The sequence below is a fragment of the Desulfovibrio piger genome, from assembly GCF_900116045.1.
GTDB classification, from domain to species: domain Bacteria; phylum Desulfobacterota; class Desulfovibrionia; order Desulfovibrionales; family Desulfovibrionaceae; genus Desulfovibrio; species Desulfovibrio piger_A.
The window spans coordinates 388,510-441,866 of the sequence record NZ_LT630450.1 but is presented as its reverse complement, the minus strand read 5'-3'; the positions used below and the strand labels follow the sequence as shown (position 1 = coordinate 441,866).

Annotated in this window: 67 protein-coding genes and 1 other RNA gene (2 of these 68 only partly in view); 16 read left to right on the top strand and 52 right to left on the bottom strand. The window is 63.3% G+C overall.

Going from position 1 to position 53,357, the window contains the following annotated elements; genetic code table 11:
* From DESPIGER_RS02260 to DESPIGER_RS02150, 22 genes are all read right to left on the bottom strand, one after another.
* A protein-coding gene (locus DESPIGER_RS02260; RefSeq protein ID WP_072332519.1) for a hypothetical protein crosses the window boundary here: on the bottom strand, positions 1-149 show its 5' end (the start). 463 nt of this gene lie to the left of the window's left edge; 149 of the gene's 612 nt are visible here — the first part of the coding sequence; the start codon lies at positions 147-149; its stop codon lies off the left edge, out of view.
* Positions 150-158: 9 nt separating this feature from the next.
* On the bottom strand, positions 159-398 hold the full coding sequence (locus DESPIGER_RS02255) for a hypothetical protein (RefSeq protein WP_072332516.1): 240 nt from the start codon (positions 396-398) through the stop codon (positions 159-161).
* Complete coding sequence (locus DESPIGER_RS02250) at positions 395-796, bottom strand: transcriptional regulator (RefSeq protein WP_072332513.1); 402 nt, start codon at positions 794-796, stop codon at positions 395-397. Before DESPIGER_RS02250 ends, DESPIGER_RS02255 begins: the two co-directional genes overlap by 4 nt.
* A 209-nt stretch (positions 797-1,005) precedes the next feature.
* On the bottom strand, positions 1,006-1,359 hold the full coding sequence (locus tag DESPIGER_RS02240) for a hypothetical protein (RefSeq protein ID WP_072332507.1): 354 nt from the start codon (positions 1,357-1,359) through the stop codon (positions 1,006-1,008).
* Entirely contained in the window at positions 1,356-1,961 is a 606-nt protein-coding gene (locus DESPIGER_RS02235; RefSeq protein ID WP_083575254.1) for a transglycosylase SLT domain-containing protein, read from the bottom strand. The genes DESPIGER_RS02240 and DESPIGER_RS02235 overlap by 4 nt, the downstream gene beginning before the upstream one ends.
* Before the next feature lie 134 nt (positions 1,962-2,095).
* Positions 2,096-2,452, bottom strand: a complete 357-nt coding sequence (locus DESPIGER_RS02230; protein ID WP_072332501.1) for a putative holin — start codon at positions 2,450-2,452, stop codon at positions 2,096-2,098.
* Between the two features lie 162 nt (positions 2,453-2,614).
* Positions 2,615-3,067 (bottom strand): helix-turn-helix domain-containing protein, encoded by a 453-nt coding sequence (locus DESPIGER_RS02225; protein WP_072332498.1) that lies wholly within the window; start codon positions 3,065-3,067, stop codon positions 2,615-2,617.
* Positions 3,068-3,422: 355 nt separating this feature from the next.
* Entirely contained in the window at positions 3,423-3,911 is a 489-nt protein-coding gene (locus tag DESPIGER_RS02215; protein WP_156831611.1) for a phage protein GemA/Gp16 family protein, read from the bottom strand.
* Positions 3,904-4,281 (bottom strand): hypothetical protein, encoded by a 378-nt coding sequence (locus tag DESPIGER_RS13245; protein WP_231927612.1) that lies wholly within the window; start codon positions 4,279-4,281, stop codon positions 3,904-3,906. Before DESPIGER_RS13245 ends, DESPIGER_RS02215 begins: the two co-directional genes overlap by 8 nt.
* 69 nt (positions 4,282-4,350) lie before the next feature.
* Positions 4,351-4,686, bottom strand: a complete 336-nt coding sequence (locus tag DESPIGER_RS02205; protein ID WP_072332486.1) for a hypothetical protein — start codon at positions 4,684-4,686, stop codon at positions 4,351-4,353.
* A gap of 8 nt (positions 4,687-4,694) precedes the next feature.
* Complete coding sequence (nrdD, locus tag DESPIGER_RS02200) at positions 4,695-4,874, bottom strand: anaerobic ribonucleoside-triphosphate reductase (protein ID WP_072332483.1); 180 nt, start codon at positions 4,872-4,874, stop codon at positions 4,695-4,697.
* Complete coding sequence (locus DESPIGER_RS13240) at positions 4,875-5,105, bottom strand: hypothetical protein (protein WP_231927611.1); 231 nt, start codon at positions 5,103-5,105, stop codon at positions 4,875-4,877.
* A gap of 177 nt (positions 5,106-5,282) precedes the next feature.
* Positions 5,283-5,349: hammerhead ribozyme type II (locus tag DESPIGER_RS02190), an RNA gene on the bottom strand.
* A 4-nt stretch (positions 5,350-5,353) separates the two neighbouring features.
* Positions 5,354-5,518: a hypothetical protein gene (locus DESPIGER_RS12780; protein ID WP_156831610.1), complete on the bottom strand. Its 165-nt coding sequence runs from the start codon at positions 5,516-5,518 to the stop codon at positions 5,354-5,356.
* Between the two features lie 95 nt (positions 5,519-5,613).
* Positions 5,614-5,910: an HU family DNA-binding protein gene (locus DESPIGER_RS02185; protein WP_072332477.1), complete on the bottom strand. Its 297-nt coding sequence runs from the start codon at positions 5,908-5,910 to the stop codon at positions 5,614-5,616.
* Between the two features lie 13 nt (positions 5,911-5,923).
* Positions 5,924-6,175, bottom strand: coding sequence for a hypothetical protein (locus DESPIGER_RS02180; RefSeq protein ID WP_072332474.1), 252 nt, complete (start codon positions 6,173-6,175; stop codon positions 5,924-5,926).
* An 8-nt stretch (positions 6,176-6,183) separates the two neighbouring features.
* A complete protein-coding gene (locus tag DESPIGER_RS02175) occupies positions 6,184-6,693 on the bottom strand; it encodes a host-nuclease inhibitor Gam family protein (RefSeq protein WP_072332471.1) in 510 nt (169 codons plus the stop codon).
* Positions 6,693-6,974: a hypothetical protein gene (locus tag DESPIGER_RS02170; protein ID WP_072332468.1), complete on the bottom strand. Its 282-nt coding sequence runs from the start codon at positions 6,972-6,974 to the stop codon at positions 6,693-6,695. Before DESPIGER_RS02170 ends, DESPIGER_RS02175 begins: the two co-directional genes overlap by 1 nt.
* A 2-nt stretch (positions 6,975-6,976) precedes the next feature.
* The gene (locus DESPIGER_RS02165; RefSeq protein WP_072332465.1) at positions 6,977-7,615 is read right to left on the bottom strand and encodes a hypothetical protein; all 639 of its coding nucleotides are present in this window, start codon (positions 7,613-7,615) and stop codon (positions 6,977-6,979) included.
* A gap of 8 nt (positions 7,616-7,623) precedes the next feature.
* Positions 7,624-8,337: an AAA family ATPase gene (locus tag DESPIGER_RS02160; protein ID WP_072332462.1), complete on the bottom strand. Its 714-nt coding sequence runs from the start codon at positions 8,335-8,337 to the stop codon at positions 7,624-7,626.
* A gap of 11 nt (positions 8,338-8,348) precedes the next feature.
* A complete protein-coding gene (locus tag DESPIGER_RS02155; protein WP_072332459.1) occupies positions 8,349-10,526 on the bottom strand; it encodes a Mu transposase C-terminal domain-containing protein in 2,178 nt (725 codons plus the stop codon).
* Positions 10,527-10,536: 10 nt separating this feature from the next.
* Positions 10,537-10,779, bottom strand: a complete 243-nt coding sequence (locus DESPIGER_RS02150; RefSeq protein ID WP_072332456.1) for a helix-turn-helix domain-containing protein — start codon at positions 10,777-10,779, stop codon at positions 10,537-10,539.
* A gap of 246 nt (positions 10,780-11,025) precedes the next feature.
* Here DESPIGER_RS02150 and DESPIGER_RS02145 point away from each other — a divergent pair, with 246 nt between their 5' ends.
* Positions 11,026-11,562, top strand: coding sequence for a helix-turn-helix domain-containing protein (locus DESPIGER_RS02145; RefSeq protein ID WP_072332453.1), 537 nt, complete (start codon positions 11,026-11,028; stop codon positions 11,560-11,562).
* Between the two features lie 522 nt (positions 11,563-12,084).
* On the opposite strand, the gene DESPIGER_RS02140 is transcribed toward DESPIGER_RS02145, so the two are convergent.
* The 5 genes from DESPIGER_RS02140 to DESPIGER_RS02120 all read right to left on the bottom strand — a co-directional run bounded on the left by DESPIGER_RS02140 (position 12,085) and on the right by DESPIGER_RS02120 (position 15,851).
* Positions 12,085-13,092: an aldo/keto reductase gene (locus tag DESPIGER_RS02140; RefSeq protein ID WP_231927610.1), complete on the bottom strand. Its 1,008-nt coding sequence runs from the start codon at positions 13,090-13,092 to the stop codon at positions 12,085-12,087.
* Between the two features lie 63 nt (positions 13,093-13,155).
* A complete protein-coding gene (locus tag DESPIGER_RS13235; protein WP_072332447.1) occupies positions 13,156-13,908 on the bottom strand; it encodes a putative quinol monooxygenase in 753 nt (250 codons plus the stop codon).
* Positions 13,909-13,995: 87 nt separating this feature from the next.
* Positions 13,996-14,187: a 4-oxalocrotonate tautomerase DmpI gene (dmpI, locus tag DESPIGER_RS02130; RefSeq protein WP_072332444.1), complete on the bottom strand. Its 192-nt coding sequence runs from the start codon at positions 14,185-14,187 to the stop codon at positions 13,996-13,998.
* A 40-nt stretch (positions 14,188-14,227) separates the two neighbouring features.
* Positions 14,228-14,452, bottom strand: coding sequence for a hypothetical protein (locus tag DESPIGER_RS13230; RefSeq protein ID WP_072332441.1), 225 nt, complete (start codon positions 14,450-14,452; stop codon positions 14,228-14,230).
* A 1,054-nt stretch (positions 14,453-15,506) separates the two neighbouring features.
* On the bottom strand, positions 15,507-15,851 hold the full coding sequence (locus DESPIGER_RS02120) for a hypothetical protein (RefSeq protein WP_072332438.1): 345 nt from the start codon (positions 15,849-15,851) through the stop codon (positions 15,507-15,509).
* Positions 15,852-16,454: 603 nt separating this feature from the next.
* Here DESPIGER_RS02120 and DESPIGER_RS02115 point away from each other — a divergent pair.
* On the top strand, positions 16,455-18,104 hold the full coding sequence (locus DESPIGER_RS02115; protein WP_072332435.1) for a bifunctional metallophosphatase/5'-nucleotidase: 1,650 nt from the start codon (positions 16,455-16,457) through the stop codon (positions 18,102-18,104).
* 284 nt (positions 18,105-18,388) lie between these two features.
* Here DESPIGER_RS02115 and DESPIGER_RS12585 read toward each other — a convergent pair whose 3' ends face one another.
* From DESPIGER_RS12585 to DESPIGER_RS01990, 25 genes are all read right to left on the bottom strand, one after another.
* Entirely contained in the window at positions 18,389-19,201 is an 813-nt protein-coding gene (locus DESPIGER_RS12585; protein WP_231927609.1) for a lytic transglycosylase domain-containing protein, read from the bottom strand.
* 3 nt (positions 19,202-19,204) lie between these two features.
* Positions 19,205-19,660, bottom strand: a complete 456-nt coding sequence (locus DESPIGER_RS02105; protein ID WP_072332432.1) for an ATP-binding protein — start codon at positions 19,658-19,660, stop codon at positions 19,205-19,207.
* Between the two features lie 21 nt (positions 19,661-19,681).
* Complete coding sequence (locus DESPIGER_RS02100; protein WP_072332429.1) at positions 19,682-20,020, bottom strand: STAS domain-containing protein; 339 nt, start codon at positions 20,018-20,020, stop codon at positions 19,682-19,684.
* 17 nt (positions 20,021-20,037) lie between these two features.
* Entirely contained in the window at positions 20,038-20,688 is a 651-nt protein-coding gene (sctR, locus tag DESPIGER_RS02095) for a type III secretion system export apparatus subunit SctR (RefSeq protein WP_072337483.1), read from the bottom strand.
* A complete protein-coding gene (locus DESPIGER_RS02090; RefSeq protein ID WP_072332426.1) occupies positions 20,675-21,871 on the bottom strand; it encodes a FliM/FliN family flagellar motor switch protein in 1,197 nt (398 codons plus the stop codon). The genes sctR and DESPIGER_RS02090 overlap by 14 nt, the downstream gene beginning before the upstream one ends.
* An 87-nt stretch (positions 21,872-21,958) precedes the next feature.
* Positions 21,959-22,597 (bottom strand): hypothetical protein, encoded by a 639-nt coding sequence (locus tag DESPIGER_RS02085; protein ID WP_072332423.1) that lies wholly within the window; start codon positions 22,595-22,597, stop codon positions 21,959-21,961.
* Between the two features lie 50 nt (positions 22,598-22,647).
* Positions 22,648-23,139 (bottom strand): type III secretion system stalk subunit SctO, encoded by a 492-nt coding sequence (gene sctO, locus DESPIGER_RS02080; protein ID WP_072332420.1) that lies wholly within the window; start codon positions 23,137-23,139, stop codon positions 22,648-22,650.
* Between the two features lie 36 nt (positions 23,140-23,175).
* A complete protein-coding gene (sctN, locus tag DESPIGER_RS02075; protein ID WP_072332417.1) occupies positions 23,176-24,492 on the bottom strand; it encodes a type III secretion system ATPase SctN in 1,317 nt (438 codons plus the stop codon).
* The gene (locus tag DESPIGER_RS02070; RefSeq protein WP_072332414.1) at positions 24,493-25,116 is read right to left on the bottom strand and encodes an HrpE/YscL family type III secretion apparatus protein; all 624 of its coding nucleotides are present in this window, start codon (positions 25,114-25,116) and stop codon (positions 24,493-24,495) included.
* Positions 25,095-25,778, bottom strand: a complete 684-nt coding sequence (locus tag DESPIGER_RS02065) for a SctK family type III secretion system sorting platform protein (RefSeq protein ID WP_072332411.1) — start codon at positions 25,776-25,778, stop codon at positions 25,095-25,097. Before DESPIGER_RS02065 ends, DESPIGER_RS02070 begins: the two co-directional genes overlap by 22 nt.
* Entirely contained in the window at positions 25,778-26,560 is a 783-nt protein-coding gene (gene sctJ / locus DESPIGER_RS02060) for a type III secretion system inner membrane ring lipoprotein SctJ (RefSeq protein ID WP_072337481.1), read from the bottom strand. The genes DESPIGER_RS02065 and sctJ overlap by 1 nt, the downstream gene beginning before the upstream one ends.
* Before the next feature lie 40 nt (positions 26,561-26,600).
* The gene (locus DESPIGER_RS12770) at positions 26,601-27,197 is read right to left on the bottom strand and encodes a hypothetical protein (protein ID WP_156831607.1); all 597 of its coding nucleotides are present in this window, start codon (positions 27,195-27,197) and stop codon (positions 26,601-26,603) included.
* Between the two features lie 38 nt (positions 27,198-27,235).
* Positions 27,236-27,592, bottom strand: a complete 357-nt coding sequence (locus DESPIGER_RS02050; protein ID WP_072332405.1) for a tetratricopeptide repeat protein — start codon at positions 27,590-27,592, stop codon at positions 27,236-27,238.
* A 75-nt stretch (positions 27,593-27,667) separates the two neighbouring features.
* Positions 27,668-27,919: an EscF/YscF/HrpA family type III secretion system needle major subunit gene (locus DESPIGER_RS02045; protein WP_072332402.1), complete on the bottom strand. Its 252-nt coding sequence runs from the start codon at positions 27,917-27,919 to the stop codon at positions 27,668-27,670.
* 142 nt (positions 27,920-28,061) lie between these two features.
* Positions 28,062-28,283 carry a hypothetical protein gene (locus DESPIGER_RS02040; protein ID WP_072332399.1) on the bottom strand — a complete coding sequence of 74 codons (222 nt, stop codon included), beginning with the start codon at positions 28,281-28,283 and terminating at the stop codon, positions 28,062-28,064.
* Entirely contained in the window at positions 28,280-29,767 is a 1,488-nt protein-coding gene (sctD, locus tag DESPIGER_RS02035) for a type III secretion system inner membrane ring subunit SctD (protein WP_072332395.1), read from the bottom strand. Before sctD ends, DESPIGER_RS02040 begins: the two co-directional genes overlap by 4 nt.
* The gene (gene sctC / locus DESPIGER_RS02030) at positions 29,764-31,719 is read right to left on the bottom strand and encodes a type III secretion system outer membrane ring subunit SctC (RefSeq protein WP_072332390.1); all 1,956 of its coding nucleotides are present in this window, start codon (positions 31,717-31,719) and stop codon (positions 29,764-29,766) included. The genes sctD and sctC overlap by 4 nt, the downstream gene beginning before the upstream one ends.
* Positions 31,716-32,192 carry a type III secretion system chaperone gene (locus DESPIGER_RS02025; RefSeq protein WP_072332387.1) on the bottom strand — a complete coding sequence of 159 codons (477 nt, stop codon included), beginning with the start codon at positions 32,190-32,192 and terminating at the stop codon, positions 31,716-31,718. The genes sctC and DESPIGER_RS02025 overlap by 4 nt, the downstream gene beginning before the upstream one ends.
* Positions 32,193-32,303: 111 nt before the next feature.
* The gene (locus tag DESPIGER_RS02020; RefSeq protein ID WP_072332384.1) at positions 32,304-33,083 is read right to left on the bottom strand and encodes a hypothetical protein; all 780 of its coding nucleotides are present in this window, start codon (positions 33,081-33,083) and stop codon (positions 32,304-32,306) included.
* Between the two features lie 20 nt (positions 33,084-33,103).
* Positions 33,104-34,207, bottom strand: a complete 1,104-nt coding sequence (locus DESPIGER_RS02015) for a YopB/SseC family type III secretion system translocon subunit (protein ID WP_072332381.1) — start codon at positions 34,205-34,207, stop codon at positions 33,104-33,106.
* A gap of 4 nt (positions 34,208-34,211) precedes the next feature.
* Positions 34,212-34,748, bottom strand: coding sequence for a SycD/LcrH family type III secretion system chaperone (locus DESPIGER_RS02010; protein ID WP_083575251.1), 537 nt, complete (start codon positions 34,746-34,748; stop codon positions 34,212-34,214).
* A gap of 47 nt (positions 34,749-34,795) precedes the next feature.
* A complete protein-coding gene (locus DESPIGER_RS02005) occupies positions 34,796-35,380 on the bottom strand; it encodes a USH1C-binding protein 1 (RefSeq protein WP_072332378.1) in 585 nt (194 codons plus the stop codon).
* A gap of 9 nt (positions 35,381-35,389) precedes the next feature.
* Positions 35,390-36,022 carry a USH1C-binding protein 1 gene (locus tag DESPIGER_RS02000; protein WP_072332375.1) on the bottom strand — a complete coding sequence of 211 codons (633 nt, stop codon included), beginning with the start codon at positions 36,020-36,022 and terminating at the stop codon, positions 35,390-35,392.
* Positions 36,023-36,047: 25 nt separating this feature from the next.
* Positions 36,048-36,614 (bottom strand): USH1C-binding protein 1, encoded by a 567-nt coding sequence (locus DESPIGER_RS01995; protein ID WP_072332373.1) that lies wholly within the window; start codon positions 36,612-36,614, stop codon positions 36,048-36,050.
* Between the two features lie 91 nt (positions 36,615-36,705).
* Positions 36,706-37,008: a hypothetical protein gene (locus tag DESPIGER_RS01990; RefSeq protein WP_072332370.1), complete on the bottom strand. Its 303-nt coding sequence runs from the start codon at positions 37,006-37,008 to the stop codon at positions 36,706-36,708.
* 317 nt (positions 37,009-37,325) lie between these two features.
* Between DESPIGER_RS01990 and sctW the strand changes: the two genes are divergently transcribed.
* The 14 genes from sctW to DESPIGER_RS01920 all read left to right on the top strand — a co-directional run.
* Positions 37,326-38,444 (top strand): type III secretion system gatekeeper subunit SctW, encoded by a 1,119-nt coding sequence (gene sctW, locus DESPIGER_RS01985; RefSeq protein ID WP_072332367.1) that lies wholly within the window; start codon positions 37,326-37,328, stop codon positions 38,442-38,444.
* Between the two features lie 30 nt (positions 38,445-38,474).
* Positions 38,475-38,849 carry a type III secretion chaperone SycN gene (gene sycN, locus DESPIGER_RS01980; RefSeq protein WP_072332365.1) on the top strand — a complete coding sequence of 125 codons (375 nt, stop codon included), beginning with the start codon at positions 38,475-38,477 and terminating at the stop codon, positions 38,847-38,849.
* A gap of 2 nt (positions 38,850-38,851) precedes the next feature.
* Positions 38,852-39,220 (top strand): type III secretion protein, encoded by a 369-nt coding sequence (locus DESPIGER_RS01975; RefSeq protein WP_072332362.1) that lies wholly within the window; start codon positions 38,852-38,854, stop codon positions 39,218-39,220.
* A 1-nt stretch (position 39,221) separates the two neighbouring features.
* Positions 39,222-39,578, top strand: coding sequence for a tetratricopeptide repeat protein (locus DESPIGER_RS01970; protein ID WP_072332359.1), 357 nt, complete (start codon positions 39,222-39,224; stop codon positions 39,576-39,578).
* Positions 39,575-41,668, top strand: a complete 2,094-nt coding sequence (gene sctV, locus DESPIGER_RS01965) for a type III secretion system export apparatus subunit SctV (RefSeq protein WP_072332356.1) — start codon at positions 39,575-39,577, stop codon at positions 41,666-41,668. The genes DESPIGER_RS01970 and sctV overlap by 4 nt, the downstream gene beginning before the upstream one ends.
* Positions 41,669-41,677: 9 nt before the next feature.
* Positions 41,678-41,935 (top strand): type III secretion system export apparatus subunit SctS, encoded by a 258-nt coding sequence (gene sctS / locus DESPIGER_RS01960; RefSeq protein ID WP_072332354.1) that lies wholly within the window; start codon positions 41,678-41,680, stop codon positions 41,933-41,935.
* A gap of 65 nt (positions 41,936-42,000) precedes the next feature.
* Complete coding sequence (gene sctT / locus DESPIGER_RS01955) at positions 42,001-42,837, top strand: type III secretion system export apparatus subunit SctT (protein ID WP_072332351.1); 837 nt, start codon at positions 42,001-42,003, stop codon at positions 42,835-42,837.
* Positions 42,838-42,898: 61 nt separating this feature from the next.
* Positions 42,899-43,942, top strand: a complete 1,044-nt coding sequence (sctU, locus tag DESPIGER_RS01950; protein WP_072332348.1) for a type III secretion system export apparatus subunit SctU — start codon at positions 42,899-42,901, stop codon at positions 43,940-43,942.
* A 3-nt stretch (positions 43,943-43,945) separates the two neighbouring features.
* A complete protein-coding gene (locus tag DESPIGER_RS01945; RefSeq protein WP_072332346.1) occupies positions 43,946-45,238 on the top strand; it encodes a sigma-54 interaction domain-containing protein in 1,293 nt (430 codons plus the stop codon).
* Complete coding sequence (locus DESPIGER_RS01940) at positions 45,235-47,301, top strand: PP2C family protein-serine/threonine phosphatase (RefSeq protein ID WP_072332343.1); 2,067 nt, start codon at positions 45,235-45,237, stop codon at positions 47,299-47,301. Before DESPIGER_RS01945 ends, DESPIGER_RS01940 begins: the two co-directional genes overlap by 4 nt.
* Positions 47,302-47,348: 47 nt before the next feature.
* On the top strand, positions 47,349-49,637 hold the full coding sequence (locus DESPIGER_RS01935; RefSeq protein WP_072332340.1) for an MFS transporter: 2,289 nt from the start codon (positions 47,349-47,351) through the stop codon (positions 49,635-49,637).
* Positions 49,634-51,124 (top strand): hypothetical protein, encoded by a 1,491-nt coding sequence (locus DESPIGER_RS13055; RefSeq protein WP_072332337.1) that lies wholly within the window; start codon positions 49,634-49,636, stop codon positions 51,122-51,124. Before DESPIGER_RS01935 ends, DESPIGER_RS13055 begins: the two co-directional genes overlap by 4 nt.
* Positions 51,117-52,310, top strand: a complete 1,194-nt coding sequence (locus DESPIGER_RS01925) for an alanine racemase (protein ID WP_072332334.1) — start codon at positions 51,117-51,119, stop codon at positions 52,308-52,310. Before DESPIGER_RS13055 ends, DESPIGER_RS01925 begins: the two co-directional genes overlap by 8 nt.
* On the top strand, positions 52,307-53,357 hold the 5' portion of the coding sequence (locus DESPIGER_RS01920; protein WP_231927608.1) for an ABC transporter substrate binding protein. Its footprint extends 104 nt past the window's final position; 1,051 of the gene's 1,155 nt are visible here — the first part of the coding sequence; it begins with the start codon at positions 52,307-52,309; the stop codon falls past the right edge of the window. Before DESPIGER_RS01925 ends, DESPIGER_RS01920 begins: the two co-directional genes overlap by 4 nt.

Genomic DNA, 53,357 nt, shown 5'->3' with positions numbered 1-53,357 from the left:
CGACGCGCCCAGGAGTATTTTTGTCCCCAGCTTTTGAGCGTAGTCGCCGAGACGCCCGTGGCCTCGGCCACGGCGGCATAACTCAGGCGGTCAACGCAGTAGAGTTCCTGCGCCCGCCACAGGACATCCGTCGGGTATTCCCTGCCCATAGCGTGCCCCTAGAGGCCAAGGTTGCGTTCCAGGACCTCGATCTTGCGAATCACGCCCCGCAGCTCCTGCACGCGCTCGTTGATCTTGATGCCCAGGGCCATGACGTATTCACCGTCGATGTCTTCCGGGTCCCCAACCAGAGGCAGAGCGTGCCGGATGGAATCACAATGGCTGGTGATTTCCGCAGCGATGATTTTACGCCGGGTCCGCAGTTCCTCCCGCTGGCCCATTTCTTCCAGTCGGCTCATCTGTTCCTCGCTTCTATGATGGTGGATAGGTGCTCCATTGCCCGTGTGTTGTTCACGACCAACGTCTGGAGCGTGTCGTTCATGCGCTCGTAATTTTTTACCAGCGTGACGTTCTTCCGGTAAAATTCCGCCGTTTCTTCGTGCTTTTCGCTTACTTCCTGCAGGATGGCCTCATGCTTTTCACTGATGGTGCGCAGGGCCTCCTGGGTGTCCTTCCGGTACGCCGCCAGCACCCGCTCGATGCGCTTGCCGTGCCGGTAATCCAGGATGAACACCAGTGCCACGGCCATCGCGGGAATGGAGGCAAGGAACAGGAGGATGCCGGGAACCCCCAGCGCGAACAGCGATTCTATCAGCGGCAATGCGGCCGTGAGGGCAGCGTTCAGTTCATTTCCCATGATTTCCTCGCGCCTGATAACAGCGCAGGGCGGCGTCCAGGCCTCCAATATAGGCTCTGAGAGCGTCGTCCCGCGCCAGCAGGCGAGCTATATTTTCAGGGCTGTCCAGCGGTTCCGCAGCGTCCAGCTCCGGCAGGATGGGTACGGATGGGGCCGGGCAGTCAGGCAAGGTGAGAATGGGCGGGACGGATGCCTGACGGCCACAGCCGCTACAGAGGACGATTGAGACGAGCAACAGCACGGCGGCGTGTTTCATCGTCCACTACCCTGGCCTGTTCGGCGGTAGTCCTGGCACGGGGCCTGGCCTGCCGCACGATGGCGTCACGCTCCGCCGCGTCCCGCTGCGCCTGCGCCTCCCGCGCCAGGCAGCGCCGGGCATTTTCTGCCTGGGCCTCGGCGTTCGCCCGGTATGCCTCAGCCGCCGCTTTCCAGTAATCCCGTTCAGTGGCTGTGGCGGCATGATGCAGCCTTTCCGTGTCCAGCGCGCCCTTGGTAAGCAAGAGCGCGTAGGAAACAGCCACCAGCGCGAACACGGTCCCTATGCCGATCAGCCGGAGCATCATGTCCGTGCCTCCTCTTCAATGCCCCGACCCCAGCCGGCCTTGATATACGCCCGCTGCCGCTCCTTCAGGATGCGGCGTGGATACTGGCGGTTTTCGGCAAAGGCGGCCCGTCCGCGTCCGGCGTTCACGTTTTCCACGGAGTCAAACCACACCCGGTCATCCAGACCCAGGGCACGCGCCTTTTTGCGGTCGCGGTTCACCCAGCCCAGTCCTCCGTTATAGGCGGACAGGGTAAAGGCCATGCGTTCAAAGTCGTCATGACCGGCCACACGGTCCCACAGCCATTTGTCATAGACACAGAGCGCCCGCAGGCTCCAGCCGGGATTGAACGGCGCGGGCTTGCCTGTTTCCGGTGCCACGGAGGGCAGCCAGCGGGCCGTGGCGGGCATGAACTGCGCCAGCCCCTGCGCCCCCGCATGCGATACGGTGTCGTTGCGCCACCAGCTTTCGGTGTGAACCTGCGCAGCGAAAACGGCCACCGGTGCGTCCAGGCCCCAGGTGGCGTGGGCCGCCCGGACGAGCGTTGCCCGGTACTGCTGCGCCGCGCGGGGGATCGTCACCTCAGCGGCGTGGGCCGAAGCGCCTGCAAAAAACACCGTCATCGTCAGGACGAAAGCCCGGATTTTTGCGCCCGACAAGGAAGGCAAGCGTTTTGCCGGGGGAATGGACACAGGCGTCCATGACCCCGAAAAAGCACGCCGCCTGACGTTGTATGGCAGGACAAGACGGGCTTTCATCACAGCCCCAGCGCCACGGCGATGACAAAAGCCGCGATAATGACGGCCCGGCGCGTCAGAGCCGCGCAGAAAGGCCCGTGATAACCAGTGGCGATGGGAAAGTCCGGCTGACCGTCTTCCCCCGTGGCCTCCGGGTCTTCCCGCCAGTCCTTGTCCAGATAGGAAGACGGCAGCGCATAGGGAAACGCCAGAAAGTCAAAGACCATGCCCGCGATGGCCGCCACCACGACCAGGGCCAGCTTGTAGGCCACCACCGGTCCCTGGGCGGGAGAAAAGAACAGCAGGGCCGACAGCAGGACGATACCGCACAGGATGAACAGGGCCAGAAGATACCGGGGATTACAAAGGAATTTCATTGTCACGTCACTCCATCCGCGCCGGGTTGATGGCCCCGCCGGGAACAGGCCCCGGCGGGTCAAAAGGAGAGCGACGGACCGGCGCGAAAGCGGCCCGCCATGACCAACATGCCATGACGGGCCGCCATGCGCCCGGAAAGGACGCGAACAGTGCGAACTTTTTTACTCGTCAAAGTCCCCGCGCAGCTCTTTTACTTCCTTGGATCTGACGCGCACGGGATTCTCCTTGAGCCGGACAAGTTTGCCTTCCGCAATATAGTCGTAGATGGTCCGCTCGGAAACATTCAGGCAGTAGGCGGCCTGCCGGACGTTCAGCAGGTCATGCCTCTCGACCATCTCCTGAGGGGTCAGTGTGTACGGCCTGACTGGGGGCACACCAGGATAACGGATAGGCAGGGGCAGCGGAAATCCGGCGGGACGTTTCAGGGTGCAGTGATCCGCACAGCCGATGCAGCAAAAAACGTCGTCGCGCACAAACCAGAATGGTTTGCGTCGTCCGCGCAGAAAATGGGGGCAGCCCAGCCTTTCGTAAACGCTGCGGTCAGGTTCGGCATCATACGGACGCCAGCCCTCACGGGTCAGTGTCACGATTTCCTGTATGCGTGTTCTGGACATAGCAACCCCCTAAAACAGCCTGGAAAAAAGTTCCTTCCCTTCGCGTTCCGTCTGGGCGCGGCACGCTGCGCACTCTCTCCGGTCCAGGCGGCGGCAGTGGGCACAGCGTATTTCCTGCAGGGCCGCCGTCAAATCTTCACCCGTCACTCTTGGCATGGGGGCAGCCGTATTGCTTTCGGGGACGGCTCCGGACAAGGCCGCCCGGATTTTTGCCACCTGCGTGTCGATCCTGCCCGGATACGTTCCGGCCAGCACCATATACACCGTGGCCCGCTTCAGTTCGGGATGCGCACGGCAAAAGGCGTGGACGGACACATACGACGCAAGAATCCTCGCCCGTAGGCTGCCGGCATCGCTATTCACCGCCCCCGCCTTCGGCTTTTTGCCTTTTCTCGAAAGCCTTTTCCCTGCGCTGCAGGTCAGACAACAGGGTGGAAATCTGTTCCCCGTTCTGCATCCAGACGAACAGCTCCACACCAAAGGCCCGCTTACAGCGAGTGTTCAGACTGGTCATGGAATAGCCCAGCTTGCGCCAGATAGCCAGGATTTGCCGTTTCTCGGAGGCAAAGGGCATGGAATCCGTGATCTCGATCCAGTCCGGCCTGCCATGTGCCGTCACGCGGCGGTTATGGCTCCTGGCGGGCGCGGTATAGGTCACCCCGTGGCTTTCGGCAAAAAGTTGCACCAGCCGGGACAGCTGGTGGATGGTCATGTCCTTGCGGCTTTCCACCCCGAACTCGGACCGCAGCAGAGCGCGGAAGGCCTCCTCGTCCATGTTAGGGAGCTGTTTGCGGGCAATCTCGACCTTGCGGTACAGGCCCAGGCGCATTGTGTGCTTATCCACGGCCACGACGTTGCTCCTTGGCTATGGTGACATCATCCACGGGAACAAATTGCACTTTTCCGTCCAGGCTTACCCCCACAAGCCAGATACCTTCATATCCCAGCACGGGCGGCGTTCTGGTCCAGGTCCCGTAATAGTGGGGCCAGCCGTCTACCTCCCGGCGGACGGTAACACGCGAGGGATAGGGAATATCCGGGGCCGGGGCCGGGGGCTCCAGGTTACAGAAGGCGTATTGCGCTGCAAGGCGGGCCAGACCGTCCTGGTCAAAAAAACGTGGTCTGCCGTCATCCGTATCCAGCCAGCGCCGGGCAAGGCGTACTCGATAGCAGCCTTCCGGCCCGCCGTGTAGCGGAGCCGGAGAAAGCTCCATCTTAACGCGCGTTTCCCCGGCGCGAACGCTGACGGACCCCGAAAATTTCCTTTTATCCTGTACCACGACTTACCCCCGGCGGACCTTGGCCAGCAGCAGGGCATTCAGCTTGCGGGCCAACCGCAGACGCTCGGCCTTTTCCCCTAGATCACACTCGGCTTTGGCTACGGCCTTGCGCAACTCCAGAAGCTCCGCTTCATATTTTTCACGGGCTAACATGGCGTCGGCCTGACCGGCGTCGGCCAACAGGTCGCCAATATACTCCAAGCGAACCTTGCCATTTTTTTTCACCCGTACCTGACCACGCTCGGTTACGGTCAGTATCACGCCCGTGGGGCTTTTGACCTCGCCGCGACGGTTGATGCCATAGCCCGGAAATGCCGGTATCGTGTAGAATGTCTCCATATCCTGCCTCACCCGTGCTTTACCCGGTCGGCTTCTTCCGCCCGTTTGGCATTGTTGAAGCGGTCCAAAGTTCCGACCAGGTACCCTGTAATCCGGCGCACCCGCTCAAAGCCGACGCCCTCACCTATGAAAATCTTTCCATCCCGTTCCGAATGGGGGAGACGTTGATCCACAATGCCTTCCTGCATTTATTTCACCTTAAAAATTCTCAGTTGGCCCTTGGCGGGGGTAAATGCCATCCATTCTATGCCGGTAACCGGCCAGTACCAGCAGCGGTGATGCTGAACATACGCCTGCACTTCAGGTGGCGTTTTCCCCAGGTACGGGCGGCCAAACCGAATTTTTCCGGCGTATCCGCCACGCGGCAGGTCAGACGTGCCGCAAAAGATTACCGCATCTTTTTTTTCCTTTCTGGTCATACCGACCGATATGTGCAGGCAAAGCCATTTGTTCCAGTACATTTCAGGCAGAGGCCATAAGCGGTACTCAACCGTCTTCTGCCGCCTTAGCAGCAACTCCGCCCAAGGCTGTCGGACAGAAATTGCATATTCCGGGAGGCACGTTGATTTTATTATCTGCACCGGCATGGCTACTTCCTTCGGCTGCTCTTCAGGCCGGGGCCGCCACACCCCGGCGACGCCCCCTCACGGGGGCGTTTCGCTTGAGGCTATTCTTCATCCGGGGCCGTTTCGTTGTCGCCCCGCAGCCATGCCAAAACATCCACAATCCCCTGTTCATAGCTCATGCCGGGATAGTGGGTACTTTCGTCAATGCCTTCCACAGCCCAATTTTCCACGCGGGCAATCTCGGTTTCAGTTCTTACAACTTGCATGGACAGATCTCCTTTGGGTGTATTCAGAACAACGAAAGTTGCTCTATTTTTGTCCCTATTTTTGTGTCAGTTTTGACACGCACGGCGTTTCCGCTCTATTCCTTCAGGGCCTCTTTCAGCGCCGATCCGGGCACAAACACGGCCCGCCGCCCGGCCGGGATGGACACCGGTTCACCGGTACGCGGATTCCGCCCCTGACGCGCCGCCGTGGTGCGCACCTTCAGCTTGCCCAGCCCTAGCAGCGGGACTTCACCGCCGCCCAGCAACTCTGCGGCGGCCACATCGCCCATCGCCGCCAGCGTGGCCTCCACCATGACGGTGGACACGTCCCTGTCGGGATGGGCCGCACGCAGGGAGTCTGCCACGGCTTTGAGAAATTCATACTTCGTCATACGTTGCTCCTTACTATGTGATGAGGTTACGGGTCACGGCCTCTACCGTCTCTCGTGGGTAGCCGCTGCGCAGCAGAATGGAGCGGGCCTCGCGGGCAATGTCGGCGCTGATCCGCCTGCGCTCATGCTTTCCCGCATTCTTCCAGTCCGTGCGTGATGCCAGTTCCGGCAAATCTTCCGGGATCGCGGAGGACCGGCAAAGAAGGACCTCCGCGAACCGCATCCCCAGCGTCTCCAGTTCTTTCTTGGTCAGCTTGTACGCCATTCGTCTTTCTACCCGTTGTCGGGCACGTCCTCCTTGCTGATTTCAATGAAGAACGTATCGCTTTGTTGCCGCTTCAGACCGACCAGCTCCAGACGTTCATCTGGCCAGCCCATAGCTGCGTCCCTGTTGATTTCCTCCTTAACGCGGATACCCTCGGTCAGATGGTACTGGTGCAGGCGGTCCAGCGTCATTTCAGCCGTCACACCGCGCATCTGGACGATCTTCGTGCTGGCCCGGAAGCCGATGACCCCGAAGCCCATGTCCAGACTTTTGCTTTTCGCGAACAGGTCCTGCCGGTTCAGCTTGGCAAAGACCGCCACGGCGTCCGAGAGTTCCTTACGCCGGGCCTGCAGCGGTCCGGCAAGCTGGCTGGCTTTGGACTTGGCCGTATCGACAGCTTCCCGCATGTCGTTTTCGATGGTGGAGAGCTTGCGATCCAGTGCGGCCATTTCCGCCAGCGCCCCTTCGCACTGCGCACGGTCCGCTATGATGTAGGGGTCGGGCTTGATGCGGGCCATTACCGCCCCTCCCCCGCCATACCGACGGCGAGCAGCCCGGACAGCCTGATGTTTTGCGCGACAAGCCGCAGGGCAGCTTGGGGAAGAATGATTTCCATCCTCTCTGCGGACAAATCCATTTCCGCCGTAGGCAGGCCATTTTCCAGTGCCCGTGCCTGTTCGGCTGCGGCGGAAAGATTCCCGCAGCAACGCGACACCAGCGCCTTCAGGTCCTTGTCCTGGATGCGCGCCGCAGCGCCCTCAAGCACAACGCCAATGGACGTGAGTTCCTCTTCCAGCATGACTATTCCTCCGTTATCTGATTGTTTTCATTCATCGGGCGGCTGAACCGTGCCTGCAGGACATTGCAGGCTTCCAGGATGCCGTGCGCCGTTTTTTTGGCGTAAGGGTCCGCACAGAGCATGAGCCGTGCGATGGTGGCCGCCGCCGCGCGTTCTCGTGCAAACGGGTCTGTTTCCCTCACCGGCGGGTACGGTGTTTCCGGGTGCATGTCTGCTTTGGTAGTGCTTCTCCAGATGACGGCATTCCGCTCATCTTTTCCCGCCGGGGCAATGAATCCCTCCTCGGCCAGCCAGTTGCAGTAACGAAGCGCCCGCGTGTAGGACACGCGCGTCATCAGGGCGCATTCCGATATGGACCATCCGGGCTTTGCCTTGCGAACGAAACGCCAAAGAACTTCCGCGCATTTTGATTCACGCGGGCGACGCGCGAAGTCGTAAACAAAAAGGCCGCGTTCCACCCTTCTGACTTCCCCGTGGCGGCACATATTGTTTATGTGCTTACGGACCACATCCTGTTCCGCGACTTCTTTCAGTCCGAGAGCCTCATAAACAAGGCTGTGCGAAACTTCCTTGCCGCCTTCTCCAAGGGCCATCATGGCATTACGGACCATGTCTTTTGTGACTGTCTGCCGTGCTTCCATATCTCCTCCTACTTGCGCCGCCACGAACGGGCGGAAAAGGCCGTGTCCAGCATCTTCTGGTCCACGGCAAAGCTCCCGGAGGCCTTGGCGGAACGCTCCAGCAAGAGACACATGTTGCGTACCAGCCGGAAGTCGCCTTCCGTCTTCTGGGCGATCTCCGTGGACAGGCTCAACGGAAGGTCCAGACCTGCGGCCTGCTGGGCGTACAAGGCGATTTCCGCAGGGCTGACCGGGCCGAACTCCACCTCATAGGCGATGCGCGACCAGATACGGCGGCGTTCATGGAGCAGGCCAAAAATCCCTTCCTCCCCGATGAGGACAACGGGCGCACCCGTCATCTCGTGGATGTCCCGCAGGTCTTCGATACGGTCGATGCGCAGGCGGTCGGCCTCGTCGATAAAGATGGGCTTGGGTTCGGCCTCCAGAAGCTGCACCACAAGCTCCTTGCAGCGGTTGCCCGTATGCCGGGGCATGTCCATATTCTTGCCGCGCACCTCAAACAACAGGCGCTGCAGAAAAGCGGTCTGGCTCCAGCCCTGCCAGACGCGGACGTAGGCCCCGCCCCGCTGGTAGTGATAGCGGTCGGCCGCAACGCTCTTGCCGCGTCCGGCCTGCCCGTAGGCAAGGACAAACCCGGACAGCATCCTGTCCGCACCGGCCACCTCGTCCACCGCGCTGTCAAAGCGGATCATGGCGTCGGTCTCGATGATAACTTCGCGCATTGTTTTCTCCTCTAGGCTGACTGAACGGCCTGCCCGCGCTGGCGTGTGTACATGTCACGCAGCGCGTCGTAGCGCCGCTTCAGGTAGCGTTCATATTCAGGGGTGGCTTCATAGCCTTCCATCCATGCGGCATCGGCTGGCACCAGCTCCACGCCCCGCTCATATCGGGTCGAGAACAGGTAGGCGTAGCGTTCCTGCGAGTCCTTCCATCGCTTGAGGTCGGATGGCGTGTAGTCCGGAGCGGCGTCCATCGCCTTGCGGGCGGCTTCTTTGGCAGCCGCAAGAGCTGCTTCCGCTTCCGGCGTGACCACCGGGGCCTTCGGCAGGGGGATGACACGCGGTGTGGCCACACGCGGCGTCTCCGCCGTGAGGGCAGTCATGCGTGCCCGCGTTTCCGGCAGAACGACGTCCTGCAACAGGCTGCGCATGGTCGCCGCGCTGCTCTTTTCCTGCCGCTTCTTGAGTTCCAGAGCGGCGCGCAGCTCGGCTTCCTGTTCCGGGGTGCCGAGGATGGCGGCGGCCGGGTGCAGGCCATACGCGATGCCGTGGCGTTCCCGGTCCAGTGCCCGGCAGATGAAATCCCCGTCCAGCGTGTAGACAAGGACGGAATCCGGGCTGAAATGCTCGTCATACCGCACGAGTACCGGGTGACGCCGGGACGCCAGCCGTTCATGCCAGAACAGGCGGCCATTGAGCCGGAAACCGTCCTTCGTGATGGTGCGGACCTCTTTCTGCATCATAAGCAGGGTCAGTCGCTGCTCGTCCTGGGGGGAAAGTCCCTCACCGCGTCCGTCCTGAAAGACCTGCGCGGGCGTCTTGCCATGCAGGTGGGTACGGAGCTGCGGCCTGTTCTCGTACTCGGCGAACCAGCGGGCGACCTGCGCATGGGTCTCTTCCAGCGTCAGGGGACGGCCGCCGAGCTTGTCATACAGGCGACGGTGCAGCTCCTCCCCGCGCTTCATGCGTGCGGGCTTGTGGGCAATATCGTTGCCCGTGTACGAAGGCATCCACACTTCCAGTTCGTGCATGGTGCCGAAAAAGCGTTCAATGGGCTTGGACTGGCCGTGATACGGCCACGCATGGATGACCTCGCAACCGAGGTCGCGGTACAGGCCAAGGAAACCCGCCTGTTCAAAGTCAGGACAGCCCTTGAAAAACTTGGCGCGGAAGGCCCGTCCGTTGTCCAGATAGACGACGCGGGGGAACTTCCCCAGCATGATGCAGGTCCGACGGAACGCGGCGGAAATGCTGGCCGTGTTTTCCGTGGGCATGATCTCCCAGCCCAGCGGATGATTGCTGGCACCGTCGTAGAACAACACGAGGGTCATGCGTTTGGCCTTCCCCGTTTCAGGGTTCAGCGTCTCGAAATTGAGCGTATGGCCGTCGGCGATGACGACATCCCCCACACCGACAAGGCTCCAGTCGCGCAGCAGGGAGATGGCGCACTTGTCGTTCCATGCCTTTTTCCCTTCCCGGAACAGCGTCCACTCGTCGAAGCACTCCGACGTGTACCGGGTCACGAAACGGCGGATCGTCGGCTCGGAGGGGATGTACAGGCCCTCGGCCATAAACTTCTTTTGTACTTCCCGGACACACTGGCTGATATTGGGCGCGTTGGGGTTGAGGATATGGCCGAGAATGACCATCTGGTGGCGCTCGGTCAGCGCGGTGCGCCCACGGTGGGCGACGCCGCGCTTGTCCGCCAGAGCCAGCACACTGCCTGCACGTTCCTGCTCCAGCTTCCACCGTTCCAGCGTCTGCCATGACACCGGCCCGACTTCCTCAAGGAGCTTGGGCCATGCCCCCGCCTTGTAGGCGGTGACGAAGGCATCCTTTTGTGCTCTGGTGGCACCGAACTTGCGCTGCCAGGCGAGGTACTGGCGGACGAGGTCCGCCTTGGCCAGAGCCTTGTAACGACGGCTATCGTCCATGATGGCCGTGGTCGTGGTCATAGGAAGGACAGGGCGGCGTTCGGAGCATACAGCGGCGGCGTGCTTTTCCTCTGCCGTGCGTATGGCCAGCCGCGTTTCTTCCGGCATGGAAGCAACAAGCCACTCCTTGCCACCGCCACGACCGGCACGCTTGCGAAATTGCCAGTTTTCACGGCTGGCACGAAACAATACGGCCCTATCTGTCAGAGACAAGAATTTAGCTAATTCAAGCGCGCTATATGCTTCCTTGAGCGCCATACATCCCCCTCTAGGCTACGCTTGCGGTCCGCCGAGGATCGAACAACAGCCGTTCAGGCACACCAAAAGAACGAAGGGCATCCAGAACTCTCGGACTATGCCGATAACCATTCATTGTTGCGGAGACCGTTTGCCGGGTGACACCAGCGGCCTCGGCAACATCCACGAAATTGACCCCCTTATTATCGAGAATGCGTTGTATTTCTCTTTTGGAGTCGGCCCGCTTCCGCCCGTAGGGTGCCAGCTTGCTCATCACTCCCCTCCATTTGCGCGTATTTTCTTGGCGTTGATAAAAAATAGGCGGCCTGCTATGGCTTTCGGGATGGCTTACTTGTCCCGTCATTTGTCAACCGCCTACAACGCCTTTCTATAAATTTTAGCTAAAAAATACAAGCAAAAAGTTATTTCAGAGTTCAAAAAAATAACATTTTAGCTATCTATACGAAAAATATAGCTTTTAGGCATGTGGGCATTTCGACGTTTGCTTCGGAGTTCAGCGATGGAATGTTCGAAATCATTTGAGGAAAAATTCGCACGGATATGCCAGGTCACCCACACGGATAAGGACGCCGCATTAGCTAAAATCTTGGGCATCAAGGCACCGTCCGTGGCGGCGGCCAAAAAGAGGCAGCAAATCCCTACGGGATGGGTCGAAAAAATCGCGCTCCAATATGGCGTCTCCGCTGATTGGATCTTCTTTGGGCGCGGCCCCATGACGATCATAGAGGCCGAGGGGGTGCCCCCCGATGAGGCCAGCAGGCCACAACCCAGCCATATAGCCCCACGCATCGATCAGCTTGAGCGTGAGCTGGAGTTAGAGAGAGGCGAGCGTAGGGAGCTAGCGGCAGAGAACCGCAGGCTCTATCAGGAAAAGGAGGTCCTTTTACGGGAGAAGGCAGACGTGCTGCGAGAAAATGGTCTGCTGCGAGAAAAGATCGCGCGCCTGGAAGGGGAACTCGGCAGAGGCCCTTCTCTTTTTGACGAGCATCACAATACCCGCCCCAGTGAAGATGGCCCCCTCCGTCCCAGGGGGTAAGTCCCTGCGCCGCAGTGGGTAGAGTTCGCTGCGCCGCAGTGGGTAGAGTTCCCTGCGGCTCCCCCAAAAAAAAGGCCACGGATGTGTCATAATCGGCACTCCGTGGCTTTTTTTCATTCTCATCTTGCGTGACGGCCTATCCAAAAAGCCCCACGCCATTCTCAAACCTTTCTGACGCGCCATTTTTCGGCTCTGTCAAGCGCCAGACCCGCGTCAGTCAAGGAAAAGTCAACCATTCGTCAGGCTCCCCCCGCTATATTCCCCATTCTCATCTATCGTGACCCCCTATACTCTCCGTACAATCCGGCGCTGCGAACATAGATGTCCGTCGTGGTGGCACGGCTATGCCCCTGTGGGCTGTCACACAACGTGAAAATTTCCGTCACGAAAATTGAGAACGGCGCTCGACACTTTTTCGCTACTGGCACAGTACGCAGGGATTTCTCCCAAAATCAGCAGGCTAACGCCATAAAAATACGGCACTGCGCCCGTAATGACACTGCATTGTAAGCCTTGAACCTGTTAACGTCCTGTCAGCATCTCTTGTTCTTTGGGATAGCGTGCACCGATGATGGTGATTTGATCCAGGCGATGACGGATCTTATCCAATTCGGTCTGGGAGAAGGAGATATCGACAGCGCCAAGATTATCCTCAAGGCGCTTGATGGTTTTTGTGCCGGGAATAGGAACAATCCATGATTTTTGTGCCAGCAGCCAGGCTAATGCGATACGGGCTGGCGAAGTAAGCTTGCTTGCCGCTATTTCTTGCACAAGTTCCGCTATGGCCACATTATGTTTGAGATTTTGAGAGCTGAACCGCGGGATGGTACTGCGAAAATCATCGGAACTGAATGTCGAATCTTTGTTGAATCGTCCGGCAAGCATTCCTTTTCCCAGAGGGCTGAACGGCACAAAGCCGATACCCAGTTCTTCCAGTACGGGCAGGAGCTCTTTCTCCGGTTCCCGATACCACATGGAGTATTCGCTCTGTACGGCGGTTAGCGGACAGACGGCATGAGCACGTCGCACTGTTTGGGCACAGGCTTCCGAAAGGCCCCAGCCTCGTATTTTTCCTTCCTTGATGAGATCGGCCATAGTACCGGCGACTTCTTCAATGGGCGTGTCCGGGTCGACCCGATGCTGGTAATAAAGATCGATGTAATCCGTATGCAGCCTTTTGAGTGAGCCTTCCAGGGCCTTTCGGATATGCGCGGGACGACTGGAAAGCGTCACGGGTCTGTTGTGGGCGTCATTGCGGCCATGATCGAAGTCAAAGCCGAATTTGGTGGCGATAACTACCTGCTGCCTGCAGGGGCGCAGGGCTTCTCCAAGCAGGGATTCATTGCTGAAAGGTCCGTAGGCTTCCGCCGTGTCGAAGAAGGTGACGCCCTTGTCCACGGCATTCCTGATAAGGGCAATGGATTCCTGTGCGGGAAGATACGGCGGATAGCTTTGCGTCAGTCCCATGCATCCGTAGCCGATGGCTGACACTTCCAAAGCACGGCTGCCCAGTGATCTGTGTTTCATCATCCATTCCTTTGATAAACAGTCCCTGCCTTGAGGCGGCTGCCCGGATTACAGACAGTTTGCCCGTTACCTGCCTGACGGTGTATTGCGCTTGTCTCTGAGTTCGACAGGCACGGCTTCCAGAAGAATGCGGTCAGTGATCATGTCCCTGGTGATGTGGAAATACTTCTGAAAATGAGGGGTGTCGCGATGGGCCTGATAGGCCGCATCATCAACATACATTTCAAAGAACGTCATCTTCGTCGGGTCATTCGTATCGGCTGCGGCATAAATGGCGATGACGCCGGGCTCCACGCGCAGCGCGGCTTCCATTTCTTCCTTCACGGCGTCCAGGAAGGCAAAAAGATGGTCTTCTCTGATCTGCAGGTGCGCGATGCGGATGGAAGACACCTGCGCATCCTTCGTGGCGTCGGCGTAGTCGGCGGGGGTATTGTACCTGTCCCGAAGCTCGACGGGCACGAGTTCCAGAAGCACACGACCGGTGAGCATGTCTTTGGTGGTGCGGAAATATTTCTGGAAGTGGGGCGTATCGCGGTGGATCTGATAGGCGTTTTCATCTGCGTACATTTCAAAGAAGACCATCTGGGCCGGATTGTTCGTATCGGCAGCGGCATAAATGGCGATAACACCTGGCTCCACACGCAGTGCTGCCTCCATTTCTTCTTTGACGGATGCCGTGAAGGCGGGGAGCTGATCCTGCTTGATCTGCAGGTGCGCCATACGGATGGATGCCGGCTCCCCGGCACGGACCTGTTCTGCGGTAAGGCAGAGGGCAAGGATTGCCAGGGCTGCGAAGCGGATGAAGGAGCGCAGCTTCATGATATATCCTCGTGGCGGAACGGACCCTTACGATTCGTGCTGTAGGGTATCCCGTAGAAAAAAGATGTTGTTCTGCTCCGGTACGGATCAGGAATGTTTTTTCCCGGACAGAAGGATGCCGCCGACGCCAACATTGTCCAGGGCATTTTCTTTAAGAAAAACATAGAAGGAATCTTTGGGCATGTTCATGATTCGTGCCGCAGATTCCGTGAACTCTTTGACCAATTGTTTCTTCTGCTCCTTATTCAAGGAAGCAGCTTCAAGGGTGATGACGGGCATCCGTTTTCTCCAGAAAGCAATAAAATAATGGGGGACAGGCTCATTCCAGGAGCTTTTGCCGCAGCCGGGTATCCCGTGCCTTCAATATCCTTGCGGGCAAGAACATGTTTTGCCAGAACCACGCCCTGATCCTCCCGGGAAAGATATGGCGGAAGGGCTTTCTCTCCTGTGCCATGTCCATATTCCACCCGGTATCGCTTCCGCGGGCAACAAACATTGCTGATTTCATGTGCTGTTTTCTCAAGGCTTCACGCTGCGGCATCATGCGGCCGATGACGGCTTTCAGCAGCTCCGGTCATGGCGGCAAGCCCCATCATGAGACAACAGCGCAGGACGATGATGCATGGTGCCTTTTTCATGTTTTCTCCTTCCGTGAGAGGGATCGCATATCTTTATATACTGGCCAGTTCCTGCTCACAAAAGAGCTGTTCATACCAAAAAATTGCCTATTCTTGTCTGTAGATTTTCCAAAAGACGACACCCCTGATAGAACAGGCGCTCGTATTCCCAAAGGAAACCATCTTCAGGCAACGGAAGGATTAAGGCGATGGTGCATGAGCGGACGGCAGCCAGGCCGGACCAAGCTTGACCCCGATGTCCACGGCTTCGATGCGGGGGGCACGGCTGTCAGGGCCCCGCATTGCCCAGAAAACGGCTTTCCGTTCTGGCGGTATCCTGCGCCAGTCGCAGCTTTTCCCGGACAGTGTGGTCAGATATGTGTCACGTAGCCCCGGAGTTCCGTCCCCGGATTGAAAATCAGCCCTGCCCTGCGATTCCGCCGTACCGGGACCAGCCGCTCACAGTGTCGCATTTGAGGGACACCACGGCACCCGCCACCAGCTCCCTGATCTCGGGCACAAGGTTACCACGGACGAATTCGGAGCATGACTCAGGAAGACGGCTGCGGAAGGGGCGACGGTGAGGTTGTTCACCTGACGGTAGCGGCAGAGGGTCCAAGGAGCTGTGCCATACGGGCAACGTCCACCTTGCCGCTTTTCCGCAAGGTGACAAGCGGCGCACCCTTGAGAGCGTCGGCATCCTGTGCCATTTCCGCCGCCTTGAGGACAGCGCATACCGGAAGATGGCCGCCTTTCGTACGGAAACCGGCCTGGCGCTCCTGCCGGTCTGCGGGACCTGTCCGGGGAAAGGCTGTGCCATACGCCATTCCCGGCGATTACGGCAGGGCATGTTCCGGCCCTTCCCGCATGAGGCGTGTGTTTGTATGGGAGCGGGTGACGATTCCCGTCACCCGCGCGCTGTTTCAGTTCTTATGTCCCTCTTCCCTGCCCCTGGGGATTTCCGCTCCTGGACGTTCTCCCTCACTCCCGCATGTCGCACAAATTCTGTACTTCCTTTTGGGAAAGGCTGGTATCACGCGTTATAAGCCTGTAGAGTTTTTCTTCTCCAAGCGCATTGACAAGCAGCATCCTGTCATCACTTTTTTTATCGAGGTAGCAGGGGATGTCAGAATTATCGACAAATATCTCTACTCGTTCTTCGGTCTCTTTGCTTGTCTTATAATGAAATCCGTATATTTTCTCTTTAGTTATCTTCATAAAAATGGAAGGCTTTTCTTCAAGCTGCCACCAGCCGCAAATATCAAAAGCGAATGCATTGAAGGGAATCATTACACAAAAAGCCAGCAGTACAAATATTTTCTTCATACTATTCCTCCAATCTTGATCCATAGGATATTTCAGTGCTATGCAACATTAAAGTCAATATATCGCACATGCCATCAAACAAGATTTGCATCATCCCATGCCATCCTTCTTTATACTCGAAATATTTACCGATGGAATATCTATCAAAAATATATTATCATTTCAAGAGTAAATATCATCGGCATAAAAACAGACTTTCATTCTAATATATTTCCATTGAGTGTCATCATCTTATTTTTCAGCTACTGAACAGAAAAGCAATATAACCACTCATCATAGCGCGCAATCCGGTTCTGGACATACCGGGAAATGCACCACGCGGATCAGCGGCTGCCCCGTCGCCTGTCCATCGTGCTCTTCCCATTCAGGGCATCGCTGTATAACAATCCCAGGAAAATACGGCGTGATTCCCCGCCCCGCCTTGTGCCCGCGCGGAGCGGAGCCATACCGGCAGGAGCGCCAATGTGGCCGATGCCGGTACGCGCCACTCCCTGCCGGACGTACAGGCCTCACCAGATGCTGCGGACCTTTTTCTCCGGGCAGCGGCAAACGCGCTGCAGCCCGGCTCTTCCCAGGAACCGTTTAACAGGAAAGGATACTTCCATGCCCCCTCTGCCACAGGAACAAACGCTGCCCTTGCCGGTCACGGCTCTCCTTTGTGCCCTGTTGCTGCTCCTGACGGCCTGCGGCGCCGCAAACCGCGAACCTGTGGCTGGCGGCCTGGAGCTGCGCATCCTGCATGTGAATGACACCCACGCCTTCCTTGCGGGCACCGATGCGCATATGAATGCCTGCTTCGAGGCCACAGACTGCCGCGGCGGCCTGGCACGCGTCAGTGCGGCCATCCGGGCAGCACGGCACGAGCAGGACAACATCATCGCCCTGGATGCGGGCGACCAGTTCCAGGGGACCCTGTTCTACAGCGTCAACAAGTGGCCCATGATCGCCGCTGCGGACGCGCTGCTGCCCTATGACGCCATGACCCTGGGCAATCATGAATTCGACGAGGGATGCCGTGAGCTGGCCCGCTTTCTCGAAGTCCAGCCCCTGCCCGTACTGGCCGCCAATCTGGCGCCGCAGCAGGGCTGCCCCCTGGCCGGGAGCCGCATACGCCCCTATCTTGTCCAGACGATACGCGGGACCAGAGTAGGCATCATCGGGCTGGCCAATGATGACGTCACCGCACTGGCGGCAGCCTGCCCCCAGACCACCTTCCGGGATGCCCGGACAACGCTGCAACACTATGTCGCCGAACTGGAGGCGCAGGGCATCCGGCACATCATCGCCGTGACTCATCTGGGGCTGGAACGGGACAAAGAGCTGGCCCGCAGTGTCAACGGGGTGGATGTCATCGTGGGTGGCCACAGCCATACCTATCTCGGCCCCGGCTCCACGGAGGGGCCCTACCCCATCGTGGAACACGCGCCGGACGGTGCTCCTGTCCTCGTGGTGACGGCCGCCCGCGCGACCCGCTATCTGGGGGATCTGCACATCACCTTTGATGCGGCGGGCATCCCTGCGGCCTGGACAGGCGGCCCCCGGGAGCTCGTCCCCGCCCTGCCGCAGGAGGAAGCCATGACCCGTCTGGTGGCGAACTATGCGGAGACGCTGGTGCGCTACCGCACGGAGATCGTGGGCCGCCACAACGTCAAGATGCCGGACGGCATGGAGGCCTGCCGCAAGGGCGACTGCTTCAGCGGCCTGCTGACGGCGGACGCCTTTCTGGAATACGGAAGGAAACAGGGCGCCCGCCTGGCCCTGGTGAACGGCGGCGGCATCCGGGCCGCCCTGCCCGCGGGCGACATCTCCCGCGGAGATCTGCTGGCCCTGCATCCCTTTGACGGTCAGGTGCATGTCCGGGAATATTCCGGCGAACAGATCATGGCCGCCCTGGAACACGCCGTGTCCGGGCCCGACGGGGAAGGACCGCAGCTGTTGCAGGTGGCGGGCCTGACCTATACGGCGGACACCAGCCGTCCCGCGGGCCAGCGCCTGCGGGACGTCCATATCGTGGACGGGCATGGCCGGCGGCACGCGCTGAAGCCCCAGGCCCGCTATGGCGTGGTTCTGAGCGATTTCCTGGCCTCGGGTGGTGACGGCTTCGGGATGCTGCGGCAAGGCCGCCTGCTGGCCACCAGTCCCCTGTCTGTGAGGGAACTGACGAGCGACTACATCCGGCGCCATTCCCCTCTGGCGGCACCGCGCGGCAAACGCATCATCCTTCACCGGATGCACGAACAGGCCCAGAAGTAACGGAGCCCGCCAGATACGGGAATGACGCGCATCTGAAAACAGGTCAAACGTCCGGGGCACGGACGCTTCGACAGCCAGCCGGTCCGCTTCCGGCAATGAATGCAGGACGGGGACCGCCAAAAGGGAAAGAAAAGAACAGGAAAAAAGGAAGGGCGGGGGGAATCCGGCACGGCGGCGGGAGACCTCTTTCCCAGGGAGCTGCGGGACTGGTGACAGCCGCAGGTCACTTCCGCTGGATGTCCCCGGTTTACAGGCGATGGCGCAGGCCCATTTTCGTCCTGATCTCAGGAATGCGCCGGCTGGTCCCCGGGAAGGTTCCGGTTCCAATAGACCAGGACGCGCCGGACGAATTCCTGCGTCTCGGGAAAGGGGGGGATGCCGCCGTACTGCTCCACACTGCCGGGCCCGGCGTTGTAGGCGGCCAAAGCCAGTTCCACGGAGCCGAAACGCTGCAACTGGTGCATCAGGTACTGGGAACCGGCATAGACATTGGCCCGGGGATCGAAGGGGTCGATGAGGCCCAGCTCTTCCTGGGTATGGGGCATGATCTGCATGGCCCCCTGGGCTCCCACCGGTGAGACCGCGGTATGATCGAAGGAGGATTCGGCCTGGATGACTGCCAGGACCAGCCCTGCGTCAAGACCGAAGATCTCCTCGGCCTCGCGGGCCAGACGGCGCCACTCCTCGGGTGCGGGGGGCACGATGTCGTCGGGGATCACCGGTGCGGACGGCGGGTGGAAAGACGCGTGCCGCACCGGCGCGACAGCGGAAGACTGCCGGCCGCCACGGTCAGCCGCCGATACGGCGGCCACGGTCATGGTCCGGGGGGCTGCCACGGCCGCTGCGGCCGGCCTGGCTTCGCCCGGGGCCTTTTTCTGCGGCAGGGAAGCGACCCGTACCATACGCGGCAGGACCGTCTGCTCCTGATATTCATGGGAAAGGATGCCCGTGCCGGGCCGCAGGGGCACCGGCGGCAGCGCCGCTTCCGGCGGAGGCGCCGCATGCCCGGACGTCCGGGAGCCGCAGCCGCCGGTCAGCAGCAGGCACAGCAGCAGGCAGGAAAGGCAGGGGATACGAAGGCAGCGGCTATCCTTCACGGCTCAGTTTTCGTCGCGGGCAAGCTGGAAATACAGTTCGATGGTATTGGTGCCGTCATCACCGCTGTAGCAGTGATGCGCGGAAACGTTCTTGACCAGATGGACGCCCAGGCCGCCGATGGGCCGCTCCTCTGCGGCCAGCGACGTATCCGGCGTGGCGGTCTCCATAAAAGGATCGAAGGACGTGCCCCAGTCCCGTATCCAGACGCAGAGGAAGGGCGCGCTGTCCATGCTCACCCGCTTGAAGCCCAGTTCCATCTGCCCCCAGTGGGCGTTCCTGTCGCCTTCCTGCGGGCAGGGACCGGCATAGGCGTAGGTGGCCACATTGACCAGCAGTTCCTCCACTGCCAGCTCCACGAAACCGAGGATCCCGGCATGGTCGGCGGCCAGGTGTTCACGCAGGAATTCCATGGCCGGCGCGCAGCTGTCAACACGGGCGGGAAGCATGATTCTGGCCACTGCCTACCTCCTTGCCCTGTCTCAGCCGGCCAGGGCCGCCAGGGCTTCCTGCCGACTGTCACGGACGGTCAGCATGGCGTTGAACCCGGAGATGCGGAACACTTCCGCCGTCATGGGCTGCAGGGAGCAGAAGGCCAGCTTTCCGGCGCAGGCCTTGAGCGCCTTGACCAGCCCCAGGATGCCCCGCAAGCCGGCAGAGCTGATGTATTCCAGCCGGGACATGTCGATGAGCAGGCGCTGCTTCCCCGTCTCCAGCAGGGCGCGGGTCGCGTTGTCGAATTCCGGTGTCGTCGTGGCGTCCATGCGGCCTGCGAGCTCCACGATGGCGATACCGTCCTGTTCCGTTACGATGACTTCCATAGAACCTCCGAATCTGGCTACTGGTAGCTGAGCAGCAGGCCCTGACTTATCTTCAGCCAGCCGTCCAGCGTCACGAACAGCAGCAGCTTGAACGGCAGGGAAATGGTCATGGGCGAAACCATCATCATGCCCATGGCCAGCAGGACGTTGGAAATGATAAGGTCTATGGCAACGAAAGGCAAATAGAGCAAAAAGCCGATCTGGAACGCCTTGGTCAGCTCCGTGATGGTAAAGGCCGGCACAAGGATGAACATGTTGTCACGCGTGATGCTCTGCCGCTGATGTTCCGGCCAGATGCGCTGGGCCGTGCCCATGAATTCCTGCAGGATGGCGGGGCTGGTATTCTTTTCCAGGAACTGCCGCAACGGCGGTGAAACGGCCTGCAGGGTCTGCAGCATCTCCGCAGGCTTCGGGTTCTCGCTGAAGCGCTGCTGTTCCAGCAGGGCCTTGGTGTCCATGGCCACCGGCGCCATGATGAAGACCGTCAGGATGATGGCCAGACCGTTCATGACCATGGCAGGCGGCACCTGCTGCACCCCCAGGGCGTTGCGGACAAGGCTCGTGACCACCACGATCTTCACGTAGGATGTGACCATCATGAGCAGGAAGGGGGCCAGTCCCAGCAGCGCCAGGCCCGCGATGAGATAAAGGGGATTAATCCCGGCCAGTTCCATCCCCGGCCCCCTGCGGCGCAGCGCTGTCCTGTCCGGCAGCATGCATGCGGGTGATCTGCACGCCCGGCATGCCGCCCACATCCACCAGACGCCCCTGTGCCAGAAGCTGCCCCGCCACACGGATGTCCACGACGGGCGACGGCGTCTCGCCGCCCAGGGCCAGCGTATGCCCGGGGACCAGTGCCGCCAGTTCGTCCAGGCGGAGATGCAGCCTGCCGATCTCAAAGACCACAGGCAATTCCAGCGCCCCGACGGACGCGGGGTCCACCGCGGCGGCTTCTGCGGCGGGCCCGTCATCCCGGACGGCCCCGGTGGGGGCCAGATGTTCTTCACTCATGCCGTCCTCGCTTCCTTTCTCTGCAGGCTCCCGCCCGGGGTCGCCCATATCCGGCCCCAGTACGGACAAAATCCCGTCCCCCAGCCGGCAGGCCAGCGCCCTGCCCTGCGGCAGGCGCAGGCGCGGCATCTCCGGTACCCAGCTCTCCGGCAGGAGAACATCCCCCGGTACGAGCGTCGCGGCCTCGTCTGCCGGCAGGAGTATGCGCCCCGCTTCCAGGGGGCAGGCCAGCGTCCCCGTGAAGCGGGCCCCGGCCTCCGTACGCATGGGGAGCTGCTCCAGACGTTCCAGCACATAACGTGCGGCATTCTCCCTGGCCCAGGACAGACGCAGGAAAACAGCCTCACCGCCGGGCAGATCCAGGCGCAGGGGCAGCGGCCCGCCCCAGTCCGCTCCGGCCTGCGGGGTACCGGCACAGCACAGCTCACAGCCCAGGAAGGGTTCCAGCTGTTGCAGCGCGGGCGCCAGCAGGCGCTCCAGAACGGCCAGGCACAATTCGCCGGGCAGACGGGCGAACGTCTGCTCCCCTGCAGGCAGGGAACTGCGCCAGGCGGCCAGATCCGGCCTCAGGGCCAGTGCCTCCAGGGATGACCATTCCAAGCGCCACAGGTCCTCGCCGCTGCTCAGGTACAGCACGGCCGCCGGAGCAAAGGGGGCATCCTGTTCCGCGGTGGCCGCCGCGGCATTGAACGACAGCATGCAGGGAACAGGCTGCTCCGCACCGGCATCCAGCGGTACGGTCAGCGGCAGGACCCGGCAGACGAGGGCATTGACCAGCCGTGCCTGCAACGGCGGCAGCACCGGCGGGCGGAAAGGCCGGGAAGGGATCTCCTGGGACATGGCTCACCTTTTCCGAAAACCAGCGGGCTCTGCCCGCTCCCCTTTCGGAGGGGGAAAATATCATGGCGCGCCGTGTGGCGGCCGTACCTACTCCGCGTCAGGGACGTAGTCCCGGCGGCCCCGGGACTGCTGCCGGGCATCGCCTTCATTGCCGCCGTCCGTGCGGCTCTGGACGATCTCCACGCGCACGTTCTCGCCACTGCGCTCCAGGGCGCTGCGCAAGGCATCCTGGGCCCCCACCGCCGTCTGGAAGGAAGCGGGGTCGGCACAGGCAAGTCGGATGAACAGCTGGCCGTCCTGCGCCCGGGCCAGGCACAGTTCTGCACCGGAAAGCGGGCCCTGCCCCAGCGTGATGCGGACTTCCGGGGCCCCCTTGCCCGGTTCGGAGACCAGGATGCGGTCGACCAGCTCGCTCACGAGGGCATCCACCTCCCCGGGAGCCGGGGCTGCCTGTACGGCGGTGGGCTGAATGTTCCGCATGCGGCTGCCGAAAAGGCTGTCCAGCAGCGCCTGGGGCGACGGTGCCTCCTGCCGGGAACCGCCCCGGCCATCCTCCTGACCGCCCTGCCCGTCCCGTTCCCGGGATTCCTGCATGGCCCGGTCAAAACGCTCCTTGTCCCTGCCGTCCACGGGGCGTTCTGCGTCTTCACGCCCTGTCTGCGTGCGGGAATCCGCTTCCTGCAAACGCCGGGAACTGATCTCCATGCCCATGGACACCTCCAGCATACGCCGCCATGCGGGCTTGCGGGATCCGGCAGAACAGCCTGCTGGGGGCCTCAGGCATCGTCACTGGCGCGGGAAGGGGTGGCGAACTCCTCCAGCTCCAGATCTTCCAGATGCTCCTGCTCCCGTTTGGCGTTCTCCTGCCAGATATCACGATGTTTCTCGATCTTGGCCGCTTCCCGGCGGGCCAGGGCCACGGCCCTTTGCGCACCGGTCACGGCCTGCTCCTGCTGCCGCACCTGCTCCTCGGCCTGCCCTACGGCCTGGAGGCGTTCCTGTTCCCCGGTGGCCAGTGCCCCCAGGGCGGCCCGGAAATCCGCGACCTCTTCCAGCGAAAGGGTCGCTCCCATGATGGCGGCGTAACGCCGCTCCTCTTCTTCCTGCCGCCAGGTACGGTAACGTTCCAGCTCGATCCGCCGCCGCTCCGCTTCCTCACGGGCCTGTACCAGCCGCCGTTCCTCCAGCCGCAAGGCATTGCGGGCGGCGTCTTCCCGATAGTGGCGGACGGACAGCAGGGCCTGCAAAGGATAGCGTCGTTGCGCCATGATGCACCTTTGCCGCATGCGGAGGCCGTGCCCCGCTTACAGCACGACTTTTTTCAGAGCCGCCAGGGTCTCCTCGAACGAGCTTTTTTCCTCCAGCCCCTGGCGCAAAAAATCATTGACCGCCTGGATATGCCCCAGGGCAAAATCCGCCTCGGCATCGGCCCCTTTCTTGTATTCGCCGATCTGCACCAGCAGCTCCACTTCCGCGTATTTGGCCAGTATCTTGCGCAGGGCCTGGGCCGCGGCCTTGTGCTCCTTGTCCACCACGGCGTTCATGACGCGGCTGACGCTGGCCTGGACGTCGATGGCGGGATAATGGTTGGCAGCGGCCAGCTTGCGCGAAAGCACGATATGCCCGTCAAGGATGGACCGGGTCTCGTCGGCGATGGGTTCGGTCATGTCATCTCCTTCCACCAGCACGGTATACAGGGCGGTGATGGAGCCCTTGTCGGAATTGCCCGCGCGCTCCATGAGCTTGGGCAGCTCCGAAAAGACCGAAGGCGGGAAGCCCCGGCGAGTCGGCGGTTCTCCGGCCGCCAGACCGATCTCGCGCTGGGCGCGTCCGAAGCGGGTCACGGAATCCATCATCAGCAATACGCTCCTGCCCTGATCACGAAAATATTCGGCAATGGCCGTGGCCGTATAGGCGGCCTTGAGCCGCTCCATGGAGGAACGGTCCGACGTGGAGACCACGAGCACGGCCTTTTTGCGGCCTTCCGGGCCGATGTCGCGTTCGATGAATTCCCGCACTTCGCGGCCGCGTTCACCGATGAGCGCCAGCACGCAGACATCGGCCGTGCAGCCCTTGAGGATACTGGACAGCAAGGTGGACTTGCCGCCGCCTGCCGCGGCGAAGATGCCCATGCGCTGCCCTTCCCCGCAGGTCAGCACACCGTCGATGACGCGCAGGCCCAGGGAGATGGGCTTGCTGATGACCTTGCGGGTCATGGGATTGGGCGCTTCGGCCACCAGCGGATAGTGGGTGCGCGTCCTGATGGCCGGACCGCCGTCCATGGCCTGCCCCAGACCGTCCACCACACGGCCCAGCAGCTCATGGCCCACGGGGACGGAAAGGATCTCGCCCGTGGGGATGACTTCCGTGGCCGGGGAGATGCCCTGCATGTTGCCCAGGGGCGACAGCAGGGCCACGTTCCTGACGAAGCCCACCACCTCGGCCTTGAGGCTCCAGTCTTCCCAGGGATTGCGCAGCAGGCAGAGTTCCCCCACCTTCACACCGGGGACCACGGCACGGATGATGGTGCCCACCACCTGCTCCACGCGCCCCCGCGTCTCCAGGGGATTGACGTCGCGGACGGCCTCCTCCAGCAGGTCGCCGATGTATTCGAAAGCCATCTACGACTCCCTGATCTTGCCCAGCAAAGCGTGCTCTATGGCCTTGAGCTGGGTCTCCAGGCTGGCGTCCACGACCCCCAGCTCGCATTCCAGAATGCAGTCCCCGGGCTTCATGCGGGGGTCGGCCGTCACGTCCAGAAAAGTGGCGCCATTGGGAGCGGACGAGATCATGGCCGCCAGCGAGGCCCGCACCGCGTCCTTGTCGTCAGGCGAGACACGGATGAGCACACGCTGCTGGCTGCGCACGGCGTTCAGGGCGTTGCGCACCACGCGCACCGTGCATTCCCGGTCGTCCAGCTCGCCGATGATCTTGCGCACGGCGGACGTCACCACTCCCACGAGCTTGGCTTCCACCCCCTCGATATATTCCACGGCCTGCATGGCCGTTTCCATCATCTTTTCGGCCTGCTCCATGCGGCCTTCCATAAGGCCGTCCTCATAGCCGGCCCGCTTGCGCTCCGCATAGGCCTTTTCCGCTTCGGCAGCCATGACGGCAGCCCGTTCCCGGGCGGCGGCCAGCACATCGTTGGCTTCCACGAGACGCGCATAATCAGCCGCGCGCAATACCCGTACCCCGGGAGCGGGCATCACCGTATTGCCTGTCAGTCGAAACACGGCGCCCATGACGGAGCCACCTCCTTGAGCAGCAGTTTTTTCACCCCGCGCCACAGTTCGTGGCATTCCTCTTCCGTCAGGGACGGCAGCACGGCCGTCGCCGGCAGCGCGGGCAGACGATCCCGGACACGCAGGGCCACATCTTCCGGCCAGAGCCCGGCTATCAGGAGCAGCGCCATGGTGCCGTGCAGGGCGCAGCGCTCCGCCAGGGGCAGATCCGTATCCCGCCACTGGAAGAAGCGCCGCACGCCTCCCAGCTGATACCGGCCCCGCTGCAGGGCATACTGATAGGTCTCCTCGCCCAGGGACCGCCGCAGGGAAAGGACCTCGTCCCGCAGCAGCACCGCCGCGATGGCGGGAGCATGCAGGACCACGCCCGTCACCCGGCACAGCTCCAGCAGGGCCGGAGCAGGCAGCAGGGCAAGCCGGCGCGATTCCTCGGCATAGTCCCAGAACGGGAGCGGTCCGGCAGTTCCGCTTGCAGAAACGGGCAGCCCGTGCGTCAACGGCCGCTGCTGCAACCAGGCCCACAGGCTGTCCGCGGCCCTGCCCAGCTGCTCACGGCAGGCATCCGGCAACCGCGGTCCGCCTTCCGGCAGATTGGCCTGCAGCAGGCGCTGCCACAGGACCGGACGGCGCACGAGGACGTCCGCGAAAAACTGCTTGTGCATCAGGCCTCACCCTGCTTGCCGGCGTCATCCCCCTCCCCGGCCTCAAGGGCTTTCCGGGCAGCACGGCGGCGGGCCAGCAGACGGCGGCCGCAGACCCAGCCCCCCGCGCCCAGCGCCAGGAGCACCGCCGCCATGGCCAGCATCTGCAGCAGCAGGGCGGGCGTATGGGCCCCCGGTGACAGCAGCGGGGACGGGAGCTTGCTGTCCGGTACCGTCACGCTTTCCCGTACCGGGACCAGCATCACGCTCACATTGTCGTACTTGAGGGACGCCACGGCACCCGCCACCAGCTCCCTGATCTCGGGTACAAGATTGACCACGGGTGAATCCAGGGTATGGCGCAGGAAGACGGCCGCGGAGGGGGCGATGGTGATGTTGTTCACCTTGTCGTTGACGCCGAGCACCACATGGACGCGGGCCGTCAGGACACCGTCGATACGCGAGAGCGTGTCCGCCAGCTCCTGTGACAGGGCATAGGACATACGGGCCTGGACTTCGGAAGTGGAGGAGATCATGCCGTCACCGGCGAACACTTCCCCCAGGTTCTTGAAGGCTTCGCGCGGCAGACTGTTCTCCTTGAGGATCTGCAGGGCCCGCACCAGCTGGTCGTCATCCACCAGCAGGGTATAGCCATTCTTGCCCGCAGCCTGTTTTTCCGCCTCGATCCCCCGTCGCAGCAGGGTGGAAAGCATCTGGTTGGCCTGGTCCTCGGACAGGCCCGAATACATCTCCACCTTGCAGCCGGCAAGGAGCAGGAGCAGGGACAGCAGCAAAAAAAGCATGGGACGCGGCATGGAAAAACCTCTGGATGAGATACGGGGCCTAACCGGACTGGCGCAGCAGGCTTTCCAGGCCTTGCGTCGTCTGCTGCGATGTCTGGACCCCCACTTTGGCCTGAACATTGAGCATGCCCACAAGTTGCTGCACATGCAGCAATTCCTGCGGGCTGACAAGGGCCCCCTGCCCGGAGACCCGTTCCAGCAGCCGCCCCAGCTCTTCCAGGGCATCCTGGCGGGAGATCCCTTCGCTCTGGAAGACGGCCTGCGGCTCCTTCACCTCCTGCCCGGCGGGGACATCAGCGCCACCGGCTGCGGCGGGCTGCTCCACGGCAAGCCCCTTCCCGGCCTGTTCCACAGGAGACGGCGATCCCTCCGCGCCTGTTCCGGCAACGGAAGGGCACGGCATGGATTCCGCCGGGCCCGGCAGGAGCGCCGTTGCCGCCGGGGCCCCGCCGGTTCCGCCGGCAGCAGCTGCGGAAGCGTCTGCCGGAGGGGAGGAAAGGGCCTCCTCGAAAGCCCTGACCAGCTCCCGCGACGGCGCACCGGAAGGGCCTCCCTCGGAAGGCTCGCCCGCCCACTGGGCAAGCTTTTCCAGGGCTTCCAGCAGTCTGGTCGCGCCTTGTGCCGATGCGGCTATCATGTGCCGTGCCTCCCGGACAGCCTGATGTCAGGCCGGTATCAGGCCACTTCCATGATGGCCCGGGCCATGTCTGCGGCCGCGCAGTCCTGGGGGATGGCCGTAAAGGCCTGTTCCGCCTCTTCCCTGCGTCCGGCCAGCAGGCAGGCAAGGCCGCGCATGGCAAGGGCGTCGGCATCAGCGGCATTGCCCGCAAGGACCTTGTCCAGGATGGTGAGCGCGGTGTCAAAATCATCCACGACCACGTGGGAAAATGCCAGTCCCACGAGAGCGGGCGCAAAATCCGGCCTGAGCGCCAGGACTGCCCGAAAAATGGTCCTGGCTTCCCCGACAAGCCCCTTTTGACAGGCCAGATTGGCCAGATCCAGCAGACGGGCCATCTGTTTTTCGGAAACCATATATCTCTCCCATGTTGGGGGCCGAAAACGGCCCCATCATCATTCCTTTGCCAGTGTTGCACCCGTTCCCGGATGCTAGCCCGTCCTCTGGGCCAGAGACTTGAGCATATCCTGGATGCTCTTGGTCACCGAGGAGATGGTCTCCAGCTTGGCGTTGTACTGCCCCATGGCGAACTGCAGTTCCAGCAGCTCCATCTGGTCCACCTCGCCGGAGGCACTGATCTCGTCCATCTTGGCCTGCAGGGCCTGGCCGTCCCGGCTCAGTCCGTTGGTGGCATTCTGGAACAGCTGGCCGACATCGATCCCGCCCGAGCTTCCTATATTCATGGTGTTCTCCTGACTGATCCGCAATGCGGTCATCTTGCTCTTACGCTTTTGCCGCCCGGCTCTGCGGCTGACAGGGCCGTCCCAGGGCCGCAGGGGCCGGCCACGCCGGCCCGTTCCACGCCCGGCGGCGGCTTTTCCCGGATCAGCGGTTCAGCGTATCGTAAACGCGCTCCGCCACGTTCTCCGCGCAATCCACTGCGGTCATGACCTGCCGGGCAACAGCCATCTCGTCCGGTGTCATGCCGGCATCCATGGCGCGCTTGACATCCATCCGCATCTCGAACAGCTCCTCGCGAAGCTGCTTGAGGCCCCGCCCCGAAGGATCTTCCGCCAGCATGTCAAAGGCTGATTCCATTTCCATCATTTACCTCTCAATCTGTGACTGACGACCTGGCTGCCGTTGCGCAGGACAAGGGCTTTGGTGTCGATGCTCTCCAGGGTCCAGCCGCTGGGGAGCACGGCCCCTTCAAACAGGCGCCTGCCATCGGCGGTGGTCACGAAACGCATGGGCGACATGGTGACGCCGGTCACACGCAGCCCTCCCAGCGGATCCCCGCCGCCAGTGCCCGCCGGCCGGGCAGGTGCGGCCCCGCCGGGCTCCCCGTCCCGCGAAGGTGTCAGGGAGCGTTCCGCAGCGGCCAGAGCGCCCGAGGCCGACGAGGTCCCGTACAGACGGACACCGAACAGCTCGCTGGCATCCTGCCGGATGGCTTCCAGCTTCTTGGTGTCTTCCGGCCGGAAATCACCCGAAAAATCCACCCGGCCCGGCAGGTAGATGACCCGGACATTCCCCAGGCCCGCCCGCTGCAGGGCCGCATCCAGTACAGGCGCAAGATCCTTTTCGTAGACGATGTGCCTGTCCACCGTCGGCAGGCCCCGGACCTCTTCTTTCAGGGCCGTGAAGGCTGCTGCCTCCAGCAGCTCGTCCTTCATGTAGGCCCTGACCTGCAAACGCGGATTGCCCTTGTTCTCCCACAGGACGACATCAGGATGGAAACCGCGGATACCAAGCGAACTGCGCACGGCGCGCAGCATGTCTTCCTGTACGGCCACTTCCAGGTACACAGGGATATGCAATCCACGTGCCATATCACGCAAACGGATCATGGCCGCATCGTCCGCCACTGTTCCGCGTATCTCCACGCCAGGATCACGCCGGCTCACAGCCAGGCCCCGGATACCGGCATCTTCAAGATATTTTTTAATGATCTCGGGGTAATGCTCAGGATCAGAGTCCGCAGGTCTGACCATCAGGGACAAGGCGAGCAGGAAGACCGCCACCAGCACCAGAAGCAAGGCCCGCCAGCCGGCTCGACGGGCGGGGGGCGTTTCCGGGACATCCGGCAACAGTGTTTCCGAAGCTTCGGCGTCCATGCCAAGATCATTGGCGGTCGGCAGCAGCTCAGATGTCTCCGTGACCGCAGGTACGGATCCCGTCTCCACAGGCGCAGCCTCGCCGGCCCCGGGGGTGCGGGCGTGCGGGGAAAGCTCCGGCACAAGACTTTCCTGGGGGACTCCGGGACGGTTCCAGGCAAAACAGGTCGTACCAAGATACCAGGCGCTCCCGGCTGCGGGATGCAGAGGACCATCGGCCTCACCCGGCCCGACGGGCTCTTCCCCCTGCAGACGAAGCGGACCATCCAGGGCCGTCACGGACAGCACGGGAAAGGCGTTGTCTCCTGACGAAATGTCCAGAACGGCATGGCGGGGGGCAAGACCGGTCAGGATGATGTCGCAGGCGTCATCCGACCCCACGACCCAGTTCCCTTCCGCCAGTTCCACACAGGCGCCCAGATGCGGCCCGGAAAAGACGTACAGGCAGACGGCGCTGCCCCTGCTGCCGGTCACTGGCGCCCCCCGGCGGAAGACGCCGTGCTGCTGACAGGCGTCAGCACCGGCTGGGCCCCCGCACTGGCAGGGGTCAGGATGGGCTGCGGCACGGCCGCGTTCTGGATGCTCTTGGTGGTGGCCGGTACAGGTGACGGCTGGGGCGTGACCTTCACGGGAGGCGCGGGCTGCACGTCCGGTGCCAGCTCGCGGCGGCGGGCGCAGCCGCCCACAGGCATTTCCTTGGGGCGCCGTTCTTCATAGTCGGCCTGGGTGGGCGTCCGGCTGAAGCGGGGATCGTCCACACGGGCCGGCACGTTGGAGGCCGTATCCATGCGGACGATGCGCGGCGTGATCAGGATAAGGCGCTCCATGCGCTGGTGCTTTTTGCCCGTGGAACCGAACAGGCCGCCCAGGATGGGGATGTTCTTGAGGCCGGGGATGCCGGTCTCCGCATCGCTCTGGATCTCGTAATAATGTCCCCCGATGAGCAGGCTCTGCCCTTCTCCCACGATGGCCTGCGTATTGATCTTTGTCTGCTTGATGGGGGAAAGATTGTTGGGATCCACGGAAAACAGGCTGGAGCCGTCGTCCCGGTCATCCTGCACGCTGACCATGAGCTTGATGCTGTCCGCCTGTCCCGGCAGGCCGGGGATGATGTGGGGCGTCACCTTGAGGACGGTCCCCGAATCGATCTTGAACAGGTCGGAGGACTCATTGCCCGATACCGGCACATAATAGGAACTGGTATTCTCCAGGGACGCCTGCACATTGTCCATGGTCAGCACGGAAGGTTTGCCCAGCACGCGGGCCTGGCCGTCTTCTTCCAGGGCGGTGACGCGGGCCAGGAAATAGTCCGAGCCGTAGGAATACAGGGTGGAATAGGAGAGCCCCCCCGCGCTGGAAGCCCCGGCAGCGGGAAAAATGCCGCTGGTGGAGGTGCCCCCCGCGCTGCCGCCGCCTGTCCAGTGCTTGCCGTAGGCTCCGGTGCCCGACCAGTTGACGCCGAAATCACGGGAAAAATCGCTGTCGATATCCACGATGGCCGCGTGGATCTCCACCAGTTCCACGGGCTTGTCCAGGTCGGCGATGACCTTGGCGTAATAGCTCATGCGGTATTCGGCATCGGTCACGACCACGGCATTGACCCGGGGATCGGCGATGATGCTGGGCCCCCCGGACGTCCCGGACGGATCCTTTCCGTTCTGGGGGGCTGCCGGCGCTGTCTGGGAGGAGCCCGCCGGAGTGCTCATGGCGATCAGCCCCTTGCCCCGCAGGCCTCCCTGTGCCGACGGCTGCACCGTCACCTGTGAACCGGTCAGCGGCGTTCCGCTGGCCATGGCCTGCAGGATGCTGGCCACACCGGGGATGGTCACGGTGGCATCCATGCTGTTGACCTGCATGTCTTCCGCCCAGGCATACTTGAGCGGGAACACGCGCATGACGCTGCGGCTGCCCTGGGCATCCTCAAAGGCTTTCATGGCCCCGCGCAGCTGATCCAGATAGAGGGGCGGGCCACTGACCGAGAGCAGGTTCTGCGCATGCAGCAGCTTGACGGGCAGCTGCGGCGAGATCATGCCCGCACTGCGCAGCATGTCCCGCAAGGAGGCGGCCGAGACCGTGGACGGCGCCAGGAAGGCTTCGGCCTTTTCGCTGTCGTTCCAGAACGTCACCGTACGCCCCTGCATGTACCAGCGCACCCCGAACGCCGAGCGCATGCCATTGAGGAAGGTACGGGGGTCCACCTGCTCGAAGCGGCCGCTCATCTGCCCGTTGAGGGCAGGACTGCATACCGAGCCGTAGCCTTCGGCACGGGCAAAGGCGGAAAGGACCGTGCAGATGTTTTCATTGTCCGCGTAATGGGAAAACGCCGCCCGAAAGGGGAAGGCGCCGCGGGAAGACGCGCAAAGACCTTCTGTTGCCAGAAGGCAGCAGAAGATCCAGCACAGGCAGAGGGCTACAAGGCGCTTCAATAGACGCCTCCGAAAAACGTACCCGACAGGGAGAACATGGAAGACAGCTCCTCACGCGGCGAGCCCCCCAGGCTCTTCTTCCACCAGGCGAGGTCATTGAGGAAGTCCCGGACGGCATCGTCGAAACGCTGCTGGGGCACGTCCACGGGCATCCGGGACTGCAATATCAGGCGATCCCGATCCCGGGCCGCCGGGTCTTCCTGATGCTCAAGGGCCACGACCGAAGCGCGCTCACGGCAGATGCCGGCCTGCTGGCCCGCCACGTTACGGAGCAGGCTGTCCCGGTCATGCCCCGCCTCCGGCAAGGAAAGCAGCTCGGCCAGCAGGAAGCACCAGCGCCCGTCAGGAGAAAAAATCTTCAGGTCAAGGCCGTCTTCCAGACGAAAGCGGTATGAACCGTCCTTTTCCGGGCGGGGGGGCTTCCAGCCGGCCGTCACCGCGAGGGCACGGACCTTGTCATCCAGCGAAACCATAGGCAGTCCTGCATACGTCTTTCATGTCCAAACACAGTTCAACGGTACGCAAAAACAAGCGCCATCGTCAAACTTTTTTCTGCCAGGCCGCACCCGCAGGGCGCTGCCGGATCACCCCAGGATCTTGGTACGCGTCTGATTCATGTTGGCCTGCATGGAGTTCATGAAGTCCAGGGACTTGGAGACCAGGTCCTTGAGCGCCTCGTTGGTCTGCTTGGTCTGCTCCATCATGGTGCGGATCTGCTCCTGCTGGGCTTCCAGGCGCTTGGCCTCGGCGGAGCGCATGCTCTGGCCGAACTCCCCGCCCGCCGTGAACATGCTCCCGACCGAAGAAAGCATGGTATTGAACGACTGGGCGACAGCGGCCGTGAGCTGGCCGTCCGCGGTCTTGCCGGCACGCATGTCCAGCCTGCCGTTCGAGGACCTGCCCACCCCGGCAGCCGCCACGCCGATGCTGGCCATACCGGCCGCCATGTTCACCACGGCCCCGGTTACGGCGCAGGCAAACTTCTGGATGGCGCCCGTCTCTATCTTGTCGGCCTGCTGTTCCATCAGGTCGACGATCTGCATCCCCTGCGCCTGGATGATGCTGCGGTTGGTGCGCCGCTGCTCCGCCGCATCCTTGAGGATCACGGAAGCGAACATGGCAGCGGGGCTGGGCAGGGCCGTCCAGCCCGACAGATCCCCCGAATTGTCCCCGGGCGACGCCAGATCAGGCAGCTGGCTCTGCACATCCTTGACGGCCGCGGTAAAATCCTTGCCGGCCTGGATGGCGTCGATCAGGGCCTCATCGACCCTGGCGGCACTGACACCTTTCGCCTGGGCCTGCTCCAGCAGCCTGTTGTACTCGATGGAGCTGTATCCCGTTGCATTCGTGATGGTGGTGTCCATACTGTCTCCCTTTTCAGGCATCAGGCCATGGCCGGATTGCCGCTGAGGATGGCCACATTGGCCTGCACGCTTTCCTGGACGATGTCCGACACGGTCCGGAGCGTCTGCTCGGAGCGCTGCATCATCTCCTTGATGTGTTCCACATCCAGATCATTGGCCATGGCGATGCGTTCCAGGATGGCCTGCAGACGCTTCTGCTGGGCCTGCAGGAAGCTGATGTCCTTTTCGTTGGAGGCGGAAGCGATGGTGGTGGCCGACTGGGCGACGGTGTTCACCCCACCGGCCATGGTGGCCACGCGGGCCGTCCACGAGGCCGCCTTCTGGATGGTCTGGGCCGTATCCGAAACAGCCTTGGTGGCGGTCTGGGCGACCTTTCCGGCCGCGCCTGCCGCCCCGGCACCGAACGTGAGCGCCGTCATGGCGATGGTGGTGGCAAGATCCACGGCGAACTTCGTCCACTGGATCGCCGTATCGCTGGCGCCGCACGCATCCATGATCTTGCCGATGATGAACGACGGGCTGAAGCCGGCCTTGCCGCCTGATGCCTCCTCCATGATGGAGCTGGTCAGCAGCGCCAGGCTCGCGACACCGACAGCGATGAGCGCCGCACCGGAACCACCGGCCGCCAGGCCCACAGAACCGGCGGCGATCATGGCCACAGAACCGATGGCCGCCAGGACCATGCCGATGATCTTGAACGCCTTGAGCAGGCCATTCAGAAAACTCTGGCTCTTGGCCTTCTCCAGCTGCTCCTGGACGGACTTGAGCTTTTCGTCATTGGCTATGGCGCGTTCCTGGGCGCGGGCCTCCAGCGAGGCCACGCCGGCCTTGGTCTCGGTACGCCGCTGCTCGAAGCCGACGGCATCCAGCAGCGTTTCCAGCGAAAGGCCGCTCATGGTCAGGCCGGACAGCGAGACCGTGCCGCTCTTCGAAGACGGTGCCTCAAGATCCGGCAGCAGCGAATCCCCGCTCGCGGCCAGGAAGGCGCGCAGCGCACTGAGGCTTTCTTCCAGATCCTTGACATCCAGGGTGTTGCCCGTGCCCTGCTGGGTCGCCGCCAGTTGCAGCAGCGCGTTCAGATTGGCAGTGGGCGTCCCGGACTGTGTTCCCTGAACCATAGTCATGGCATCACTCCTTGGACTGGGCCAGCGTGGCAAGCAGGGCACGGATACGGTCATGGACGGCCTTGTGCGCAGGAAGGGAGGCATCGCCCAGCCCCAGGGCGGCACGGAAGGAAGCCGCCGCATTCTCCCCGTCACCCAGCTTCAGATAGCACAGGCCGCCATAGTAGAACGGCGCGGGATCCTTGAGCCCGCCGGCCACACCGGCCATGCCGTAGGTATCGATGGCCTGCTGCCAGGCTTCCCGGGCCTGCAGGCAACCGGCCAGGCCCATCCAGTAGCGGGGATCGTCACCATCATACATGCAGAGGCCGCGGAACATGCTTTCGGCATCCTTGTAGTTGCCCGCCTTGTACAGGTTGTAGGCATAGGCATAGCCGGACTCCAAGGTGTCCTTGCTGATGTTGAACACATCGGCCAGGGTCGCCCCCTTTTCCAGGGCGGCCTGGATGGTATGGAACTCCGCTTCCGTAAATCCCGCCGCCTTGGCCATGTCCAGCAGGGCGGCCTGGATGTCTTTTTCCTGTTCGATGATCTGACTCATGATAGCTCCTTGGAGTGGGTGTGCCGTCATCCTGTCACGTCCGGCGGCTACTGGCCGCGGGCCAGGCTGGTGAGGGTCTGGTTGGAGTTGGCGATCTGGGTGTTGGCACCCTGCAGATAGGAGTTGTACTGGCCCATGTAGTCCTGGATATAGACCATCTCCTGCTGGGTATTGGTGCCCAGCTCCTCCAGGCGGCTTTCCAGCGACGTGATGGCCACGTCCCATTCGTCGGCAAGCTGCAGGTGGTCACCATTGGACTTGTCATAGGCCAACCCGTGGGCATCCATATAGTCCACCATAGCCTGTGACATGGGAATGGCGTTGTCCGTGCTTGTTTCCGTTTTCGTATATGTGCTCCCGTCTTCCCGGGTGAACGTGTACGTGTATGACTGCTTGCTGTTCACTCCGGCCTTGGCGTCGGCCTGGGACTGCCGGGCCTCGTTGAGCAGCTGGGAGACGAGCTTCTGCTCGTCCTGCGCCTGGGAGATGGCGTCCATCTTTTCCATGGCCTGGCTCTTGGCGGTCCCGGCCAGTTCCAGCTGCAGCTTGGCGAACATCAGCTGCAGGCTCGTGGTGGGCCCCAGCTCACCGAACGAGACAGAGGATGTTGAAGTAAAATCGACCTGGTTCATGTCATTTTCCTACTGGCCGCGGGCCAGGCTGGTGAGGGTCTGGTTGGAATTGGCGATCTGGGTGTTGGCGCCCTGCAGATAGGAGTTGTACTGGCCCATGTAGTCCTGGATATAGACCATCTCCTGCTGGGTATTGGTGCCCAGCTCCTCCAGGCGGCTTTCCAGTGATGTGATGGCCACGTCCCACTCGTCGGCGCTGTGCGAGTGGTTGTTGGCGGTCTTGTCATAGGCAAGGCCGTTGGCGTCCATGTAGTCCACCATCTCCTGGCTCATGAAGGTCGCGTTGTTGCCCTTGGGTACGGTCTCGGTGACCGTCTCATAGACCACGTTCCCCTGGGCGTCATGCATCACATTGCCGTTGGCGTCCTTCTTGGGGAGCTCATAGGTCTGGGTCTTTTCCTGGTCATTGCCCACACCGGCCTTGGCATCGGCCTGGGCCTGCCGGGCCTCGTTGAGCAGCCCGGAAACGAGCTTCTGCTCGTCCTGCGCCTGGGAGATGGCATCCATTTTGTCCATGGCCTGGGTCTTGGCGGTCTCGGCCAGTTCCAGCTGCAGCTTGGCGAACATCAGCTGCAGGCTCGTGGTGGGCCCCAGCTCACCGAACGAAACGGAGGATGTTGAAGTAAAATTGACCTGACTCATATCACTATCCTTTGCCGGCCACCGTCTACTGGCCACGGGCCAGACTGGTGAGGGTCTGGTTGGCGTTGGAGATCTGGGTGTTGGCGCCCTGCAGATAGGAGTTGTACTGTCCCATATAGTCCTGGATGTAGACCATCTCCTGCTGGGTATTGCTGCCCAGCTCTTCCAGGCGGCCTTCCAGGGCCGTGATGGCCACGTCCCATTCATCGGAACTATGGTTATAGTCACCGCCGGTCTTGTCGTAGGCAAGGCCGTGCGCGTCCATGTAATCCACCATTTCCTTGGACATCAGGGTGCAGTTCTTGGTGTTTTTTTCCGTCTTGCCGTTGGAATAGGTCTCGGTCTGCGTGCCGGCGGCAATGCCGGAATTGGCGTCGGCCTTGGACTGCCGGGCCTCGTTGAGCAGCTGGGAGACAAGTTTCTGTTCGTCCTGCGCCTGGGCGATGGCGTCCATCTTGTCCATGGCCTGGGTCTTGGCGGTCTCGGCCAGTTCCAGCTGCAGCTTGGCGAACATCAGCTGCAGGCTCGTGGTGGGCCCCAGCTCACCAAGGGAAGACGTTGCAGAGACGGTATTGAGGTCGACCTGACTCATAAGTATTCCTTTTTATGATGCCCTGTGGGGAAACGAGCAAAAAAGAGTGCCATCCGGCACCGGCCGCGGGAAACAGGAGGGTACCCGCCCGCTACAGGCGGACGATGTTCCGGCGGCCGCTGCCGGGGATGCTGCCGGCCGCTGCCGGTCTGGCCGCGGCACGGGCCTGCGCGGCACGGGCGTCACCGGCACGGCGGGCCTCGGCCTCGGCTTCCTCGACCATCTTGCGCAGCTCGGGGGCCAGGGAGGCCGGGTCCGTCTTCTCCTGCCCCTGTTCCGGCAGGCCGAGCTGCTTGCGCATGGCTTTTTCCTGGCTTTCCAGACGGGAGAACTCTTCACGGAGAGCGGCAAAGTCGTCCATCTGCTTCTTCATATCCTGTTCCGTAAACGACATGGCAAACTCCTTTTGGGTTATCGTTGCTATTCGTCAAGCACAAAGCGTGCCATTTCCATATCTGGTTGACAAGACAGCTAAAATGCCAGAAAAGAGAGCAAGATGCCAACAATATTGGCATCCAGTCCTTCCAGGCAAGCAACGACGTTCTCTCAATGTGCTCCCCAGCGGAGTTTTTTTGCGGGCAGGCCGGCGGATCCGCCACAGCCACCCTTGCCGTTGCCACAGGCTCATGCTACCAGAAATATGTGGCATGATTTTGGCATATAGCATACCATATTGCCAACAACTTTTTGCGTGACCGGGAGCCACCCGCCATGAGCATCGATTTCTCCATCCAGCAACAGCAGGGCCGTACCGCCGTATCCCCGGGGACGGGAGCCGCGGCGGCCGCCACCGGGTCGCTGTTCGGCAATGCCGCCACGATCGTGGAGTCTCCCATGTCCCTGCTGGCCGATGCCGCAGAGGAACTGACCTTTGCCGCGGACAGCACGGATGACTTTGAACTGGAGGAACGCAAGGAACGGGACGAGATCAACGAGGCCATGGAGGAACGCATCAAAAAGTACCAGGAGATGATGCGTGAAGCCCGCGAGATACAGAAGACAAGGGCCCTCAAGGGCTTCCTGGACTCCCGGGCCGAAAAGGAAGAGGCCCTGCGCCAGCTGCGCCGCTTCTTTCCTGACCCTTCCGAGGCCTGGGCCGCCCTCAAGGACATCCATGACGAGCTGTCCGCTGCCCCCGACACCCCGCCGGAGACCCTGCGCGTCCTGGATGAGGCCCTGGAAGAGCTGGAGCGCACGGAAGGCCCCGCCATACGGGCCGGGATCAACGGCGCGCTCAATGCCCGGGGGTTCGAAGGTCTGGGCGATGCCGGCGCGCTGGGGAGCTTCTATCGGGAGACCGTCTGCCATTTTGAGGACGTCAACAGCCTCTACGACCATATCCAGAAGACGTACGGCAATGATTTCGACGCCGCGCTGGATTTCCTCTACAAGGCGCTGGCCAGCGATCTTGCGGCCGATGTGCCCAGTATGGAGAGCAGCCACCTGGAGCACGTCAATGGCAGCCTTGGTGAGCTGCGGCAGCTGCAAAGCGCCCGCAGCCTGTGCGCCCGTCTGCTGGAGCGCTGGAGCAGTGTCCACGGGATCCGCCACTGCCCCCTGGATGACATGGCGCTGCTGGGCAAGGTGCTGGATCTGCGCAAGGAACGTTACATCAGCGGTAGCCGCATCAGCCGGCTGGCCGAAGAAGCCGGCGCCCCGGACATCGAGCGCAAGGTGCTTTTCCTCCAGGAGCTGCTCAACACCGCGCGCGCCTTCGCGCCGTCCCTGTTCGACGGCAACGAGGGCCGCATGAAGGTGCTGGATGCCGTCCAGGATGCCGTGGATGCCGCCATCGCCGAGGAAGACGCCTGGCTGGCGGAGCAGGGATAGGGCTTTGTCCAAGACACACGCGGAGATCATATGCTGGACCACGAACTGAACGCTTTCGGCATGCGCATGGGCCTGCCCGGACTGGCCTTTTCCCCGCAGGGCCTGGCGGCGCTTGATGTCAGCGGCATGGGACGCCTGTACTTTGAAAGGCAGCAACGGCGGGGCGAAGAGGAGCTGCTGCTCTATCTGTCCCGCCCTTTCCCGCCCTATGACGGCACATTGCCCGAGCGGGCCCTGGCCCTGTGCCATTTCCGGCACGCATCCGCTTTTCCCCTGACCGCCGGCATGAAGGGGGACACCCTGATCCTCCTGACCCGCCTTCCCGAGCGCCAGGTCACGGCCGCCCTCCTGGAAGACGCCGTCATGGAGCTGGCCCGCGTCATGAACCATCTGCAGGGAGCCTGAGCATGGCATCATCCCCCATCAATCTGCTGGACCCCGGACTGGGGATACAGAACATCATGGCCCCCGGCACGGCGGGGCACCTTCCCGATGCCCGCCCGCTGGCCTCCAGCGCCATGCGCGAGGCCGGTCTGGACGAGCTGTACAACAGCTGCAAGGCGGCCCAGCAGCTTGAGGAGGCCCTCTGTCCGGCCGTGGGGGACGGCTCCATCCTCCAGCCCGAACTTTTCCATATGGAGCTGCAGGGCGCCCTGGAGGCCCTCAGGAACAGCGACAAGCCCGCCGTGCGGGCCTTCGTGCGTGACGAGCTGGCGCCCTTGCTGGAAAATACCGAACTGCTCCGGGCCTATACGGGCCTGATGGTGGGAGGCTAGCATGGCGGAGCCCCTCTCCCGGCCCACCCCCGGCCAGCGCCGTGCCCTCCAGGTCCTGGGGCACCTTTTCCTGCGCATGGGGCAGTTCCAGCGTGCCCGCAAACTGGCCCTGGCCCTGCTTGCCCTGGATCCCGCCGACCTCTGGGCCCGGCGCTGCCTTGCCGTGGCCTGGCTGGAGCTGGGCGACCCCGAGCGGGCCCTGGAACAGCTGGACCTTGTCCTGGCGGGCGGGCCGCTGGCCTCCCGGGATGCCGTGCTGCACCTGCTCAGGGCCCGGGCCCTGTGGCAGACCCGGCGCACCGATGAGGCCCGCAATGCCCTCAATGCCTATCTTGCCGCAGGGGGGGGCCGCCTGTGAGCCTGTTCTCCGACGCACGCCACATCGTCTCCCTGACGACGAAACACAGCGACCTTGCCCTGGTGGGCCTGCTGGTGGCCGTCATCGCCCTGATGATCATGCCCCTGCCCACGGCCCTGGTGGACACGCTCATCGGCGCCAACCTGGCCCTGTCCTTCGCCATCATGATGATGACCATGTATGTCAGGACGCCGCTGGAGTTCTCGTCTTTTCCCACCATGCTGCTGTTCACCACTCTGTTCCGCGTGGGCCTGAACATCACCACCACCCGCCTGATCCTGCTCAACGCCGACGCCGGCGAGATCATCCAGACCTTCGGCGAGTTCGCCCTGGGCGGCAATTTCGTGGTGGGGGCCGTGGTCTTCCTGATCCTGACCATCGTCCAGTTCCTGGTCATCGCCAAGGGGGCCGAACGTGTGGCCGAGGTGGGCGCGCGCTTCACCCTGGATGCCATGCCCGGCAAACAGATGTCCATCGACGCGGACATGCGCGCCGGCGTCATCGACATGGAAGAAGCCCAGCGCCGCCGCGAGGTCATCAGCCAGGAAAGCAAGATGTTCGGCGCCATGGACGGCGCCATGAAGTTCGTCAAGGGCGACAGCATCGCCGGCATGATCGTGGCTGTGGTCAACATCGTGGGCGGTACCGTCATCGGCATCACCCAGCACGGCATTTCCGCCGGCGAGGCCCTGGAGATCTACGGCATCCTGACCATCGGCGACGGTCTCGTCTCCCAGATACCCTCGCTCATCATCGCCATCTCGGCCGGCATCCTCATCACCCGTTCCGGCGACAGCCAGGAAGATGTGGGCGCGCAGATCGGCGGCCAGTTCTTTGCCCAGCCCAAGGCCCTGCTCATGGCGGGCGGGCTGATCTTCCTGTTCGCGCTCATCCCCGGTTTCCCCAAGCCGCAGCTTTTCACCCTGGCCTTCGCCATCGCCGGCCTCGGCTACATCCTGGACAGGATCCGCTCCGCCCCCGCGCCCCGGGACGCCCGCAAGGAACTCGGCCAGTCCCTCAAGTCCGCCGCCCGCAAGGAACGCAAGGGGCGCCCCTCCGGTCCCCAGGACGATTTCGCGCCCACGGTCCCCATCATCCTGGACATCTCGGAAGGCCTGGCCGCGTCCCTGGATTATGACAGCCTCAACGACGAGCTTTCCGCCCTGCGCCGTGCGCTGTATTTCGACCTTGGCGTGCCCTTTCCCGGCATCAATCTGCGCATCTCGTCGACCCTGTCGGGCCTGGCCTATGAACTCCAGGTCAACGAGATCCCCATGTCTCGCGGGCATCTGGAACAGGGCATGGTGCTGGCGCGCGAAAGCGAGGACACCCTGCGCATGCTCGGCCTGGAGGTGAAGCGCGGGGAGAACTTCCTGCCTGACGTGGAAAGCCTGTGGATCCCGGCGGAGAAGCAGGCCCTGCTGGAACAGGCCGGGCTCTCCTGCATGACCCACTCGCGCATCCTGGCCTATCATCTTTCCCTGATCCTGGCGCGGCACGCCTCCAGCTTCATCGGCATGCAGGAGACCAAATACCTGCTGGACCGCATGGAAGAACGCGCGCCGGACCTGGTGCGCGAAGCCACCCGCCTGCTGCCCGTGCAGCGCATCGCGGAGATCTTCCAGCGTCTGGCGCAGGAGCAGGTCTCCATCCGCGACCTGCGGAACATCCTGGAGGCCATCATCGAATGGAGCCCCAAGGAAAAGGATACCGTCATGCTGACCGAGTATGTGCGCGGGGCCCTCAAGCGCCAGATCAGCTACATGTATTCACGGGGCCAGAACATGCTGCCGGCCATACTCATGGACCCCTCGGTGGAAGAGACCATCCGCAAGGCCATCCGCCAGACGTCGGCCGGGGCCTTCCTGGCGCTGGACCCCGACACCTCGCGCCGCTTCATCGCGGCCGTGGGGGCCGCGGCAGGCGATTACCGCAAGCATGTCCAGATGCCTGTCCTGCTGGCCAGCATGGACATCCGGCGCTATGTGCGCCGCCTCATCGAGGCGGAGCACTACCGTCTGCCCGTGGTCTCCTACCAGGAGCTCACCCCGGAGATCAGCGTCCAGCCCATGAACCGGATCCGCCTCTAGGAGCAAGGCATGGAACTTGCCATCGATTATGCCGTCAAGGCCCTGTATCTGGTCATGATCCTTTCCCTGCCGCCCATCATCGTGGCCTCGGTGGTGGGCATCGTGCTCAGCCTCATCCAGGCCATCACCCAGCTGCAGGAACAGACCCTGGCGTTCGGCGTCAAGCTGCTGGCCGTGGGGCTGACCCTCTTCCTCATGGGCAAATGGCTGAGCGGGGAGATATTGCAGTACAGCGAGGACATCTTCAACCGTTTCTACCTGCTCTGAACGGCAGGCCCGGATGCTGACGGCAGGCTGGACGGCCCCCAGGACACGCATGGAACAGGACAGGCATGGATTTTTCGCAATTTTTGCAGGAACTCGGGGTCTACGGACATCTCACGGCCTTGCTGCTGGGCATGCCGCGCTTCTTCGCCCTGGTCACCGTGGCGCCTTTTTTCGGCTCCGCGGTGGTGACGGGCCAGATCCGCCTGCTGCTGGTGCTGGCCCTGTACCTGCCCCTGCATCCTGTCATCGTCAGCCATCTTACCGAGGACATGACGCTCTCTGCCGCACTTTCCCTGGCCGTGGGGGGACGGCTGGCCCTGCTCCTGCTCAAGGAGGCCGTGCTCGGCCTGATGATCGGCTTTCTTGCGGGCATCGTCTTCTGGGCCGTACAAAGCGCCGGTTTCTTCATGGACAACCAGCGCGGCGCCACCATGGCCGAAGGGGCGGACATCCTTTCCGGCGACCAGAGCAGCCCTCTGGGCCAGCTGCTGTTCCAGAGCCTGGTCTACATTTTTTATACGTCCGGGGCCTTTCTGGCCTTCGTGGGGCTGGTGTACGCCAGCTATGACATCTGGCCGGTGACGCAGCTTTTGCCCCTGGACGTGCCCCAGGGAGCGCCCCTGTATTTTGCCGAAAAAGTCGGCTGGCTCATGGGCCACATGCTGCTGCTGGCAGGGCCCATCGCGGCGGCCTGCCTTTTGACCGACGTGGCCCTGGGGCTGATCAACCGTTTCGCGTCCCAGCTCAACGTGTATGTGCTGGCCATGCCCATCAAATGCGGCATCGCGGCCTTCCTGCTGTGCTTCTATTTTGGGCTGCTGCTGTCACATGCACCGGAACTGTTCGATTTTACGAGGGAATCCATCCTCAAGCTGAACAACCTCCTGCCGGGAGGGGACTGATATCGCCACGCTTGTCCGCCGGCTGTGACGACAGCCGCGGGCTGCGGAGACCCATGCGCCCATGAGCAGTGAAAAGACAGAACAACCGACCCCGAAACGCCTGCGGGATTCCCGGGAAAAAGGCCAGGTGGCCAAAAGCCAGGACGTGCCCTCGGCGCTGACCGTCATGGCAGTGGCCGTCTATCTGCTGGCCCTGGCCTCCGACATGCTCAACACCATGCTGACCATGGGCGAGATCCCCATGCTGCTCATGGACAGGCCCTTCGAGGAGGCCCTGCCCCTGGCTTCCACGTCCATCCTGCTCTGTTCCCTGCGCGTGGCCCTGCCGCTCATCGGCATGGTCATGGCCGTGGCCCTTTGCGCCAACCTGATGCAGGTGGGCGTGCTGTTTTCCGTACAGGCCGCCATGCCCAAGCTTGAAAACCTGAGCATGGGCAAATGGTTCAAGCAGGTCTTTTCCCTCAAGAACCTGGTGGAGTTCCTCAAGAACATCATCAAGGTCCTGATCCTGGGGGTCAGCGTGTATGTCATTTTTTCCGACTACATGCCGCAGCTGTTCCGCATCCCGCAGGGCGACATCGGCGACATGTGGCGTCTTCTCGGTTCTGCCTGCGGCGAGCTCGTCCTCGTCTCGGCGGGCGTGTTCTGCGTCATCGCCGCCGCGGACTGGTGCTTCCAGAAGTGGCAGTTCAACAAGCAGCACATGATGAGCAAGGAAGAAGTCAAACGGGAATACAAGGAAAGCGAGGGCGACCCGCTCATCAAGGGCAAGCGCAAGCAGCTGCACCAGGAGATGATCGCCCAGAACCAGATCGCCAACGTCAGGAAAGCGAAGGTGCTTGTGACCAACCCCACCCATTTTGCCGTGGCCCTGGATTATGAAAAGGACAGGACCCCCCTGCCCGTCATCCTGGCCAAGGGCCAGGGCGTGCTGGCCCAGCGCATGATCGAGACCGCCCGGGAAGAAGGCATCCCCATCATGCGCAACGTACCGCTGGCACGCAGCCTGTACGAACAGGGCACGGAAAACTCCTACATCCCCCAGGACCTCATCGGCCCCGTGGCGGAAGTGCTGCGCTGGGTGCAATCCCTGCGCCAAGGATAAGCCATGCACGAAAAGAACGCCCGAACCCTCGCCCTGCTGATCCGTTTGTGCGACGACCTTGCCTGGGGGCGTCCCGCGGATGCGGACGCCCTGTTCGCCCTGACCCGGGAAGGCAGCTCCTCGCCGGAGCTGGAGCGCCTGGCCGAAGCCTTCGGCATGATGATCGTCAAGGTGGAGGCCCGCGAATTCCAGAGGGCGGAACTGCTGGAAAAGATGGAGCAGCTCTCCCAGGAGCTGGAGAAAAGCCGCCTGCGCCTGCACGAGGATAACAGGCAGGTGGTGGAGACCCTGCAGAAGGAGTACAACGTCCGCCGCATCATCGGCCGCTGTCCGGCCATGCGGCAGGTGGTGGCCCAGGCCCTGGCCATCGCCCGGCGGCCCATCAATACCCTGATCCTGGGGCCTTCCGGCACGGGCAAGGAGATATTCGCCAAGACCATCCACTACCACTCTCCCCGGCGCGACGCCCCCTTTGTGGCCGTCAACTGTACGGCCATCCCCGAATCCCTGTTCGAAAGCGAGATGTTCGGCATCGAAAAGGGCGTGGCCACCGGTGTCAGCGCCCGGCGCGGCCTGGTGGAGGAAGCCTCGGGCGGGACGCTCTTCCTTGACGAGCTGGCGGACATGTCCCTGCCCAATCAGGCCAAGCTCCTGCGCGTGCTTGAGGAACGGGAAGTCCTGCGCGTGGGCAGCGCCCGGCCCGTGCCCGTGGACATCAAGGTCATCGCGGCCACCAATGTGGACCTGCGGCAGGCCGTGGCCCGGGGGCGCTTCAGGCAGGACCTGTACTACCGCCTCAATGTGGCCGAGCTGATGCTCCCGCCCCTGCATGAACGGGGCGACGACATCCTGCTGCTGGCCCGGCACCTGCTGGCCCAGCATGCGCGCAATATGGAACGCGCCGCCCTGATCCTGGCCCCGGCCACCCAGCAGTGCCTGCTGGCCTACGACTGGCCCGGCAATGTGCGCGAACTGAGCAACGAGATGGAACGGGCGGCGGCGCTGACTGTGGATACGGTCGTCCGGCCCTCGGATCTTTCCCCCAAGCTGCTGGCCGCCCTGGCGCGCCACGGCGGCATACGGACACCCGGCGCTGCGCTCCGGGAGCCGCCGGTCGTCCAGGAAACGTTCAACCTGGAGCAGACGGAACGCCTGCTGGTGCAGCGGGCCCTCGACGCGTGTCAGGGCAACAAGAGCCGGGCCGCGGAACTGCTGGGCATCACCCGGGAAGGCCTGCGCAAGAAACTGCTGCGCCTCGGCCGGACGGCCCGCGGCCATGACGGGGAGGAGGCATGAACGCAAGCCTTCGTCTGCGCCTGGCCCTGCTGGTGATCTGCTCCGTGGCCCTTACCGTCGCGCTGGTCCTGTACCTGACCTGGCAGCGCGTCGGGGAGACCATGATCGGGATGGAAGAAAAAAATTTCGCCACCCTGCTGCTGGTGGAAGAGGAACGGCTCAACACTGCCACCCTCAACCATCTGGCCGGCAAGGTGCGTGCCGTCCTCATGCGCAAGGCGCAGCTGCGGGACGCCTCCGCCCGTATCCAGGCGCTGCTGCGCTCCCTCGACCGGCACGGTGAGGGCGGCCCCGGATATTCCGGCCTGCAGCCCCTGCTCTCTGTCATGGACGCCGCCAGCATTGGCCTGGTGGACGATATCGACAGCATACGCATGGAGATCCTGGATACGGAAAAGCTTCTTGCCGGCTGGACGAGCCTGCTGGGCCTGTCGTCCAGTCTGCGGGATGTGAAGCAGCGGCCTGTGCAGCGCCTGCTCAGGCAATTGCCCCGGGACGGCGATTTTGCCGTTCTGGACCTGCCCCGCCTCGTGGCCACCAACGAGGGCGGCATGGTTTCCTCCGGCACCTACCGCCCGGTACTGGCCTATTTCCTGCCGCTGGACGGGAACAGGCCCTCACGGGAGATACTGGTCGCCATGATCCCCCTGGACGACCTGGAAAAGATGGCCGTCCGGGCCCAGGCGCAGCTGCTGGAGGATACCAGGGAAAAATTCCGGGAGATGGCCCTCTACCCCGGCGGGCTCGTGGCCCTGCTGGACAGTGACGGCCGCATGCTGGTCTCCGGTGGCGACGGCCTGCTCCCGGACGGCCTTGACGCGGCCCGGGCAGAAGCCCGCCAGACCGGCATGGCCAAGGTCATCCTGCCCTCGCAACGGGGCGACATGCTCTGCCTGCTGGGCAGCATCCGGGCATTCGGCTGGTATGTGGCCCTCACGGCTCCCCTGGACGAGATACAGCAGCCTTCCTACAGCCTGCTGGGCAGCCTGCTGGCCGTGAGCCTGCCCATCATGCTGCTGGTGGCCCTGGCGGCCCTGTTCATGCTCATCAGGACGTTGCGGCCCCTGAAACTGCTGACCCGCAAGACCCGCCAGCTGGCCGGCGTGGATTTTGCCGCGCCCGATGCCCTTGACCGGCTTGAGCCCCTCCTCAGCCAGGGGCTGCCGCTGGAGCGCCGTGACGAGCTGGGGCAGCTGGCCCGTGCCTACGCCCATCTGGGCGGGGCCCTTGCCGCCAACATCCGCAACCTGATGGAGGCCACCGCCAGCAAGGAACGCATGGAAGGGGAGCTTTCCGCCGCACGCGAGATCCAGATGGGCATCCTTCCGCCCCCGGACGGCGCTCCCGAGATGTGCGGTTTCCGGGCCTCGGCCTTTCTGGATCCCGCCAAGGAAGTGGGCGGCGACATGTACGACTTTTTCGTCACCGGCGACGGCCGTCGGGCCCTCGTCCTGGGCGACGTGTCCGGCAAGGGCGTCCCGGCGGCCCTGTTCATGTCCATGACCGTCACTCTCGTGCGCTACGCCCTCGGTTCCGGGCTCGACCCGGCCGCCGCCATGTCACAGGTCAACGCCATGCTTGAAGCCCACAACCCGGGCAACATGTTCGTGACCCTCTTCCTGGCCCTGTACGACCCCCAAAGCGGCGAGCTGGCCTATGCCAACGGCGGCCACTGCCCGCCCTACATCATCGATGCCGCCTCGGATGCCCCGCCCCGCATGCTGGACAAGCTGAGCGGCCCGCTGGTGGGCGTCATGCCGGATATGGAATACACGCTGTTCACGGATACCCTCAGGGAACAGGAGACCTGCCTGATCTTCACCGACGGGGTGACCGAAGCCATGAACAGCGACAAGGAACTGTACGGCGAGGCCCGGTTGCGGGACTTCATGGCCGCCCATCGCGGGGCCCCGCCCCGGGAACTGCTGACGCTCATCTTCTCGGAGCTTGTCCGCTTCCGGGGTGAAGAGCCGCAATCCGACGACATCACCATGCTGGCCTTTTGCCGCACGCGCAACACCCGCGTGGCCCAGCCCGCCCCTACTGCCCGGACGTCCTCATGAACCTGTCTTCTCCTCCGAAAAACTCACGGTTCCCCGTTGGCCGCATCATGGCCGGATGGGTCGCTGTCCTGCTGTGCAGCCTGCTGCTGTACGATGCCCTGCTCTATTCCTCCCTGCGCACCGCGACCCGGGAAGGGACGCAGGCATCGGCCAGTGTGGCGGCCACGGCCCTGAAAAGCCGCATGGCCATAGGGATCCGCTTCGGCAAAAAGCTGGATACCTACCACAATGTCGACCGCCTGCTGGCCAGTGTGGGCCAGGCGGCCGGCATGCCCCTGGCCGTGCTGGATTCCCGGGGCAGGGCCCTGCATCACTGGGGCCGCTTCCCGCCGTTGCCGGATATCAGCGGACGCCTGCCGCAGACGGACGGGGAGACGGTCCTTGATCTGAAGGACGGCGAGCTGCTGCTGGCCCCCGTCACTGACCGGGCCGGCGGCATCGCGGGACATATCGCCGTCTGGATGCCTTCCCGCAGTCTGGACGACACGCTCTGGAGCCTTTTCCGGCAACAGCTGTTCTTTCAGGGAGGGCTGGCCCTGGCGGGGATCCTGCTTTTGTCCCTTTGCCTCGGCCTGCGCCGTTCCGGCGGCCTGCCCCGCAACCTGTGCCTCACCGTTTTCCTGCTGCTCATGCTGGGCAACGGGGCACTGGCCCTGCATGCCGTCAGCCGGCAGTACACGCAGGGGCTCAGGAACGACGCCGCGCATACCGGTGCCATCCTGACCGAGGACCTCAACCGCCTGCTGCTGGTGGGCGTCTCCCTTGATGATACCAGCCGTCTGTCTGCCTACCTGACCAGGGCCGCCACAATCCACGGCGACGGTCTCGTCCTGGAGATCATCGCCCCCTCCGGCAAGGCCTACGCCTCAAGCCATGCCGCAGGCCCGGAAGCCCCGGAGCTCCTGCCGTCCGGCGAAGAGTTCCCCCTGCTGGAACTGGCCTCGTCCTTCTCCGTCAGCGGGGATTCCCCGGAACAGGGATGGAAGCTGCGAGCCTCCCTCACGCGCGGCCCCTGGCTGGAACGCCTCATGGCCAACGGGCTGGACATCCTGACCCTGGTGGTCATCTCCCTCATCTTCATGGTGGAGATGTTCCTGCTGCTTTCCCGCAGTCTGGAGGCCCGCCTGCAGGGGACGACGCAGACCCACGCCCACCGCAGCGCCCTGTTCCGTCCGCTGATGTTCGTCTTCATCCTGGCCATGGACATGACCATTTCCTTCATCCCCCTGCGCATGGCCGAACTCACCACGTCCGGCATGCTCCCGCGTGACGTGCTGCTGGGCCTGCCCATCTCCGCCGAAATGGGCATGACCGGCCTCAGTGTGCTCATTGCCGGGACATGGATGAAGCGCAAAGGGGCCCGGCCGCCCCTCATGACCGGCATCATCTGCATGGCCCTGGGCTATCTGGCCTCCATGCTGGCCTGGAACCCCTGGCTTTTCATCGCCGCCCGGGCCCTGGTGGGGCTGGGCTACGGCCTCTCCCTGCTCACGGCCCAGGCCTATACGGTACGGGACGGCAGGCTGGCCGACATGTTCGCCGGCGTCTATGCCGGCTCCCTGTGCGGCAGCGCCCTGGGGGCCATGCTGGCCGAACGCCTGGGCTACGGCCCCGTTTTCGTCATCTCCGCCGTCATCCTGGCCTGCCTGGCCCTGGTGCCCCTGCGCCTGCTGCGCGGCCGGGAAGAGCAGGCAGATGCCCGGGAGGAGGCCCCGGCCGCCAGGCTGACGCTGACGCAGGTCCGCCGCCTGCTGACGGACCGCCGCTTCCTGGCCTTCATCCTGCTGGCCCTGCTGCCGTCGGCCCTGCTCTGCGTGGGCTTCCTCAACTATTTCCTGCCCGTCTTCCTCAAGCAGGCCGATGTGGCCCAGTCCAATATCGGGCGCATCTATATGCTCAACTGCCTCATCGTCATCTACAGCGGGCCCCTGTTCGCCCGGCTGGTCGGCAGCAGTCTGTACAAAGGCCCGCTCCTTTTCTGGGCCGGCATCCTGTCGGCCCTGTCCGTGGCCTGTTTCTGCGTACTGCCTCCCCTGCCGGCTTCGGTGGCGGGCTCCATCCTGCTGGGACTGGCCACCGGTCTCAACATCCCGGCCCAGAGCGAATTTTTGCTGGAACTGGACATAGCCCGGGCCATCGGCGTGGATCAGGCCATGAGCCTGCTGGATGCCCTGCAACGCGTGGGACAGGTCATCGGCCCGGTCTGCGTGGGAGCCGTCATGGCCATCATGAGCGTGGACGACGCCGCCCGCTGGGCAGGCCTCGCCCTGACGGGCATCTCCCTCCTTTTCCTGCTGCTGGTCCGTCCGGCCCGGCGTACGGGAGGCCGGGCATGACCCCCGCCCGGGACTGGCTCCGCAGCCGCTGCCCGGACGCACTGGCTGCCTTCGAGCAGGCGGGGGCACAAAGGCTGGCGGGCTATGCGGCAGGCTTCGGCGCGGATACCGCCCTGCCCCGGCCGCCGCAAGCCGCCGACGACCTCGTGGAGCTGGCCGCCACGACCTGCGCCCGGCTGTACTCGCCCGATCTGGGCCGGGCCCTGCGCCGTGAACTGGAAAGCGATTCCCATGCCCTCACAGCCAACCATCACGGTGTGGACTTCCACCCGGAATTCTTCCAGGGCGACCTGCTGTTCGCCATGAGCTGCCGCCACGCCGTGCCCCTGTTCAATTGCGGAGCTGTCCCGGCCAACAACGTGGCCTATCCGCGCGGCATCCTGCTGGGGCGAGGTACCCCGGGAGAGGCGGGTTTCCACAGCCGCAGGCTGCCCATCCTGCCGGGGCGGGACCGGCACGGGCTCATCAGCGTGCGTCCGGCGTTCACCGCTGCCGGGATCGCCCTGCCCTCGCGACTTCCCGGCCAGCCGGACGACCTGCATGCCCTGGACCGTCTCGTACAGGCCGTCTACCGGCATCCCCGCGTCCTGGCGCAGCGCACGTTCCGGGATCAGGCCAGTCTCATGAATGCCCTGCTGTGGCGGCAGGTCATCCCGGAGTCCTGCGACATCCCGCCGCTGGTCTCGCTGGACATGCAATGGCTGTGCGGCCGCCTGATCACGGCCGATCTTGAACGGCCGGGCAGCCTTGTCCGTCAGCTGCTCCTGCACCCGCCGCTGACCGCCGCCGTCTGGGATGCCCTCAACGGGCAGCGGGCCTGCTGGACCGGTGACGCACAGGGGCTGCAACGGGGCACCTTCCTGTTCTGGGGCGTGGACGGCAAGGGCCGGGCCCTGGCCCTGCGGCCTGCCCGCGATTTCCGTGCGCTGGTGGCGGCCCGGAATGACGGCTGGCGCCTGCCGCTGGATGCCCCCAGCCTGGACAGGGCCCTGACGGAAGAGCGCATCCTCCCTTCGCTTTTCCTCTACTTCACCACCGTGACCGCGGCCAGGGGGCTGCGCTGTGCCGGGGGCATCTTCCAGACCTCCTACCTGCCGCGCATGATCCGGGGCATCTGTACAGCCCTGCGGCACTGCGGCGCGGACGGTCTGGCGGCACGCATCACCGGGGCATTCCGCCCCTGTCCGCCCTGCACGGGACTGCTGCCCCTGCGCCTGCCCTGTCCTGACGGTCCCCTGCGGCAGACGGGCCGGGGAGCCGGTGCCGCGGACCTCTGGCTGGCCGGCGGTCTTTCGCCGGACCTGTGGCAAGCCCTGCGGCACAGCCGGGTCGACCACGCCCTGGCGGCCTCGCTGCCCTATCATTATGAAGATCTGGCCGGACAGGAGATGCAGCCCCTGCTGCTGGACAGCCTCCTGCAACAGGCCCCGCCCGCCGGGAGCCTGCCCTTCCTTGCGCCTTTCACCCCGGAGATGCCTCATGCCTGAGCTGGAAATAAATCTGGATGCCCTGGCCCATAATCTGCGCCTTGTGCGGCACCGGGAACAGGCCTGGGGCTTCCGCTTCCTGCCCGTGCTGAAGATGGTGGCCTCCCACCCGGAGATCGTCGCCTTCCTGCGCAGGCAGGGCTATGGCTGTCACGGCATCGCGGACATGACGGAGCATCTTCTCTATGGCCAGGAGCCGCCTGCCCGCGCAGGGCGCGTCCTGATCAATCTGGCGCCCCCGGACAGGACGGACGATGTCGTCCGTCTGTTCGAACGCAGCTCCTTTTCCTGCGAGGCGACCTTCCGGGCCCTGGATGCCGCCGCCCGGGCCGCGGGCCTGCACCACGAGGCCCTGCTCATGGTGGATATCGGCGACATGCGCGAAGGCATCCCGCAGGACGAGGCGCCCGCCCTGCTGCGGGCCGTGGCCGCCGCCTCGCAGCGTGCTGCCCGCGGCCCGGGCGCTCATGTGGCGGGCATCGGCGTCAATCTGGGCTGTCTGTACGGTACCTGCCCGGATGAAGAAAACATGGCCCGGCTCGAAGCGCTGGCGGCCCGGGCCGGGGACCTGCTGGGCCACGCCCTGCACCGGGTCAGCCTGGGCGGGACCATCTTCTGGAACTGGTTCGCCCGCCGCCACGGCCACGGCCCGCATCTGCCGCCCGGCTGCATCATGGAATTCCGCATGGGGGATCCCCTGCTGCTCGGATGGGACATGTACCGCGACCAGGCCCTGCTGGGCGGGGATTTCCGGCAGGACATCTTCCGCCTGACGGCCACGGTGCTGGAAGTGACGGAACGGGACATCCGCCCCCCACGCCAGAGCGTCCACAACGGGCGGGGCCTGCCCGCCGACTGCCCTGTCCTGGGAAAACGCCTCCGGGCGCTGGTGGACTGCGGCAGCCTGCACACGGACGTCCAGGGCCTCACACTCCCCAGGACGGACTGGCGGATCACCGATTTCAGCGGCAATTACGCCGTCCTGGACGTGAGCGCCTGTCCTCAGGCGCCCGTGACGGGGGATCATGTCCGCTTCATCCCGTCCTACTGGGCCGTGGCCCGTACCTGCCGCATGCCCCACATCCGCAAGACCATCGTCCACGACATCCTGCCGGAACGATCCCTTCCCGGTACCCGGCCTGTCGCTCCCCATCAGGGAACGACGTTCCTTTCGGAGGTTTCATGAACACGATACGACGCGCCGTCGCGCCCCTGCTTGTCTGCCTGCTTCTCCTGCCTCTGCTGCTCCGGGACAGCGCCCTTGCCGCTGCTGACCAGAACCGGCCCGCCGGGGACAAGGCATGGCGGGTGATCTATGTGGAGGGCGGCCCCTTTTCCGACTACCAGCGCATCTTCCAGGGACTGGCCCTGGGGCTGGAGGAACGCGGTCTGATCAGGAACGGCCATGTGCCCCTGCCCAAAGACAGCGAAGAGGTCCGCGGCATGTGGGAATGGCTGCACCGGCATGCGGGCGGCAACCGCCTTGTCTTTCTGGCGGACGGCTTCTATTCCGCCGAGTGGGACAGCCGGCAGCGGGAAAAGGTGCGCCAGGACGTCCTGCGGCGCATCCGGGAAAAGAAGGACGTGGACATGGTCCTGACCTTCGGCACCTGGGCCGGGCAGGATCTTGCCGCACAGGACCTGCCTGTCCCGGTCATCGTCTCGTCCGTGACCAATGCCGTGGACGCGGGCATCATCCCCTCGGTGGAAGATTCGGGTCGGGACAATCTGATAGCTCCCATCGAGCCGGACCGTTTCAAGCGCCAGGTCCTGCTGTTCCATGACATCTTCGCCTTCAAAAAGCTCGGTATCGCCTACGAGGATACCCCGGCAGGCCGCAGCAGCATCGCTCTCAACGAGATCGAGGATGCCGCCAGGGAACTGGGCGTCACCCTGCTGCGCTGTACCGACACCTTCGACATCCAGGATACGGACCTGGCCTCCGAACGCCTGCTGGCCTGCCATAAAAAGCTGGTGGAGCAAGGGGCCGAAGCGGTCTATCTTACCTATAATGTCGGTCTGCAGGCCAGTGCCATGCGCAACGTGCTGCAACCTCTGGCCGATGCGCACATCCCCACCTTCTCCCAGCTGGGAGTACCGGATGTGGTCCACGGTGCCCTGCTGAGCGTGGCCCAGTCCAATGCGGCCGAAGAGGGACGCTTCAGCGCCGGTCTGGTGGAGGCGATCCTCAAGGGCGCGCGCCCGCGTGACCTGTCACCGGTCTTCGAAAGCC

Coding starts and splice junctions, on each gene's coding strand:
- DESPIGER_RS02255 (WP_072332516.1), bottom strand. CDS start 398: ATGAGCCGACTGGAAGAAATGGGCCAGCGGGAGGAACTGCGGACCCGG.
- DESPIGER_RS02250 (WP_072332513.1), bottom strand. CDS start 796: ATGGGAAATGAACTGAACGCTGCCCTCACGGCCGCATTGCCGCTGATA.
- DESPIGER_RS02240 (WP_072332507.1), bottom strand. CDS start 1,359: ATGATGCTCCGGCTGATCGGCATAGGGACCGTGTTCGCGCTGGTGGCT.
- DESPIGER_RS02235 (WP_083575254.1), bottom strand. CDS start 1,961: ATGACGGTGTTTTTTGCAGGCGCTTCGGCCCACGCCGCTGAGGTGACG.
- DESPIGER_RS02230 (WP_072332501.1), bottom strand. CDS start 2,452: ATGAAATTCCTTTGTAATCCCCGGTATCTTCTGGCCCTGTTCATCCTG.
- DESPIGER_RS02225 (WP_072332498.1), bottom strand. CDS start 3,067: ATGTCCAGAACACGCATACAGGAAATCGTGACACTGACCCGTGAGGGC.
- DESPIGER_RS13245 (WP_231927612.1), bottom strand. CDS start 4,281: ATGGAGCTTTCTCCGGCTCCGCTACACGGCGGGCCGGAAGGCTGCTAT.
- DESPIGER_RS02205 (WP_072332486.1), bottom strand. CDS start 4,686: ATGGAGACATTCTACACGATACCGGCATTTCCGGGCTATGGCATCAAC.
- nrdD (WP_072332483.1), bottom strand. CDS start 4,874: ATGCAGGAAGGCATTGTGGATCAACGTCTCCCCCATTCGGAACGGGAT.
- DESPIGER_RS13240 (WP_231927611.1), bottom strand. CDS start 5,105: ATGACCAGAAAGGAAAAAAAAGATGCGGTAATCTTTTGCGGCACGTCT.
- DESPIGER_RS12780 (WP_156831610.1), bottom strand. CDS start 5,518: ATGCAAGTTGTAAGAACTGAAACCGAGATTGCCCGCGTGGAAAATTGG.
- DESPIGER_RS02185 (WP_072332477.1), bottom strand. CDS start 5,910: ATGACGAAGTATGAATTTCTCAAAGCCGTGGCAGACTCCCTGCGTGCG.
- DESPIGER_RS02180 (WP_072332474.1), bottom strand. CDS start 6,175: ATGGCGTACAAGCTGACCAAGAAAGAACTGGAGACGCTGGGGATGCGG.
- DESPIGER_RS02175 (WP_072332471.1), bottom strand. CDS start 6,693: ATGGCCCGCATCAAGCCCGACCCCTACATCATAGCGGACCGTGCGCAG.
- DESPIGER_RS02170 (WP_072332468.1), bottom strand. CDS start 6,974: ATGCTGGAAGAGGAACTCACGTCCATTGGCGTTGTGCTTGAGGGCGCT.
- DESPIGER_RS02165 (WP_072332465.1), bottom strand. CDS start 7,615: ATGGAAGCACGGCAGACAGTCACAAAAGACATGGTCCGTAATGCCATG.
- DESPIGER_RS02160 (WP_072332462.1), bottom strand. CDS start 8,337: ATGCGCGAAGTTATCATCGAGACCGACGCCATGATCCGCTTTGACAGC.
- DESPIGER_RS02155 (WP_072332459.1), bottom strand. CDS start 10,526: ATGGCGCTCAAGGAAGCATATAGCGCGCTTGAATTAGCTAAATTCTTG.
- DESPIGER_RS02150 (WP_072332456.1), bottom strand. CDS start 10,779: ATGAGCAAGCTGGCACCCTACGGGCGGAAGCGGGCCGACTCCAAAAGA.
- DESPIGER_RS02145 (WP_072332453.1), top strand. CDS start 11,026: ATGGAATGTTCGAAATCATTTGAGGAAAAATTCGCACGGATATGCCAG.
- DESPIGER_RS02140 (WP_231927610.1), bottom strand. CDS start 13,092: ATGATGAAACACAGATCACTGGGCAGCCGTGCTTTGGAAGTGTCAGCC.
- DESPIGER_RS13235 (WP_072332447.1), bottom strand. CDS start 13,908: ATGAAGCTGCGCTCCTTCATCCGCTTCGCAGCCCTGGCAATCCTTGCC.
- dmpI (WP_072332444.1), bottom strand. CDS start 14,187: ATGCCCGTCATCACCCTTGAAGCTGCTTCCTTGAATAAGGAGCAGAAG.
- DESPIGER_RS13230 (WP_072332441.1), bottom strand. CDS start 14,452: ATGATGCCGCAGCGTGAAGCCTTGAGAAAACAGCACATGAAATCAGCA.
- DESPIGER_RS02120 (WP_072332438.1), bottom strand. CDS start 15,851: ATGAAGAAAATATTTGTACTGCTGGCTTTTTGTGTAATGATTCCCTTC.
- DESPIGER_RS02115 (WP_072332435.1), top strand. CDS start 16,455: ATGCCCCCTCTGCCACAGGAACAAACGCTGCCCTTGCCGGTCACGGCT.
- DESPIGER_RS02100 (WP_072332429.1), bottom strand. CDS start 20,020: ATGGAAGTCATCGTAACGGAACAGGACGGTATCGCCATCGTGGAGCTC.
- DESPIGER_RS02090 (WP_072332426.1), bottom strand. CDS start 21,871: ATGTCCCAGGAGATCCCTTCCCGGCCTTTCCGCCCGCCGGTGCTGCCG.
- DESPIGER_RS02085 (WP_072332423.1), bottom strand. CDS start 22,597: ATGCTGGAGGTGTCCATGGGCATGGAGATCAGTTCCCGGCGTTTGCAG.
- sctO (WP_072332420.1), bottom strand. CDS start 23,139: ATGGCGCAACGACGCTATCCTTTGCAGGCCCTGCTGTCCGTCCGCCAC.
- sctN (WP_072332417.1), bottom strand. CDS start 24,492: ATGGCTTTCGAATACATCGGCGACCTGCTGGAGGAGGCCGTCCGCGAC.
- DESPIGER_RS02070 (WP_072332414.1), bottom strand. CDS start 25,116: ATGGGCGCCGTGTTTCGACTGACAGGCAATACGGTGATGCCCGCTCCC.
- DESPIGER_RS02065 (WP_072332411.1), bottom strand. CDS start 25,778: ATGCACAAGCAGTTTTTCGCGGACGTCCTCGTGCGCCGTCCGGTCCTG.
- sctJ (WP_072337481.1), bottom strand. CDS start 26,560: ATGCTTTTTTTGCTGCTGTCCCTGCTCCTGCTCCTTGCCGGCTGCAAG.
- DESPIGER_RS12770 (WP_156831607.1), bottom strand. CDS start 27,197: ATGATAGCCGCATCGGCACAAGGCGCGACCAGACTGCTGGAAGCCCTG.
- DESPIGER_RS02050 (WP_072332405.1), bottom strand. CDS start 27,592: ATGGTTTCCGAAAAACAGATGGCCCGTCTGCTGGATCTGGCCAATCTG.
- DESPIGER_RS02045 (WP_072332402.1), bottom strand. CDS start 27,919: ATGAATATAGGAAGCTCGGGCGGGATCGATGTCGGCCAGCTGTTCCAG.
- DESPIGER_RS02040 (WP_072332399.1), bottom strand. CDS start 28,283: ATGATGGAAATGGAATCAGCCTTTGACATGCTGGCGGAAGATCCTTCG.
- DESPIGER_RS02025 (WP_072332387.1), bottom strand. CDS start 32,192: ATGGTTTCGCTGGATGACAAGGTCCGTGCCCTCGCGGTGACGGCCGGC.
- DESPIGER_RS02020 (WP_072332384.1), bottom strand. CDS start 33,083: ATGGACACCACCATCACGAATGCAACGGGATACAGCTCCATCGAGTAC.
- DESPIGER_RS02015 (WP_072332381.1), bottom strand. CDS start 34,207: ATGACTATGGTTCAGGGAACACAGTCCGGGACGCCCACTGCCAATCTG.
- DESPIGER_RS02010 (WP_083575251.1), bottom strand. CDS start 34,748: ATGAGTCAGATCATCGAACAGGAAAAAGACATCCAGGCCGCCCTGCTG.
- DESPIGER_RS02005 (WP_072332378.1), bottom strand. CDS start 35,380: ATGAACCAGGTCGATTTTACTTCAACATCCTCTGTCTCGTTCGGTGAG.
- DESPIGER_RS02000 (WP_072332375.1), bottom strand. CDS start 36,022: ATGAGTCAGGTCAATTTTACTTCAACATCCTCCGTTTCGTTCGGTGAG.
- DESPIGER_RS01995 (WP_072332373.1), bottom strand. CDS start 36,614: ATGAGTCAGGTCGACCTCAATACCGTCTCTGCAACGTCTTCCCTTGGT.
- DESPIGER_RS01990 (WP_072332370.1), bottom strand. CDS start 37,008: ATGTCGTTTACGGAACAGGATATGAAGAAGCAGATGGACGACTTTGCC.
- sctW (WP_072332367.1), top strand. CDS start 37,326: ATGAGCATCGATTTCTCCATCCAGCAACAGCAGGGCCGTACCGCCGTA.
- sycN (WP_072332365.1), top strand. CDS start 38,475: ATGCTGGACCACGAACTGAACGCTTTCGGCATGCGCATGGGCCTGCCC.
- DESPIGER_RS01975 (WP_072332362.1), top strand. CDS start 38,852: ATGGCATCATCCCCCATCAATCTGCTGGACCCCGGACTGGGGATACAG.
- DESPIGER_RS01970 (WP_072332359.1), top strand. CDS start 39,222: ATGGCGGAGCCCCTCTCCCGGCCCACCCCCGGCCAGCGCCGTGCCCTC.
- sctS (WP_072332354.1), top strand. CDS start 41,678: ATGGAACTTGCCATCGATTATGCCGTCAAGGCCCTGTATCTGGTCATG.
- sctT (WP_072332351.1), top strand. CDS start 42,001: ATGGATTTTTCGCAATTTTTGCAGGAACTCGGGGTCTACGGACATCTC.
- sctU (WP_072332348.1), top strand. CDS start 42,899: ATGAGCAGTGAAAAGACAGAACAACCGACCCCGAAACGCCTGCGGGAT.
- DESPIGER_RS01945 (WP_072332346.1), top strand. CDS start 43,946: ATGCACGAAAAGAACGCCCGAACCCTCGCCCTGCTGATCCGTTTGTGC.
- DESPIGER_RS01940 (WP_072332343.1), top strand. CDS start 45,235: ATGAACGCAAGCCTTCGTCTGCGCCTGGCCCTGCTGGTGATCTGCTCC.
- DESPIGER_RS01935 (WP_072332340.1), top strand. CDS start 47,349: ATGGCCGGATGGGTCGCTGTCCTGCTGTGCAGCCTGCTGCTGTACGAT.
- DESPIGER_RS13055 (WP_072332337.1), top strand. CDS start 49,634: ATGACCCCCGCCCGGGACTGGCTCCGCAGCCGCTGCCCGGACGCACTG.
- DESPIGER_RS01925 (WP_072332334.1), top strand. CDS start 51,117: ATGCCTGAGCTGGAAATAAATCTGGATGCCCTGGCCCATAATCTGCGC.